Annotated in this window: 52 protein-coding genes and 1 tRNA gene (2 of these 53 cut by a window edge); 28 read left to right on the top strand and 25 right to left on the bottom strand. The window is 72.8% G+C overall.

Going from position 1 to position 55,509, the window contains the following annotated elements:
- Positions 1–41, top strand: partial view of a J-domain-containing protein gene (locus tag ELQ39_RS22560; protein WP_242593645.1) — the 3' portion only. The gene continues 409 nt to the left of window position 1, outside the view; the window shows 41 of its 450 coding nt (coding positions 410–450); the start codon falls outside the window, past its left edge; the stop codon is at positions 39–41.
- Here ELQ39_RS22560 and ELQ39_RS22555 read toward each other — a convergent pair.
- Together ELQ39_RS22555 and ELQ39_RS22550 are read right to left on the bottom strand one after the other, a co-directional pair.
- Entirely contained in the window at positions 30–824 is a 795-nt protein-coding gene (locus ELQ39_RS22555; RefSeq protein WP_242593643.1) for a hypothetical protein, read from the bottom strand. The genes ELQ39_RS22560 and ELQ39_RS22555 overlap by 12 nt on opposite strands.
- 5 nt (positions 825–829) lie before the next feature.
- Positions 830–1,498 carry a hypothetical protein gene (locus tag ELQ39_RS22550; protein ID WP_242593641.1) on the bottom strand — a complete coding sequence of 223 codons (669 nt, stop codon included), beginning with the start codon at positions 1,496–1,498 and terminating at the stop codon, positions 830–832.
- 165 nt (positions 1,499–1,663) lie between these two features.
- Here ELQ39_RS22550 and ELQ39_RS22545 point away from each other — a divergent pair, with 165 nt between their 5' ends.
- Positions 1,664–2,158 (top strand): GNAT family N-acetyltransferase, encoded by a 495-nt coding sequence (locus tag ELQ39_RS22545; protein WP_242593640.1) that lies wholly within the window; start codon positions 1,664–1,666, stop codon positions 2,156–2,158.
- A 16-nt stretch (positions 2,159–2,174) separates the two neighbouring features.
- On the opposite strand, the gene ELQ39_RS22540 is transcribed toward ELQ39_RS22545, so the two are convergent.
- Positions 2,175–4,265, bottom strand: coding sequence for an MDR family MFS transporter (locus ELQ39_RS22540; RefSeq protein WP_242593638.1), 2,091 nt, complete (start codon positions 4,263–4,265; stop codon positions 2,175–2,177).
- 588 nt (positions 4,266–4,853) lie between these two features.
- Between ELQ39_RS22540 and ELQ39_RS22535 the strand changes: the two genes are divergently transcribed.
- Complete coding sequence (locus ELQ39_RS22535) at positions 4,854–5,885, top strand: peptidoglycan-binding domain-containing protein (RefSeq protein ID WP_242593636.1); 1,032 nt, start codon at positions 4,854–4,856, stop codon at positions 5,883–5,885.
- 129 nt (positions 5,886–6,014) lie between these two features.
- Here the strand turns inward: ELQ39_RS22535 and ELQ39_RS22530 are convergent, their stop codons facing one another.
- Positions 6,015–6,683, bottom strand: coding sequence for an HAD-IA family hydrolase (locus ELQ39_RS22530; RefSeq protein ID WP_242593634.1), 669 nt, complete (start codon positions 6,681–6,683; stop codon positions 6,015–6,017).
- A gap of 177 nt (positions 6,684–6,860) precedes the next feature.
- Positions 6,861–7,442: a TMEM165/GDT1 family protein gene (locus tag ELQ39_RS22525; protein ID WP_019522494.1), complete on the bottom strand. Its 582-nt coding sequence runs from the start codon at positions 7,440–7,442 to the stop codon at positions 6,861–6,863.
- Between the two features lie 436 nt (positions 7,443–7,878).
- Here ELQ39_RS22525 and ELQ39_RS22520 point away from each other — a divergent pair, with 436 nt between their 5' ends.
- From ELQ39_RS22520 to ELQ39_RS22505, 4 genes are all read left to right on the top strand, one after another.
- Positions 7,879–8,523, top strand: coding sequence for an HNH endonuclease family protein (locus ELQ39_RS22520; protein ID WP_242593632.1), 645 nt, complete (start codon positions 7,879–7,881; stop codon positions 8,521–8,523).
- A gap of 90 nt (positions 8,524–8,613) precedes the next feature.
- Complete coding sequence (locus tag ELQ39_RS22515; RefSeq protein ID WP_242593630.1) at positions 8,614–10,260, top strand: alkaline phosphatase D family protein; 1,647 nt, start codon at positions 8,614–8,616, stop codon at positions 10,258–10,260.
- A 279-nt stretch (positions 10,261–10,539) separates the two neighbouring features.
- Positions 10,540–10,992, top strand: a complete 453-nt coding sequence (locus ELQ39_RS22510; protein ID WP_190000421.1) for a DoxX family protein — start codon at positions 10,540–10,542, stop codon at positions 10,990–10,992.
- A gap of 296 nt (positions 10,993–11,288) precedes the next feature.
- On the top strand, positions 11,289–11,888 hold the full coding sequence (locus ELQ39_RS22505) for a DedA family protein (RefSeq protein WP_242593628.1): 600 nt from the start codon (positions 11,289–11,291) through the stop codon (positions 11,886–11,888).
- Between the two features lie 494 nt (positions 11,889–12,382).
- On the opposite strand, the gene ELQ39_RS22500 is transcribed toward ELQ39_RS22505, so the two are convergent.
- Complete coding sequence (locus tag ELQ39_RS22500) at positions 12,383–12,616, bottom strand: DUF2277 domain-containing protein (protein WP_242593626.1); 234 nt, start codon at positions 12,614–12,616, stop codon at positions 12,383–12,385.
- Between the two features lie 109 nt (positions 12,617–12,725).
- On the opposite strand from ELQ39_RS22500, the gene ELQ39_RS22495 reads away from it, so the two are divergent.
- Entirely contained in the window at positions 12,726–13,073 is a 348-nt protein-coding gene (locus tag ELQ39_RS22495) for a hypothetical protein (protein WP_190000424.1), read from the top strand.
- 54 nt (positions 13,074–13,127) lie between these two features.
- On the opposite strand, the gene ELQ39_RS22490 is transcribed toward ELQ39_RS22495, so the two are convergent.
- Positions 13,128–13,199: transfer RNA gene (locus ELQ39_RS22490), tRNA-Val, on the bottom strand.
- 220 nt (positions 13,200–13,419) lie between these two features.
- On the opposite strand from ELQ39_RS22490, the gene ELQ39_RS22485 reads away from it, so the two are divergent.
- The 3 genes from ELQ39_RS22485 (at position 13,420) to ELQ39_RS22475 (ending at position 15,989) form a co-directional block, all read left to right on the top strand.
- The gene (locus ELQ39_RS22485) at positions 13,420–14,226 is read left to right on the top strand and encodes a DUF4097 family beta strand repeat-containing protein (protein WP_225627573.1); all 807 of its coding nucleotides are present in this window, start codon (positions 13,420–13,422) and stop codon (positions 14,224–14,226) included.
- A gap of 74 nt (positions 14,227–14,300) precedes the next feature.
- A complete protein-coding gene (locus ELQ39_RS22480; RefSeq protein WP_242593624.1) occupies positions 14,301–15,731 on the top strand; it encodes a hypothetical protein in 1,431 nt (476 codons plus the stop codon).
- A gap of 36 nt (positions 15,732–15,767) precedes the next feature.
- Positions 15,768–15,989: an FmdB family zinc ribbon protein gene (locus ELQ39_RS22475; RefSeq protein ID WP_039988362.1), complete on the top strand. Its 222-nt coding sequence runs from the start codon at positions 15,768–15,770 to the stop codon at positions 15,987–15,989.
- Between the two features lie 20 nt (positions 15,990–16,009).
- Here ELQ39_RS22475 and ELQ39_RS22470 read toward each other — a convergent pair whose 3' ends face one another.
- A complete protein-coding gene (locus ELQ39_RS22470) occupies positions 16,010–16,657 on the bottom strand; it encodes a response regulator transcription factor (RefSeq protein ID WP_225643621.1) in 648 nt (215 codons plus the stop codon).
- A complete protein-coding gene (locus ELQ39_RS22465; protein ID WP_242593623.1) occupies positions 16,648–17,790 on the bottom strand; it encodes a sensor histidine kinase in 1,143 nt (380 codons plus the stop codon). Before ELQ39_RS22465 ends, ELQ39_RS22470 begins: the two co-directional genes overlap by 10 nt.
- Positions 17,791–17,943: 153 nt before the next feature.
- Here ELQ39_RS22465 and ELQ39_RS22460 point away from each other — a divergent pair, with 153 nt between their 5' ends.
- Complete coding sequence (locus ELQ39_RS22460; RefSeq protein ID WP_225627576.1) at positions 17,944–18,753, top strand: DedA family protein; 810 nt, start codon at positions 17,944–17,946, stop codon at positions 18,751–18,753.
- A gap of 44 nt (positions 18,754–18,797) precedes the next feature.
- Here ELQ39_RS22460 and ELQ39_RS22455 read toward each other — a convergent pair whose 3' ends face one another.
- From ELQ39_RS22455 to ELQ39_RS22445, 3 genes are read right to left on the bottom strand one after another with little or no spacing between them, the layout of a single operon-like run.
- A complete protein-coding gene (locus tag ELQ39_RS22455) occupies positions 18,798–19,607 on the bottom strand; it encodes an HAD family hydrolase (RefSeq protein WP_190000430.1) in 810 nt (269 codons plus the stop codon).
- A complete protein-coding gene (locus ELQ39_RS22450) occupies positions 19,607–22,123 on the bottom strand; it encodes a phosphoribosyltransferase (RefSeq protein WP_242593622.1) in 2,517 nt (838 codons plus the stop codon). The genes ELQ39_RS22455 and ELQ39_RS22450 overlap by 1 nt, the downstream gene beginning before the upstream one ends.
- Before the next feature lie 59 nt (positions 22,124–22,182).
- Complete coding sequence (locus ELQ39_RS22445) at positions 22,183–23,349, bottom strand: HpcH/HpaI aldolase/citrate lyase family protein (RefSeq protein WP_242593621.1); 1,167 nt, start codon at positions 23,347–23,349, stop codon at positions 22,183–22,185.
- Between the two features lie 173 nt (positions 23,350–23,522).
- On the opposite strand from ELQ39_RS22445, the gene ELQ39_RS22440 reads away from it, so the two are divergent.
- Complete coding sequence (locus ELQ39_RS22440; protein WP_242593620.1) at positions 23,523–24,473, top strand: TerD family protein; 951 nt, start codon at positions 23,523–23,525, stop codon at positions 24,471–24,473.
- Positions 24,474–24,501: 28 nt separating this feature from the next.
- Here the strand turns inward: ELQ39_RS22440 and ELQ39_RS22435 are convergent, their stop codons facing one another.
- From ELQ39_RS22435 to ELQ39_RS22410, 6 genes are all read right to left on the bottom strand, one after another.
- Positions 24,502–25,239: a TerD family protein gene (locus ELQ39_RS22435; RefSeq protein ID WP_190000434.1), complete on the bottom strand. Its 738-nt coding sequence runs from the start codon at positions 25,237–25,239 to the stop codon at positions 24,502–24,504.
- A gap of 135 nt (positions 25,240–25,374) precedes the next feature.
- Positions 25,375–26,514: a DUF475 domain-containing protein gene (locus ELQ39_RS22430; RefSeq protein WP_190000435.1), complete on the bottom strand. Its 1,140-nt coding sequence runs from the start codon at positions 26,512–26,514 to the stop codon at positions 25,375–25,377.
- A 48-nt stretch (positions 26,515–26,562) separates the two neighbouring features.
- Positions 26,563–27,138 carry a TerD family protein gene (locus tag ELQ39_RS22425; protein WP_190000436.1) on the bottom strand — a complete coding sequence of 192 codons (576 nt, stop codon included), beginning with the start codon at positions 27,136–27,138 and terminating at the stop codon, positions 26,563–26,565.
- A gap of 152 nt (positions 27,139–27,290) precedes the next feature.
- The gene (locus ELQ39_RS22420; protein ID WP_093767762.1) at positions 27,291–27,866 is read right to left on the bottom strand and encodes a calcium homeostasis/redox stress adaptation protein; all 576 of its coding nucleotides are present in this window, start codon (positions 27,864–27,866) and stop codon (positions 27,291–27,293) included.
- 113 nt (positions 27,867–27,979) lie between these two features.
- Entirely contained in the window at positions 27,980–28,438 is a 459-nt protein-coding gene (locus ELQ39_RS22415; RefSeq protein WP_242593619.1) for a peroxiredoxin, read from the bottom strand.
- Between the two features lie 118 nt (positions 28,439–28,556).
- Positions 28,557–28,994, bottom strand: coding sequence for a DUF3052 domain-containing protein (locus tag ELQ39_RS22410; RefSeq protein ID WP_031018687.1), 438 nt, complete (start codon positions 28,992–28,994; stop codon positions 28,557–28,559).
- 404 nt (positions 28,995–29,398) lie between these two features.
- On the opposite strand from ELQ39_RS22410, the gene aceE reads away from it, so the two are divergent.
- A complete protein-coding gene (gene aceE / locus ELQ39_RS22405) occupies positions 29,399–32,146 on the top strand; it encodes a pyruvate dehydrogenase (acetyl-transferring), homodimeric type (RefSeq protein WP_242593618.1) in 2,748 nt (915 codons plus the stop codon).
- 217 nt (positions 32,147–32,363) lie between these two features.
- Here aceE and ELQ39_RS22400 read toward each other — a convergent pair whose 3' ends face one another.
- Positions 32,364–32,672, bottom strand: a complete 309-nt coding sequence (locus ELQ39_RS22400) for a small hydrophobic protein (protein WP_242593617.1) — start codon at positions 32,670–32,672, stop codon at positions 32,364–32,366.
- Positions 32,673–32,806: 134 nt separating this feature from the next.
- Entirely contained in the window at positions 32,807–34,426 is a 1,620-nt protein-coding gene (locus tag ELQ39_RS22395) for an MFS transporter (RefSeq protein WP_190000440.1), read from the bottom strand.
- A gap of 111 nt (positions 34,427–34,537) precedes the next feature.
- On the opposite strand from ELQ39_RS22395, the gene ELQ39_RS22390 reads away from it, so the two are divergent.
- From ELQ39_RS22390 to ELQ39_RS22380, 3 genes are all read left to right on the top strand, one after another.
- Positions 34,538–35,227 carry a TetR family transcriptional regulator gene (locus ELQ39_RS22390; RefSeq protein WP_242593616.1) on the top strand — a complete coding sequence of 230 codons (690 nt, stop codon included), beginning with the start codon at positions 34,538–34,540 and terminating at the stop codon, positions 35,225–35,227.
- Between the two features lie 54 nt (positions 35,228–35,281).
- A complete protein-coding gene (locus ELQ39_RS22385) occupies positions 35,282–36,499 on the top strand; it encodes an alpha/beta hydrolase (RefSeq protein WP_242593615.1) in 1,218 nt (405 codons plus the stop codon).
- A 66-nt stretch (positions 36,500–36,565) separates the two neighbouring features.
- The gene (locus ELQ39_RS22380; protein WP_242593614.1) at positions 36,566–37,438 is read left to right on the top strand and encodes a DUF4429 domain-containing protein; all 873 of its coding nucleotides are present in this window, start codon (positions 36,566–36,568) and stop codon (positions 37,436–37,438) included.
- Between the two features lie 68 nt (positions 37,439–37,506).
- Here ELQ39_RS22380 and ELQ39_RS22375 read toward each other — a convergent pair whose 3' ends face one another.
- Positions 37,507–38,523 (bottom strand): aldo/keto reductase, encoded by a 1,017-nt coding sequence (locus tag ELQ39_RS22375; RefSeq protein ID WP_225627605.1) that lies wholly within the window; start codon positions 38,521–38,523, stop codon positions 37,507–37,509.
- Positions 38,523–38,984: a MerR family transcriptional regulator gene (locus tag ELQ39_RS22370; protein WP_190000444.1), complete on the bottom strand. Its 462-nt coding sequence runs from the start codon at positions 38,982–38,984 to the stop codon at positions 38,523–38,525. Before ELQ39_RS22370 ends, ELQ39_RS22375 begins: the two co-directional genes overlap by 1 nt.
- A gap of 93 nt (positions 38,985–39,077) precedes the next feature.
- On the opposite strand from ELQ39_RS22370, the gene ELQ39_RS22365 reads away from it, so the two are divergent.
- From ELQ39_RS22365 to ELQ39_RS22340, 6 genes are all read left to right on the top strand, one after another.
- Positions 39,078–39,545, top strand: coding sequence for a GNAT family N-acetyltransferase (locus ELQ39_RS22365; protein WP_190000445.1), 468 nt, complete (start codon positions 39,078–39,080; stop codon positions 39,543–39,545).
- 18 nt (positions 39,546–39,563) lie between these two features.
- Positions 39,564–40,385: a serine hydrolase domain-containing protein gene (locus ELQ39_RS22360; protein WP_242593613.1), complete on the top strand. Its 822-nt coding sequence runs from the start codon at positions 39,564–39,566 to the stop codon at positions 40,383–40,385.
- A 147-nt stretch (positions 40,386–40,532) separates the two neighbouring features.
- The gene (locus tag ELQ39_RS22355; protein WP_242593612.1) at positions 40,533–41,513 is read left to right on the top strand and encodes a hypothetical protein; all 981 of its coding nucleotides are present in this window, start codon (positions 40,533–40,535) and stop codon (positions 41,511–41,513) included.
- 56 nt (positions 41,514–41,569) lie between these two features.
- The gene (locus tag ELQ39_RS22350) at positions 41,570–43,402 is read left to right on the top strand and encodes an HSP90 family protein (protein ID WP_242593611.1); all 1,833 of its coding nucleotides are present in this window, start codon (positions 41,570–41,572) and stop codon (positions 43,400–43,402) included.
- A 2-nt stretch (positions 43,403–43,404) separates the two neighbouring features.
- Positions 43,405–46,335 (top strand): hypothetical protein, encoded by a 2,931-nt coding sequence (locus ELQ39_RS22345; RefSeq protein WP_242593610.1) that lies wholly within the window; start codon positions 43,405–43,407, stop codon positions 46,333–46,335.
- Positions 46,336–46,716: 381 nt separating this feature from the next.
- Positions 46,717–48,291, top strand: a complete 1,575-nt coding sequence (locus ELQ39_RS22340; protein WP_242593609.1) for a S8 family peptidase — start codon at positions 46,717–46,719, stop codon at positions 48,289–48,291.
- Between the two features lie 68 nt (positions 48,292–48,359).
- Here the strand turns inward: ELQ39_RS22340 and ELQ39_RS22335 are convergent, their stop codons facing one another.
- Entirely contained in the window at positions 48,360–49,100 is a 741-nt protein-coding gene (locus ELQ39_RS22335; protein ID WP_242593608.1) for an alpha/beta hydrolase family protein, read from the bottom strand.
- Positions 49,101–49,244: 144 nt separating this feature from the next.
- Positions 49,245–49,901 carry a pirin family protein gene (locus ELQ39_RS22330; RefSeq protein ID WP_190000452.1) on the bottom strand — a complete coding sequence of 219 codons (657 nt, stop codon included), beginning with the start codon at positions 49,899–49,901 and terminating at the stop codon, positions 49,245–49,247.
- Positions 49,902–50,043: 142 nt separating this feature from the next.
- Between ELQ39_RS22330 and fasR the strand changes: the two genes are divergently transcribed.
- The 5 genes from fasR (at position 50,044) to fabF (ending at position 55,008) form a co-directional block, all read left to right on the top strand.
- Complete coding sequence (gene fasR / locus ELQ39_RS22325; RefSeq protein ID WP_190000453.1) at positions 50,044–51,249, top strand: fatty acid biosynthesis transcriptional regulator FasR; 1,206 nt, start codon at positions 50,044–50,046, stop codon at positions 51,247–51,249.
- 89 nt (positions 51,250–51,338) lie between these two features.
- A complete protein-coding gene (locus tag ELQ39_RS22320) occupies positions 51,339–52,253 on the top strand; it encodes an ACP S-malonyltransferase (protein ID WP_242593607.1) in 915 nt (304 codons plus the stop codon).
- A 22-nt stretch (positions 52,254–52,275) separates the two neighbouring features.
- Positions 52,276–53,304 carry a ketoacyl-ACP synthase III gene (locus ELQ39_RS22315; protein ID WP_225627592.1) on the top strand — a complete coding sequence of 343 codons (1,029 nt, stop codon included), beginning with the start codon at positions 52,276–52,278 and terminating at the stop codon, positions 53,302–53,304.
- A gap of 79 nt (positions 53,305–53,383) precedes the next feature.
- Positions 53,384–53,632 (top strand): acyl carrier protein, encoded by a 249-nt coding sequence (locus tag ELQ39_RS22310; protein ID WP_004931691.1) that lies wholly within the window; start codon positions 53,384–53,386, stop codon positions 53,630–53,632.
- 104 nt (positions 53,633–53,736) lie between these two features.
- The gene (gene fabF, locus ELQ39_RS22305; RefSeq protein ID WP_190000456.1) at positions 53,737–55,008 is read left to right on the top strand and encodes a beta-ketoacyl-ACP synthase II; all 1,272 of its coding nucleotides are present in this window, start codon (positions 53,737–53,739) and stop codon (positions 55,006–55,008) included.
- A gap of 115 nt (positions 55,009–55,123) precedes the next feature.
- Here the strand turns inward: fabF and ELQ39_RS22300 are convergent, their stop codons facing one another.
- Positions 55,124–55,509: the 3' portion of a DUF3145 domain-containing protein gene (locus ELQ39_RS22300; protein WP_006134787.1), read on the bottom strand. 109 nt of this gene lie beyond the right edge of the window; the window shows 386 of its 495 coding nt (coding positions 110–495); its start codon lies off the right edge, out of view; it ends in the stop codon at positions 55,124–55,126.

Raw genomic sequence — 55,509 nt, 5'->3', positions numbered from 1 at the left:
GACGGGGCGGAACGGGCGGGCGGCGCGGCTCAGACACCTAGCAGGCGCTCCGCGAGTTCGCGGTAGTCCCGCAGCGCGAGCCGCAGTTGCTCGGTGTCGGCGGCCGGGGCGGCGTCGCCCTTCTTCGGGTCGCCGGAGGCGGGCGTCTTCCAGTGCTGTGTGAGGGTGTGGCGGCGCTCGGTGAGGGCGTCGTTGAGCCGCTCGATGACCTCGTGCAGGACGAGGTCGGCCTCCTCGACGGCATCCCGTGGCCGGTCCACGAACCCGGCGACGGCCTGCCGCAGCTGCGCGGAGAGACGGTCACAGGTGTCGTCGGCGAGGAGGCGGGAGTCGCGGGGTCCGGACGTCCCGTCCGGGCCGGGTGCGGTGGCGTGGCCGCCGGCGCCGTGGGTGTGAGTGCCGGTGCCGTGGGCGTCCGTGCCGGGCGTGTGGGCGCCGGCGCCGTCCGGGCCGGGTACGGAGGTGCGGTCGGCCGTGCCGGGCGTACCGGCGGAGGTGCGGTCGCCGGTCTGCGGGTGCGCCGCGACCAGCGGGCTCTCCGTGCCGGCGGAGCCGCTGCCGGAGCCGCGCGCGGCGCCCGTGCCTCCGACGGCGGAGGCCGCCTGTGTGCCGCCGGCGTCCCTCTCCCGGAAGCCGGCCGTGGAGTCCGCGCCCGCACGGCCGGCGGAGGGCTCCGCCCTGCGGGCGGCCTCCGCCTTGCGGCCGAGCGTGGCCGCCTCGTGACCGGGGTCCGCGGAGGCGGGGCCGGGCGCCGGGGCGTCCGGGCCGTTCGGGCCGTTCGGGATCCAGGTGTCCTGGGTGGTGCGACGGGGTGCCTCGGGCATGACGATCAGCTCTCCTTCGCCTGGCGGCGGTGCAGCAGCGACGGGGTGCGGTGACCGTCGCGACGGGTGGCGGGGGCGGCCGTACGCGCGCCTGCGGCGCCACGGTGTCCGCCGTCGTGGCGCGACGGCCGGACCAGTTCCTCGAACAGCGCCCGCGCCTCGACCATCGCCTCGCGCATCTCCTCCGTGCCGGCTGCGCCGTCGTGCGCGCCGTCCGGGTGGGCCTGCGCGACGCGGTGGACGCGGCGGTAGCCCTCGACGTGGTGGGCGTGGTGCACGGACAGCGCCGCGACCTGCTCCTCGTACTGGCCGCCGGCGGGGAAGCCCCGCGTGCCGGCGAGTTCGGCGATCAGGCGGTCGGCCTCGGCGACCGCCTCACGCGGCGCGTCGACGAACCGCTCCTGGGCGGCCGTCCAGCGCGCCTCGTAGCGCTCGCGCTCGGCCGGCTCCAGCGGCCGCACCTGGAGGGAGCCGTGGCGCTCCACGCGCTCGGACAGCTCCCGCTCGGCGGCCTTGGTGTCCCCGTCGTGCCGGGCGACGGCACGCTCGTACTCGGGTCCGAAGCGCCGCTTGAGGCTCGCGCCGTGTCGCGGGCCTCGTGCGCGCAGGGTCAGGACGGCCGCGACGGCGACCGCGACAATCACGATCAACGCAATGATCAGGCCAGTGGACATGAATGCCTTCCGGGGTTCTCGTCCCAACCGGCACTCCTCGCGAGCCGGTTCGCCCAACGGGTTGCCCGTTGCACCGCGCACAAACTGCGCGGCACAGACGCCGCGACCGCCGCCGGCGGCCAATTGGCTTGCGCCCGGCGCCGGTCGGGGGCACAGAATGCGGCCATGACCTGGACCGTCGCCCCGGAACCCCCCGACTCGCCCGCCGCCCTCGCGCTCTGGCGGGCGTACTACACGGAGGTCAGCGACCGCTGGTACCTGCTGCACGAGGGGCGCCGGACCGACCCGGACGAGCTGGAGCGGGAGATCGCCGCGCAGTCGGGCGCCGACCTCGCGCCGCCGCGCGGGCTGCTGCTGGTCGCGCGGTACGGGGGCGAGCCGGCGGGCAGCGCCGGGATCCGCCTGTCACCGCAGGGCACGGCCGCCGAGCTGACCCGGGTGTTCCTGTACGAGCGGATGCGCGGCCGGGGCGGAGCGGCGCTGCTGGTGCGCGCCGCGGAGGAGGCGGCGCGGGAGCGCGGCGCCCGCCGGATGATCCTGGACACCCGGAGCGACCTGGTCGAGGCGCGCACCCTGTACGCCCGCCTCGGGTACGCCGAGACCGAGCGGCACAACGACGACCCGTACGCGGAGCACTGGTTCGCCAAACAGCTCGTCTGAGGCCGGTCCGCGTGTCTCAGCGCGCCGGGGCGACCGCGCGGGCGCCCTGGGGGCGTTCGTCGCGGGAGCCGCACAGCTCGTCGTTGAGGTCGTGCACGAGCTGCACCAGGTCGGTCGGCCGGTCCGGCCCCCACCAGTCGCCCAGCAGCTCCGCCAGGGACTCCTCCCGCGCCCGTGCCAGCCGTTCGCCGACCTCGCGGCCCTCGTCGGTGAGCACCAGGTCGACGCCCCGGCGCACGGCGAGGTGCCGGCTCTCGACCTGCCGGGTGGCCTCCAGGACGACGTCCAGCGGGACGGGGTTGCGTTCGGCGAGCCGGGCCGGCTCCACCGAGCCGTGGCGGCGGATGCGCAGCAGCAGCCAGCTGGACGCGGGCAGCAGGTCGTAGCCCGCGCGGTCGGTGATCTTCCGGTAGATCTCCCGGCGCCCCTCGCGGGTGCCGAGCACCGACAGGGCGCGGCACACCTCGTCGTGCGAGGAGCGTTCCACCGGGTTGGGGGCGAGCGTCTCGGAGGCGTCGGGCGCGGTGACCGAGGCGCGCAGTGGGTCCTCCTTGAGGAACCAGGCCAGCGCGAAGCCCAGCAGCGCCACCGGCACGGCGTACAGGAAGACGTCGGTGATGGCGGTGGAGTAGGCGTCGAGCGCGGCGGGGCGCAGAGGAGGCGGCAGGGCGCCGATGCCGCGCGGGTCGGCCTCCAGCGTCTCGGGCGAGACGCCGAGCGGCAGGTCCACGCCGCGGAAGGCGGCGCTGAGCTGGTCGCCGAGCCGGCCGGCGAAGATCGCGCCGAACACGGCGACGCCGAACGAGGCGCCGATGGACCGGAAGAAGGTCGCCCCGGACGTGGCGACGCCGAGGTCCTCGTAGGGGACGGCGTTCTGCACGATCAGCACCAGGACCTGCATGACCAGACCGAGTCCCAGGCCGAAGACGAAGAAGAAGGCGCTCATCACCGCCGTCGAGCTCTGCGCGTCGAGCTGGTGGAGCAGCAGCAGTCCGACAGCGGTGACGGCGGTGCCCGCGATCGGGAACACCTTCCAGCGTCCGGTGCGGCTCACGATCTGCCCGGAGCCGGTGGAGGACAGCAGCATGCCGGCCACCATCGGCAGCATGTGCACCCCGGACAGGGTCGGGCTGATCCCGTGCACCACCTGGAGGAAGGTCGGCAGATAGGTCAGCGCGCCGAACATCGCGAACCCGACGATGAAGCTGATCACGGCGGACAGGGTGAAGGTCCGCACGCGGAACAGCTTCAGCGGCAGCACCGGTTCGGCGGCCCGGCGCTCCACCGCGACGAACGCGACGATCAGCACACCGCCCAGCACCGCGAGCCCGATGATCTGCCACGACGCCCAGGGCCAGGTGTTGCCGCCGAGGGAGGCGACCAGAACCAGGCAGGTGGCGACGGAGGCGATGAGCAGGGTGCCCAGGTAGTCGATGACGTGCTTGGTCGACCGGCGGGGGATGTGCAGCACGGTGGCGATGACGACGAGCGCGACGATCCCGACGGGCACGTTGACGTAGAACACCCAGCGCCAGCTCAGGTGTTGGGTGAAGAGCCCGCCGAGCAGCGGCCCGAGCACGCTCGTCGCGCCGAACACCGCCCCGAACAGGCCCTGGTAACGGCCGCGTTCCCGGGGCGGCACCAGGTCGCCGACGATCGCCATCGACAGCACGATCAGCCCGCCGCCGCCGAGTCCCTGCAGCGCGCGGAAGCCGATCAGCTGGGGCATGTCCTGCGCGGCCCCGCACAGGGCGGAGCCGACGAGGAAGATGACGATGGCGGTCTGGAAGAGGCGTTTGCGGCCGTACTGGTCGCCGAGCTTGCCCCACAGGGGGGTCGCGGCCGTGGACGCCAGCAGATACGCGGTGACCACCCAGGACAGGTGCTCAAGGCCGCCCAGTTCGCTGACGATGGTCGGCAGCGCGGTGGAGACGATGGTCTGGTCGAGGGCGGCCAGCAGCAGGCCCAGCAGCAGCGCGCCGATCGACAGCGCCACGCTGCCCGACACCTGCTCCGTGCCGGGTCCCCCCGAAGCCGCCGTACCGTCCGTGGGTGCGGGCCGCGTAGGTCCCGTTTCCGACGCCGAACGGTGCGCGTCCCCGGCCATGCGGACCTCCAGAGGTTCTCGTGACACCCTCCATCGTGATCGGTGTGACCGGTTATGGCCTGTCGAGTCCGGGCGGAACTCCGCATTCCGGGGGCGCGCGAACAAGGGTGTGAAGAAGATCTGCATAATCTCTGGAGTTCGCGAGGGGAGGGACGACACGTGGACCAGCCGAACGGGCACCCGTGCCCGGAATGCGGTGCGCCCAGGCACGCCGACCACACGCCGTCGTGCGCCTGCACCCGCCGCACGGCCGACGCCCTTCGCGACGCCCGCACGGCCGAGGCGGCGGCCGCGGAGGACTTCGATCCCCTGCGGATACGCCCGTACGTCGACCTGAACGGCACTAGCCCGGACGGGTTGCCGGAGGCAACGAAGGGGACGCCCCCGGCGCCGGGGACGCCTCGGGCGACGGCGCAGGGAGATGCGTCGCCGGGCGCGGCCGGTGCACCCGGGGCGCACCCCGGTGCCGCTGACCCCTCCGCGCCCGCGGGAGGCCCGGCGGCCCACGACGGGACGCCCGCGCCCGAGGACCGGCGGACCACGGCGACGCGGGCGGGTCACGGGGAACGGGACGCGTCCGACGCCACGATGACCTTGAAGGCCATCGGCCCGGACGCCGCGAAGCCCGACAAGGCGACACGCGGCCCGGCGCCGGCCGCACCCGACGCCGGAGGCGCCGCGGACACCGCAACGGCGCCCCGCGAACAGGCCGGGCACACGGACAGCCCCGCCGGCGCGGCGCCCGGCGGGCCGCGGGAGTCCGTCGACGGCGGCGTCCCGGAGTCACCCGACGCCACCGTGGCGCTGCGCGCCGTCCGTCCCGAGGGCGCTGCCCCCGGCGCCCCCTCCCGCGAGGACCGCACGTCCGTCCTCCCCACCCCCCTCGCCCCCGGCACCGCGCCGCCGAACGCCGACGATCTGGGTCTCTTCGACGACGCCACGCGCCCCCTTCGCACGGTGTCCGCGGGGGCGGCGGTCCCTCGCCCCGAGGTTGCCGCGTCCCGGAACCGCCGCCGGCGCGGAGCGCTCATCGCGGCGTCCGGCGCCGTCGTGGCCGTGCTGGGCGCCGCGGGCTGGGCGAGCGGGCTGTTCTCGTACGAGACGCCGTCGCGGAACACCGCCGCGCCGGACGACGTCAGGGCGAGCGTGCCGGACGCGGCATCGGAGGCGCCCTCGGCGCAGCCGTCGTCCGAGGCCCCGTCCGCCTCTCCCGGCGCGTCCGCGTCCGCCTCACAGTCCCCGTCCGCGAGCGCGAGCGCGTCCGGGTCGCCGTCGCCCTCGGCGTCCAGTTCCGCTCCGAGCGCGTCCGCGACCGCCGAGCCGTCGGTGACCCCGTCGGCCGACGGGGCGTCCTCCGCGCCCGCCGTGGCGCCGGAGCCGGAGGAGCCCGTCGACACCGCGCCCGTGCTGCGGCGCGGCGACCGTGGGCCGGAGGTCGTCGAGCTCCAGCAGCGCCTGCGCGAGGTGTGGCTGTACCAGGGCGACGCGGACGGCCGGTACAGCCACCGGGTGGAGGAGGCCGTGCGCCACTACCAGTGGTCGCGGGGCATCGACGAGGAGCTGGGCGTGTACGGCCCGCAGACCCGCTCCCGCCTGGAGTCGGAGACCGGGGCGTCCTGACGGCCGCGCCACCCGAGGCCGCCGGTGAGGCCGGTCCGGCGGATCGTGCCGAAGCCTCGGCCGCGTCATCGTCGGCCGCCGACGCTCCGCGTCAGCGCCCTCCTCGGGGGGCGGTCCGCCGGACAGGCCTCACGCGGAGACGTGCAGCAGGATCGTCCCCTCCGGCGTGCGCTCCACCCGAACCTGGGTGAGGTCGCGGACGACGACGTCCGGCTGGTGGAAACCCGCGCGCGGGCCGATGCCGACCACCCGCATACCGGCGGCGCGCCCCGCGGCGATCCCCGCGCCGGAGTCCTCGAAGACCACGCAGTCGGCCGGGTCGACACCCAGCTCCGCCGCGCCCTTCAGGAAGCCTTCGGGGTCGGGCTTGCTCGCGCCGACCGACTCGGCGGTGATCCGCACCGCGGGCTGCTCGAGACCGGCGGCGGCCATCCGCGCCGTGGACAGGGCGACGTCCGCGGAGGTGACGAGCGCGTGCGGCAGCCCGTCGAGAGAGGCGAGGAAATCGCGGGCGCCCGGTATCGCGACGACGCCCTCGGTGTCCGCGGTCTCCTCCGCGAGCAGCCGGGCGTTCTCGGCGTAGTTCTGCTCCATGGGCCGGTCCGGCAGCAGCAGGGCCATGGAGGCGTAGCCCTGCCGGCCGTGCACCACCTTCATGACCTCGTCGCCGTCCAGCCCGTGGCGCTCGGCCCAGCGGCGCCAGATGCGCTCGACCGAGGCGTCGGAGTTGACGAGGGTGCCGTCCATGTCGAGCAGGAGGGCGCGGGCGGGGAGTACGGCGGTGGTGGTGGCCGTCATCGGCTGCTCCAAGGCGGGGGCGGGGGACCGTGGAGGCGGATCCCGGGCGGGACAGAGCGGCCCCGCCCGCCGGTCAGGGGAAACGGGCGGGAGCCACTTTGTTCAACCACGGTACAAAACGAACCCGGCTTCCCGCCACCGCCTCCACCGCGTGTTCACCGGCGGGACCGCCGCACGTCACCCGGCGACCGCCTCCCACAGGCTCCACACGCCCAGGCCCAGCATGAGCAGCGCGGCGATCCGCGTGATCAGCTTCAGCGGCACCCGCTTCATCAGCGCCTTGCCGCCGACGATGCCGAGACCGGCCACCGCCCACAGCGCCAGCACGGCGCCCAGGCCCACGGAGAGCGGGTCGTCGTAGCGGGCGGCGAGGTTGGCCGTCATGATCTGGGTCAGGTCGCCGAACTCGGCGACCAGGATGAGCATGAACCCGGCCCCGGCGACCTTCCAGAAGGACTGGTCCTCCGGCTTGCGGATCTCCTCCTCGTCCTCGTCCTTCTTGAGCAGCAGCATCGCCGCGCCCGCGAGGAAGAGCACACCCGTGAGCGCGTGGACGAGCTGCTGCGGCAGCAGGGTCAGCACACTGCCCGCCGCCACGGCCAGCGCGACGTGCACCGCGAAGGCGGCGGCGACGCCGGCGAAGACGTACGAGGCGCGGTAGCGGGTGCCGAGGACGAGACCGGCGAGCGCGGTCTTGTCGGGCAGTTCGGCCAGGAAGACGACGCCGAAGACGACGGCCGTCACGGTCAGGCTGATCAACGGTTCCTCAATCGGTCGGGGCCGCCCCGCCGAGAGTCATGAGCCTTGCGCGCAAGACACCTCGGCACGGCAGCACACTCGGCGCCCGCACCGTACGGCGCGGGCGTGCACTGCTTGCCGAAGGTCTCGCCGGCAGACCCCTCACGGGTCTGCCTCCGGGCGCCGGCTCAGGCGGGCTGAGCAGTATGTCGACGGTCCGGCACAGGGCTACTCCCCTTCTGCGCCGTCCATCGTACGCGACACCCGAGCGGACCTTGGGAAACGGCCGCCGGGCCGGACCGCCCGCACCGCCGTGCGCGGAAACTTCACACCCGAACCATAGACGTGTCATGAGCGCGTCATTAACTTCTTACCGGACCCTCGCCTCCCGGCAACACGGCGCCGCGAGCATTCCCCTGCACGCACGCCAACGCCCGCACCCCACAAGGGAGTTCGCATGTCGAAGTTCTACGCGCGTCGACGGCTCAGCATAGCCGCGGCGCTCACCGGACTCATAGCCTCCGCCGGGTTGTTCAACGCCCCGGCCGCCTCCGCCGCCCTCCCCACCCCGGTGAGCGCCGCCACCGCCCGCAGCTACCTCGCCACCCTCCCCGTGCGCACCGAGAGCCGCACCGGCTACAGCCGCGACCTGTTCCCGCACTGGATCACCGTCAGCGGCAGCTGCAACACCCGCGAGACGATCCTCAAGCGCGACGGCACCAACGTCGTCACGGACTCCGCCTGCGCCGCCACCAGCGGCAGCTGGTACTCCCCGTACGACGGCGCCACGTGGTCCGCCGCCTCCGACGTCGACATCGACCACCTGGTGCCGCTCGCCGAGGCCTGGGACTCCGGCGCGGGTTCCTGGACCACCTCCCAGCGCCAGGCCTTCGCCAACGACCTGACCCGCCCGCAGCTCCTCGCCGTCACCGACAACGTCAACCAGGCCAAGGGCGACCAGGACCCCGCCACCTGGATGCCGTCCCGCACGGCCTACCGCTGCACCTACGTCCGCGCGTGGGTCCAGGTGAAGTACCACTACGACCTGGCGGTCGACTCGGCCGAGAAGTCCGCGCTGCAGGGGTACCTCAACAACTGCTGACGCGGCACGGACCGGACCGCCGGGTGCGCCGATCTCCCCGGCGGCCTCCGTCGCTGCGTACCGTACGAGGCGACGGAGGAAGGGGTCACCATGGCCGGACTGCGGCTCGGACCGCTGCTGAGGTACGTCGACGGGTCGTCCGCGACCGTCTGGGCGGAGACGGACGGCCCGGGCACCGTGGAGGTGCGCTGCCCGGACGGCGCCGGCGGGACCTCCGGCACCTTCCAGGTGTGCGGTCATCACTACGCGCTGGTCCGGGTCACCGGCCTCACCCCGGGCACGGCCACCCCCTACGAGGTCCATGTGGACGGCGAACGGGTGTGGCCGCTCGCCCGGGAGCCGTTCCCGTCGTTCCCGCCGTCGGTGATCCGCACCCCGGCCGGCGACGACCGGGCGCGCATCTCCTTCGGCTCCTGCCGCTGGGCCTCCCCGCCCACCGGGGAGCCCGACCCGGTGGGGCCGGACGCGCTGGACGCCCTCGCCAAGCGCATCGCCGCCGACCCCGAGGGCGAACGCCCCGACGTCCTGCTGCTCCTCGGCGACCAGGTGTACGCCGACGAGACCTCCGACGCGACGAAGGAGTGGCTGTCCGCGCGCCGCGACCTGAGCGAGCCGCCGGGCAGCCAGGTGGCGGACTACGAGGAGTACACCCACCTCTATTACGAGTCCTGGCTCGACCCGCAGGTGCGCTGGCTGCTGTCCACCGTTCCCACCTGCATGATCTTCGACGACCACGACGTCATCGACGACTGGAACACCTCCGCCTCCTGGGTCGAGGACATGCGCGCCACCTCGTGGTGGCGGGAGCGGGTGCTCAGCGGGCTGATGTCGTACTGGGTGTACCAGCACCTGGGCAACCTCTCCCCCGCCGACGTCGAGGCCGACCCGGTCTACGCGGCCGTACGCGACACCTCCGACGGCACCGATGCGCTGCGGGACCTGGCCGCCCGGGCGGAGGCCGACGCGACGGCCGTGCGCTGGAGCTACCGGCGCGACTTCGGCCGGGTGCGGCTGGTCATGGTGGACAGCCGCGCGGCCCGGGTGCTGGAGGAGGGGCGGCGCTCGATGGTCGACCGGGAGGAGGCCGACTGGCTGCGCGCCGAGGTGTTCGACGACCGCGGCTCCTACGACCATCTGCTCGTCGGCACCTCCCTGCCCTGGCTGCTGCCCCACCTCGTCCACGACGTCGAGGAGTGGAGCTCCGTGCTGTGCCGGGGCGACAAGGGCCCCCGCTGGGCGCGGCTCGGGGAGAAGCTGCGGCGCGCGGCGGACCTGGAGCACTGGTCGGCGTTCCCGGACTCGTTCGCCGAGCTGGCGGAGGTGCTCGCCGACGCGGGCAGCGGCCCGGACGCGCCCGCCACGGTGTGCGTGCTGTCCGGGGACGTCCATCACGCCTATGTCGCCGAGCCGAGCTGGCCGGGGCGGGCGGAACCCGAGGCGCGGGTGGTGCAGCTGACCTGCTCCCCGGTGCACAACTCCATTCCCGCCTCGATGCGGGTGGGCTTCCGGTTCGGCTGGAGCTCGGCCGCCCGGTCGCTGGGCCGGGCGTTCCGGCGGCACGGCGGTCTCGGGCAGCCGCCGGTCGGCTGGCGCAGGACGGGCGGGCCGTGGTTCGGCAACCAGCTCATGACGCTGGCCATCCGCGGGCGTTCGTCGGTGCTGCGGCTGGAGCACGCCCGGGAGGAGCGGGGCGGGGTGCGGCTGCGGCGCGTGATGGAGCGGCACCTGAGCTCGTGACGGGGCGACGCTCGAGCCGCCGAGGAGTGCGGGTGGTGCCCTGTGCGTCAGCTGTGCGGCGAGGGGCGGTTCCGGTCATCCGGGTGATCAAGAGGGCCCTGCGGCGTGCGCGGTGACGTGCGGCCCGAGCCCGTGGGAGGGGGTCAAAAGGGGCTCAAGCCGTGGCCAAATGTTGAACTTGCAAGCAAGATTTGGGCGCACCTAGCGTGGGTCTCCGACTCGGTTCCGCCCCCTGGACCGGCCTCATCCGGGTCGGCCCGACCGAAGGAGACCCCCCCCATGAACGGACGCCTCACCAGCGCCCAGCCCTATGTCCTGGGCCTGTTCCGCATGGTCGTCGGCCTGCTCTTCGCCTGTCACGGCGCCGTTTCCCTGCTCGGCCTGTTCGGCGGCACGGACGGTACCGGCGGCACCGTCGAGACCGGCGTCTGGCCGGGCTGGTACGCCGCGGTCATCGAACTCGTCGGCGGCTCGCTCGTGCTGCTCGGTCTCGCCACCCGGGCCGCCGCCTTCATATCGTCCGGCGCGATGGCGTACGCGTACTTCAAGGTGCACCAGCCCGAGGCCCTGTGGCCCATCGAGAACCACGGCGAGAGCGCGGCCATGTACTGCTGGGTCATGTTCCTGCTGATCTTCACCGGTTCCGGCGCCTTCGGCCTGGACCGCCTGCTCGCCAGGCGCGCCTCGGCGCGCGAGGGCCGGCCGGCGGAACAGACCCCCGTGGCCGCCTGACCGCACGGTCCCACCTCACCACCCGCACGACCGCCGACGCCTCCCCACGGCACCCGCCTCCCCGACGGAACTCCGAGTCGCACCGGGCGCCCCCCGCACACCCGCGGGGGGCGTCTCGGCGTCTTCGGGGGAACGTCCGGCGTACAAGGGCTGCCGGACACATGAACCCCCCGTGACCCTTCTGTCACTTACCGGGCGTACGCTGTATGGCTGTCATCGGCCTCTCCTGCCACTCCTGCCGCCTCCACCGCGACAGCGCGGCAGCACGGGCCCACGGGGGCGTACGGGGAGTGCGAGTGGAGAGTGTCGGGTCGCTGGTCGGCAGCCCGTGGATCTACGCGGTGGTGGCCCTGTCGGTCCTGCTCGACGTGTTCCTCCCGGTGCTGCCCAGCGGGGTGCTGGTGATCACCGCGGCCACCGCGGCGGCCGCGAGCACCGCCGCCTACGTGCCCGACATCCTGGTGCTGACGCTCTGCGCCGCGACCGCCTCCGTCCTCGGCGACCTCGTCGCCTACCGCCTCGCCTGGCGCGGCGGGGACCGTCTGGACCGGGCCCTCGCCCGCTCGCGCCGGCTGCGGGGCGCGCAGGAACGTCTCGGCGCGGCGCTGGCCCGGGGCGGCGGCGGCCTCGTCGTCCTCGCCCGGTTCGCGCCGGCCGGCCGCTCCGTGGTCTCCCTCGGCGCCGGCGCCGCCCGCCACCGCGCCCGCGACTTCCTCCCCTGGTCCGCCCTGGCAGGCCTCACCTGGGCCGGCTACAGCGTCGCCCTCGGCTACTTCGGCGGCCAGTGGCTCGGCGCGACATGGCTGGCGGCGGCGGTCTCGGTCGGCGCGCTGTTCGCGGCGGGGGCGGGGGCGGGGTACCTGATGCGCAAGCCGCAGCCTTCGGAGGCGGGGTAGGCCCCGGGGCGGGGCTTCACGGCCGGGCGCCCGGGGTGACGAGGGCTCGTCAGCCGGGAACGCCGCCCGGCCCGCGGCCCGGCGGGCCGACACCCGGGACCACGTTCCCCTCAGCTGCCGGGCGTCGGCGGCTGTCGCGGCGGACACGGCTCGGCGGCAGGGCGAGGACGCTCAGCGCCGGATGACGGCTGCTCGGCGGCGGGACGCCGAACGCGGCAGGGCGCGCGACGGCGGCTCAGCTGCCCGCAGACGGCAGCTCAGCTCGGCGGCGGCGAGCACCGCTCCCCTCCCAGACCCGGCGGGGCGACCGGGGCAAGGTGCACCGGGGTTCGGGCAACGACCGTTCGGCGGCCAGGAACGTCGCTCGACTCGCGGCCCCGCGGGCCGAAGGCCCGGGCCGTCCGCTCGGCGGCCGGGAACGCCGTCCGGCCCGCGGGCCCGACGAGCCGGCCGACAGCCGGGGCGAGGGCCGTCCGGTGGCCGAAGGGTGTTGTTCAGCTTGCCGGTTGGCGGGCCGGGGCGCCTCGGACCTCCAGGTTCTCCAGGAGCTCCGCCGTGGCCGCGGCGATCGCGTCGACCGCGTGGTCGAACACCTCGCGGTTGTGGGCGGCCGGCGTCCGGAAGCCGGACACCTTCCGTACGTACTGAAGGGCCGCAGCCCGGATGTCCTCCTCCGTGGCTTCCTCGGGGAGCGCGGGCGGACGCAGGGTCTTGATACTCCGGCACATGACCCCAGTCTCGCGCCTTGCGCCACCCGGGGCCACGAAGGAGTGAACACCGCCCCGGAGACCCCGGAACACCTCGCCACCCAAATTCGAACAGGCGTATCATTGTGCCGTGGCTGCGACCTATGACTTTCCGAGTGACCTCCTCGCCGGTCAGGAGGAACTGCATCAGGTCCGGGCCGAGCTGTCGGCCCTGCTGAAGCGGCTCCCCTGGTCGGTCGAACCCCTCGACGGGTTCAGCGACGACAACGGCTGGCGCAAGGTCGAGCGCCCCGCCTCGCCCGGCTGGACCGAGGACGAGCAGGCCGAGGTCGAGAAGCTCCGGCGCCGTGAGCACGAGCTCGCGGTGTTCGTCAGCACGCACCGCTACTGGTCCGAACTGACCGGCTCCGACCGCGTGCAGGCCCGCTCCGCCCTGAAGCACGCCCAAGAGGGCACGGACGAGGAGGCGTCGCCGTAGCAGCTCCCGACGGCACAGGGCCCCCGGAGCAAGCTCCGGGGGCCCTGTCGTGTGTGGGCGCGGACGGTTTCGAACCGCCGACATCCTGCTTGTAAGGCAGGCGCTCTACCCCTGAGCTACGCACCCCCGACCCGCGCGCACGGCCCGGGTCGAGTGGACAGACTACATGGCCGGGGTCACGGTCCCGCAAACCCCGTACGCCCCGGCACGGGGGATATCCCCACCCCGGATCCGCCGGTCGGCCGGATCCCCTCCCGGCCCCCGTCTCCGTACGGTCGAAGACGTCCGACGCCGCCGTACCGCGCGGCCGTCCGTCCGTCAGCCGTACCTCCAGGGGGAGCCCGTCATGACCGCCACCGCCCGCACCGCCTCACCCACCCGCACGTCCCGTCCCGTACGGGCGCGCGCCCTAGCGCTCGCCGGGGCCGCCGTGGTGCTCGGCGCGGCGCTGAGCGCGTGCGGGGCGTCGGCGGCCGACGACGACGAGCCCGAGCACCGCGCCTTCGACCTGCCCGGCGCGAGCCTCACCGTCGACTCCGACGACTCCGCCCTGGAGATCGTCGCCTCGGACGAGCAGCCGGAGGGCGAGATCGCGGTCAGCCGCTGGTTCCAGGGGACCGTCGCCATCGGCTCGGACCCCGAGGTCACCTGGTCCATGGACGGCGACCGGCTGGTGCTGCGCGAGAACTGCTCGGGCATCGTCGCCGACTGCTCCACCAAGCACCGCATCGTGGTGCCGCGCGGCGTCGCCGTCACCGTGCAGAGCGACGACGGCAGCGTCCGGGCCGGCGGCTTCCGCGACGCGCTGGCCGTCCGCACCAAGGACGGCTCGGTCCGCATCACGGACACCAGCGGGCCGCTGGAGCTGCGCAGCGGCGACGGATCGGTGCGCGCCGAGGTCTCCTCCCGCACCGTGCGCGCCCAGAGCGGCGACGGCTCCGTGCACCTCGTCCTCAGCGCCGCGCCGGACCGGGTGGAGTCCCGCAGCGGCGACGGTTCGACGACCATCGACCTGCCGCGCGGCAGCTACCGGCTGGACACCTCCACCGGTGACGGCGCCGAGGACGTGACCGTCCCGCGCGACGACTCCAGCTCCCATGTGGTGACCGCGCGCACCGGCGACGGCAAACTCACCGTCCGCACGGCGAACTGACGGGCCCGTGTGTTCGTCCTGTACCGGTGGGAGAATGACAACGGGCAGGGCGAACGACAGTACGGGAGAGGGATGTGACGGCGACACCAGCACAGCCGCACTCGCCGTCGGATCCGCGCGTGCCTCGCCTGCGCCGCGCACTGTTCCCCGTGCCGGCGGGAGGGCGTACCCGCCGCGCCCCCGGACCCCTGCGTGACACGCTCGCCCTGGCCGCCCTGCCGCTGGTCGCGGCGCTGCTGCTGCCCGCCGCGTTCGCCGGGGGTGGCACCCGGCGCTGGTTCGGCGGGCGCGCGGAGAGCCAGCGTGCCGAGGCGCAGGCCGCCAAGGACGCCGCGGCCGCCGCCTTCTACGAACTCGACACCGCCCAGCGCGACCTGCGGATCTCCATCGAGACGATCACCGCCGTCGACGACTCCCCCGCGGCCCGCCGCGCCGTCGACGACTTCGCGGAGCTGGGCCGGCGCATCGACGAGGCCAGCCACCGCTACATCAGCGCCGTCGACGCCCACGACCTCGACCACGACGACCTGGACGCCTCGACGGCCTCCCGGGCCCGCGCCGACCTGACCGCCGCCAAGGACGAACTGGAGCGGGTCAAGCAGGACCTGGACCGGTTCGCCGACGGGCTCGGACCGCTGCTCGGCAAGGCCGAGACCCAGCTGGCCCGGCTCGCGCCCGCCGTCGAACGCGCCCGGCAGGCACTGCTCGCCGCCTCCCAGGCCCTCGACACCGCCCGCGGCTCGGGGCTGAAGGCCGACGACCTCGCCGCCCGGCTGGCCGCCCTCTCCCCCGAGCTGACCAAGCTGAACCAGGGCGCCGGGCAGCACGGCGTCCCCGGCACCCTGGACCGGGCCGCCCGTGTCACCCGCGAGGCCGAGGCGATCCGCGTGGAGGCCGAGCGGCTGCCGGAACGGGCCGCCGAGATCGACCGCCGGCTGGTCTCCCTGCGCACCCGCGCCCAGGCCCTCACCACCCGCTCCGAGCAGGTCGAACCCATCCTGAGCGAACTGCGCAGGCGCTTCACCGTCGCCTGCTGGCAGGACCTCCAGGGCGTGCCCGAGCTGGCCGAGCGGAACGTCCGGCAGGCGGAGTCCCGTCTCGCCGAGGCCCGCACCGCCCGCGACGACCAGCGCTGGGCCGACGCCACCTCCCTGCTGGCCACCGCACGGGCCCTTCTGAACACCACCGACGAGGCCGTGTCCGCCGCCGGGGACCGCCTGCGCCGGCTGAACGCCGTGCAGAAGGATCCCGAGCAGGAGATCGAACGCACCCGGTTCGCCGTCCGGGACGCCCAGCGGCTCGCCATGGCCGGCCGCAACACCCCCGATCCGCGTCACGCCCGTCCCCTCGACGACGCCGTGGCCCGGCTGGAGCGCGCGATCGCCGGGCTGGAGGGCCGCCACCCCGACTACTGGTACTTCCTCACCGAGACCGAGGCGGTCCGGGAGACCGTGAGCCGCGTGGTGTCCCAGATCCGCGAGGAGCGCGGCGCCGGCGCCAACTGACCGGCCCCTTCCCGCCGGTCCGGTTAACCTGTGCCCATGCCTCGCTACGAATTCCGCTGCCGCACCTGCGGCGACACGTTCGAACTGAGCCGTCCGATGGCGGAGTCCTCCGCCCCCGCGGCCTGCCCGGCGGGTCACGACGACACGGTCAAGCTCCTCTCCACGGTCGCGGTCGGTGGCACCGCCTCCGCGGCGGCCCCGGCGCCCCGCGCGGGCGGCGGAGGCGGCGGTTGCTGCGGCGGGGGCTGCTGCGGCTGACACCGCGCCGCCCGGCCGGGTCAGCTGCCCAGGTAGCGGAGCACCGCCAGCACTCTGCGCGAGTAGCCCTCACCTCCGCCCGCCAGCTCGAGCTTGTCGAAGATCGCGTTGGTGTGCTTCTCCACCGCGCTCTGCGAGATGTGCAGCCGGCGGGCGATGGCCGCGTTGGTGTGCCCCTGCGCCATCTCGGCCAGCACCGAGCGCTCCCGCGCGCTGAGCCGGGCCAGCGGGTCGGCATGGGTGGTGCGGCCGAGCAACTGCCGGACGACCTCCGGGTCGAAGGCGGCCCGCCCGGCGGCCACCCGCTCCAGCGCGTCGAGGAACTCGTCGACCTGGACGACCCGGTCCTTCAGCAGATAGCCCACCCCTTCCGACTCACCCGTGAGCAGCTCCGTCGCGTACCGCTTCTCCACGTACTGCGAGAGCACCAGCACCCCCACCTCGGGCCGGCTGCGGCGGATCTCCAGGGCCGCGCGCAGCCCCTCGTCCGTGTGCGTGGGCGGCATCCGGACGTCGGCGACCACGACGTCCGGCGGGGCCGCGGCGACGGCCTGCATCAGCCGCTCCGCGTCGCCGACGGCGGCGAGCACCTCGTGCCCCTCCTCGGCCAGCAGCCGCACCAGGCCCTCCCGCAGCAGGATGGAGTCCTCGGCCAGGATCACGCGCACGGCAGCTCCGCGGTCACCAGCGTCGGTCCGCCCGGCGGACTGCGCACCTCCAGTCTCCCGTCCAGCGCGGCCACACGCCTGGCCAGCCCGAACAGGCCGCTGCCCGACGCGTTCGCCCCGCCCCGGCCGTCGTCCTCGACCCTCACCCGCAACGCTCCCTCCTTTGATCCGACCGCGACGACTATCCGGCTCGGCGCCGCGTGCTTCACCGCGTTGGTCACGGCCTCGCAGACGACGAAGTAGACGACCGTCGCCACCGGTCGTGCCGGCTCCCCGCTCAGCCGGTACTCCACCCGCACCGGGACCGACGCCCGCTCGGCGACCGTCTCCAGCGCCGCCCGCAGCCCCGCCTCGTCCAGGGTGGTGGGGTAGATCCGCCAGGCCACTTCCCGCAGGTCGTCCAGGGCCTGCCGGCTCTCCTGGTGCGCCTGGCGCAGCAGCCGGTCCGCGCGCTCGGGGTCCTGGCTGCGCAGGGCCCGGCCGAGCAGCATGCCGAGCGCGACCAGGCGCTGCTGCACCCCGTCGTGCAGGTCCCGCTCGATGCGGCGCCGCTCGTCGTTCACCGCGTCGACCACGGCCGCGCGGCTGGCGGACAGCTCGGCGATGCGCCGCTCCAGCTCCTCCTGGTGGCGGGGACCGAGCATGCGGCGGGCCAGCTTCCCCTCCAGCTCGGCGACCGCGAGTATCCCCTGCACGGTGAGGAAGAGCAGGAAGAGCCCCGCGAGAGACGTGAAGACGACCGCGCCCGTGTTCTGCACGTCGTCGACCAGCAGCCACAGGTACATCCAGGACGTGCCGTAGCCGAGGCCGACCGCCGCCGAGAGCATCACCACCGCGCCCAGCACGCCGAGGGCCCAGCGGCAGGCCAGATACTGCAGGGCCTGCGTGTCCTCGTACACGGGCGAGGTGTGGACCCGGAGCCAGACCCGCAGCCGGGCCCGCTCCAGCTCCGTCACTTTCCGCGCGCACGCGAGAACCGGGCGGAGCACGGCCCGGTGGGGCCGCGGCCAGGCCACGACGAGCAGAAGGAGCAGACCGGCCAGCACCGTCCCGAGCAGCTCGACGACGGCCGCGGCGGCCCCCCACAGGAGGCCGACCGCGCACCGCACCACACGCCGCGCCATGACTCGCATGATCGCGAGACTAGCCGGGCCGGTCAGGGGCACACACTGCGGAAAACCGCAATTCCCTCTGCGGGGAACCACACGCTTCCGTGCGGAGAACCGCAGGCGATCATGCGGCTTTCCTCAGCGACCCTTCAGCTCCGATTTCCTAGCTTGGACGACATGACAGCCATCGCAGCGCAGACGATCACGGCGTCCTCGGGCACGGACGCCGGACCTCAGTGGGTCAACGACCTGATGGACGCCCTCGGCGCGCCCGGGGCCGGCATCGCCATCGCGCTCGAGAACCTCTTCCCGCCCGTACCGAGCGAGGTGATCCTGCCGCTGGCGGGGTTCGCCGCGAGCAACGGGCGGATGGGCCTGATCGCCGTGCTGCTGTGGACCACCGCCGGCTCGGTGATCGGCGCGCTCGCCCTGTACGGGGTGGGGGCGCTGCTCGGCCGGGAGCGGACTCTGGCGCTGGCGGGACGGCTTCCGCTGGTGAAGGTCTCGGACGTGGAGAAGACGGAGGCGTGGTTCCTCCGGCACGGGTCGAAGGCCGTGTTCCTGGGCCGGATGATCCCGTTGTTCCGCAGTCTCGTGTCGATACCGGCCGGGGTGGAGCGGATGCCGCTGCCGCTGTTCCTCGGTCTGACGACGCTGGGCAGCGCGATATGGAACACGGCGTTCGTGCTCGCGGGCTACGCGCTCGGGGACAACTGGTCGCAGGTGGCGTCCGTCGTGTCGGCCTACTCGAAGGTGGTGCTTGCGGCGGCCGCCCTTGCCCTCGTGGCCTTCGTCGTCATACGCCTGACACGCTCGGGCGGCGGCAGCCGTCGCGCCGGCCGGGGACCGGGGGACACCGGCTCACGTGACGCGGACGCCGGCGCCCGGACCGATACCGACGCCGACACGGCCGGTGCCCCGTCCGGGCAGGCCCGCCCGGCGCGGCACTCGGCCACCGAGACCCTGAGCCTGCGCCGCCCCGACTGATCCCGCCGTCGGCCCCGGGCCGGGACCGCCTCGGCGGACCGGCCTCAGCGGGAGCGAACGGTGCGGAGAAACTCGCGGAGGATGCGCTCGCCGGCCAGGACTCCCCGCTCGGGCAGGGCCCGGACGCCGGGGGCCGTCCAGGAGTCCTCGGCGAGCTCACCGTGGCCCGGGCGCCAGCCCAGGTCGGCGGCGAGGAGCAGGTCCGCGTCGAGGAGGGAGTCTCCGGCGGCGAGGGTCAGGTCGGCGCCGGTGCGCCGGGCGACCTCCCGCATGGCGGCGCTCTTGGTGAGCGGCTTGGGGACGGCGTAGATCTTGCGGCCCTGGAGGGACACCGTCCAGCCGCGGTTCTCCGCCCACTCCCCGAGTTCCTTCACCCACTCCTCGCGCAGCAGCTCGCGCTCCACGACGAGGTAGGCGAAGAGGTCCTCGGCGGTCCGGTGCTTGCGCACCCACACCGGGTCCGCGGTGCGCAGCAGGTGGTCCTGCACCTCGGACAGCGGGGCGCACTCGTCGGCCAGCCGGGCCTGGACGCGCGCGTGCCAGTCCCGGTCGGAGACTCCGTCGACGAGCAGATGGCCCCCGTTGGCGCAGATCGCGTAGGTCGGGGGAGGGCCGGGGAGGTTGATGCGCTGGTACTGCTTGCGGGTGCGGGTGGTGGTGGGGACGAACAGGGCCTCGTCGCCCAGCTCGGTGAGGAGCTGGGCCGCGGTCTCCGTCAGGTAGGACAGGGGCCGGCTCTCATGGACCTCCACGCACAGCAGCCTGGGCGCGCGCGCGTCGGGCATGGTCAGGGCGAGCGCGGCTGCCGAGTAGATGAGGGTGCGGTCGAGGTCGCTGGCGACGATGACGGGCATCAGCGGGTCACCGCCGTGCCGTCGGCGCCGGTGGCGCCCCGGGTGTAGCGGGGGTGGATCAGGCCGACGCAGGTGTAGGGCAGGCCGGCGACCTCCTCCACGGGGACGCCCCGCTGCTCGGCGAGGAGCCGGACGTGGTCGAGGTCGCTGCCGGCCCCGGCGCGGGCCAGCACCTTCCAGGGCACCCGGCGCAGCAGCACCCGGGTGGTCTCGCCGACGCCGGGCTTGACGAGGTTCACGTCGTGGATGCCGTACTCCTCGCTGATGCGCTCCACGGCGGCCCACCCCTCCCACGTGGGCGTGCGGTCGGCGGCGAGCAGCTCCTTGGCCTCGGCGCGGGCGGCCTCGGTGACCTCGTCGAAGCGGGCCGAGACGGCGTCCAGGAAGGCCACGGACAGGTCGGCGTCCGCGAGTTCGCGGTAGTACTTGGCGCCGTGGTAGTCGTCGGGACCGACCAGGTCGGCGCGGAGCACGGTGCGCGAGATCAGGCCGGAGACCGTGGAGTTGAGGCAGGCGGACGGGATCAGGTAGTCCTCGCGGGTGCCGTAGGTGCGGACGCAGGAGCCGGGGTCGGCGAGGACGGCGATCTCCGGGTCGAAGCCGGAGACGCCGTGGGCCTTCTCGAACTCCTGGATGGCCTGGGCGAGTTCGCGGGTGATGGCGCCCTTGCCGGTCCAGCCGTCGACGAACACCACGTCGCGTGGGTCGTGGTGGGCGGCCAGCCAGCGCAGGGCGTTGGCGTCGATGCCGCGGCCGCGGACGATGGAGACGGCGTAGTGCGGCAGGTCGAGGCCGTGGCGGTGCTGCGCCCAGCGGCGCATCAGGATGCCCACCGGGGTGCCCGCGCGGGCCAGCGACACCAGCACCGGGCGGGGTGACCGCTCGGCGAGGACGGTCTCGGTGACCACGCCGACGGCGTGCGCCAGCCGGGCGGCCGAGGCGTCCAGGGCGTTGTGGAAGAGCTGCTGGTACTGCTCGCTGGGCTGGTACTCCACGGGCAGCGACTCGGCGTAGTGGGCGCCGCCGCTCTGGATGGCCTCCTCGCGCTCCTCGGTCGGCGCCTCCAGCGTCACGTCCGAGAGGTCCTGCAGCAGCCAGCCGACCTCCTCGGGGGCGTACGAGGAGAAGGCGGGGCCACGGAGGGGCTCGGGCAGCATGGTGACGGGCCTTTCGGGGGCGTCCTGGGCGCCGGCGGGTACGGCCGGCACGTACGACGGTACGACCGCCAGGAGGACGTGCGGGGTGTGTTCGGTGAGCCGGGCGAGCAGGCCGTCGGGGGCGTGCAGCGCGGGGGTGTCGGCGACGGAGTCGACGACGGCGACCACGGCGTCGAAGCCGGCGCCGGCGATGTTGTAGGCGTAGCGCTCGCCGGGGCCGTCGGCGGGGTCGTCGTGGGCGGGGAAGACGAGGCGGGTCCGGATGGCGTAGCCGGGGTCGTCGACCGCCAGGACGGGTGAACGGGTGGTGGTGCTGTAGCGCACCTCGGCGGTGGTGGTGCGCTCCAGCTCGGTTGCGAGGCGCAGCGGGGCGTACATCAGTTCCTCGAAGCCGAGGATCAGGACGCGGTGCGCGTTCCCGGGGAGGGCGGTGGCTATTCGGTCCGCCATGGCGGGGAGGGAGTTCTCGAGGCGGGCGCGGTGGGCCGGCGTGAAGCCGTGACGGCCTCCGTCGGGGAGGTTCTCCGGCCAGCGGAGGTCCACTCGCGTGACGTTGGCGGGCGCCTGCGGGCCGGTGGGGGCTTGTCGCGCAGTTCCCCGCCCCCCTGGGGCGGCCGTCCCCGAGGCGCCCGCGAGGGGTGCGGGCGGCGCCGCGGCGGATTCGTGTTCCGCGACCAGCGCCTGCCCCTTCTCCAAGACGCCGTCGGGCAACCGCACCGTCCCCGACGCGACCGTCACCAGGTCGATCCGCGCCCCGATCTCCCGGGCGAACTCCTCCAGCCGCCCGGCGTCGGCCGCCGACCGCATGTCGACCAGGGCGACCACGACATACCGCTCCCGCGGATACCGCGCATGGAGGTCGCGCACGGTGTTCAGCACCGTGTTCCCCGTCGAGAACTCGTCGTCGACCAGCACCAGGGGCCCGTCCCCGGCGAGCAGGGACGGGTTCTCCGGCAGCAACAGGTGGGAGGTGGCGTGCGAGTGGGACTCCTCGAATCCGCCGGCGGTGGCGACCCCGGCGACCGGCCGACGTGTGGAGTGCAGGTAGGGCGCGGTGCCCAGGCCGTCGGCGACGGAGTGGCCGAGACCGGTCGCGGTCTCGGCGTACCCGAGCACGACGGCCTGAGCGGCCGCCTCCTCGCCCAGCAGCTCCCGCACCCGGCGGCCGAGGTCCACGCCGTGCCCGTGGACCACGGACGGCGCCTGGGGCACGTGCTTGCCGAGGACGTTCGACACCAGCAGGTGAGCCCGCTTGGGGTTGCGCCGCAGCGCCAGCCCCAGCATCCCGCGCAGCCGTTCGTCGCCGGTCAGCTCGACGCCGAGCCGCTCGGCGACCCAGGTGCCGGACCAGGTGTTCACTCTTCTCTCCCTCTCGGTGGCTCCACCGGACGCCTCACCCGCTCCTCCGGACGCCTCACTCACTCGGCGAGGCCGGCGGCGAGCAGTTCGACGAAGCCGATGTCCTCGTTGGCGACGCCGAAGACCTCGGCGCGCAGCAGGGTCCGCTCCGCCCAGGCGCGGTGCGGCTTCACCTCGTTCATCTTGTTCGTGTACGCGGACCGCAGTACACCCCCGCCGTTGCGTTCCGGCCGCAGGATGTCCTGGGCGTCGCTGAACTCCTCGTGACTGACGACGGACAGCGCGTGCACGGGCAGGACGTGGGAGGGGTGGATGCAGGTCTTGCCGAGGAGGCCGTTGGCGCGGTCCAGGGAGATCTCGCGGAGCAGGCCGTCCATGGCGTGCTCGATGAGCCTCTGGCGCAGCGCGGTGGCCTCCACCTCCAGGAAGGGGCTCTGCCGCAGCTGCGGCTTGAACATGCGCTCCTGCACCCGGAAGTACTCCCAGACGGGCCCGGTCACGGTGAACCCGGTGCCGTCGGCGCGGCCGAGCATGTTCACCACGTCGGAGATGACGGAGGCGACGACCTGGATGTCGTACGCGGTCATGTCGGGGCCGCGGCGCAGCCCGTAGGAGGAGCAGAAGTCGGTGACGCCCAGGCGCAGGGCGAGCACGCGGTCGCGGTACTTGTCGACGGCGCGGAAGATGCCCTCGAGGGTCTCGACGCGGCTCTCGCGGTAGAGCAGCTCGGGCGACTCGAGCACCGGCATGGCGAAGAGCCGGCGGCCGGAGGCGGACTCGGCGGCGGTGACCGCCTCCAGGAACGGCAGGCCGCGCTCGGCGGTGAACTTGGGCAGCACGAATCCGGAGAGCACTCCGACGGCGGGGCCGAGCCGGCGGACCAGGTCGCCGATCTGCTCCGGTTCGCGGACCCGGACGAACAGCAGGGGCAGGTCCGCCCCGGGCCGTCCGGCGAGGTCGGTGAGCTGGTGGACCAGGTTCTCCTCGCCGGCGACGACCTCGGCGTCGCTGATGGAGTCCTCCAGGCACAGCACCATGGAGACCACGCCGCGGGCGCCCTGCTTGAGGACGTCGTCGGCGAGCCGGGGCCGCGTGGCGGGGCTGTAGAGCGTGGCGCCGAGCGCCGCGGACAGCACCCGGGCCGGGGAGCCGGCGGTGAACTCGCAGGGCTCCCGGTAGAAGAGACGTTTCCGCACCTCAGGGGCGATGTGCCCGAAATGACGCATTGAACTCCCCCGTGGCTGTAGTGGACTGCGTGGAGTGCCGGAAGGTGGCCGGTAATAGTACGTAGAAGTCCTTGTCGGCGGTTCCCGCCGGGGATGAACTTCAGGTAACCCCGTGATGACGGTGCCAACCCCCCGCATTGTCGTGACCAGGACGGAGAAGGCAGGATGACCGCATGACGCACGCGATGCTGAAGGGGTCGAACGTTCCTCTCGAGGCCACCACGGTACGCGCCGTGCTGCGCTGGTCGCCCGGGCAGGGGGTGCCGGACGTGGACGCCTCCGCGCTGCTCCTCGGTCTCGACGGCCGCGTGCGCTCCGACGAGGACTTCGTTTTCTACAACCAGCCCCGGCACCCGTCCGGGAAGGTGTGGCGGCTCGGCAAGAAGCGCGTGGCCGAGGGCCTGACCGACACGATCCAGACAGATCTCGCCGGTGTCGAGTCCGGTGTCGGCCGGATTCTGCTCGTCGCGTCGGCGGACGGGGTGACCTTCGACCGCGTGCGGGCGCTGCGCATCCTGCTGTACGACGCGCAGAGCCCGGACGGAGAGGCGCTGGCGTACTTCGACGTGAAGCCGGAGACGGGCCAGGAGACGGCGCTGATCTGCGGCGAGCTGTACCGGCGTGGGGAGGGCTGGAAGTTCCGGGCGCTCGGCGAGGGCTACTCGAACGGCCTGAAGGGCCTGGCGACCGACTTCGGGATCTCGGTGGACGAGTCGGAGGCCGCCGAGGAGCCGGAGGCGTCCGCCGCGCCGGCCACGCCGGAGCCGACCTCGCAGACGCCCCCGCGAGCGCCCGAGTCCGCCTCGCCCGACGCGGTGACGCAGGCGCAGGCGGCGGCGGATGTGTCCCACCCGCTGCCGCCCGAGCAGCCGCCCCCGGTCGTGCCTCCGCAGCCCGCGTACGGCTACCCGCCGCAGCAGCCTCCGGCCACCGCGCCCGCGCAGCCCGCCTACGGCTACCCGCACCCGACGAGCCCGCCCGCGTACGGCTACCCGGCGCCCGCGCCCGCCACGGCGGCGGCCCAGGCGACCCAGGACCGGTACGGCTTCCCGCCGCCGGCCACGGGCGCGCCCGACCCGGACTTCCGGCTGCCGCCGCAGGGACCGCAGTTCGTCGGACGCTAGACGAGGCAGTTCCCGGGCCGGCCGCGCCTCAGCGGTCGGCCTTGGTCTTGAAACCCCGGCCCCACTGCAGGCCCCAGCCGTACAGCCGGTCCAGCTCGGCCTGGAAGCCGTAGACGAACCGCACCTCGCGGCGCACGATGATCTCGTTCTTCACGTTCTCGATCAGCACCACCGCGCAGGAGCGGGCCTGCGGCTGGCGTTCGTCGAGGGAGATCTCGATGCGCGGGCCGTTGCTCGGGTAGAGCGTGACGACGGCCTTGGTGCGGTCGAAGGCGGGGGTCTGGTCGTAGATGTAGGCGAACACCAGCAGGCGTTTGATGTTCTCCCGCTGGTCGAGGTTGACGTAGATCGTCTCGCCGGAGGCGGAGCCGAACCGGTCGTCGCCGCTGAGCTTCACGTACGGCGGACCGTTGACGTCGCCGAGATAGCCGCCGAGGGGCTGCACCACGCCCTTGGTGCCGTCCTGCAGCTCGTACAGGCAGCCCAGGTCGAGGTCGACGTTGACCATGGACTGGCTGTGTCCGACGACCTCCGGCGGCTTGAGTGCCTTGAACGGGTGGCGCAGCAGGCTCTCCCGCTGCGGACCGCCCAGGTCGGAGGTGCGCATCTGCCAGCTCAGGTTGATCCGCAGATGGCCGGTGGCCGCGCCCTGCTTGGTCAGCGACACCTGGCCGTGCCGCTTGGTCAGCTCGATGGCGTTGCTGGCCGCGTTGCCGGAGTCGAAGTCGTCGTTCCTGCCGCGCCGCAGTCCGTCCAGTAAACCCATTCCCGCCCCAAGTCCACTCGTCGAACCCCCGCCGGTGGCCGCGGGGCGCCGGTGCGCCGCACGGCCGACGGGGCGGCCTGCGAGGACTGCTCCTCGTGGCCGCCCCGTCGAGAGCGTTCCTCACCCGGAGGGCTGTCACACCCCGGACGAGACCTCGGTCTTCTCGCCCGCCTGTGCCTCGGCCTCCGCGATGCGCTTGTTGCGGCGCACGGAGGACCAGAAGGAGGCGCCGATCAGGACGACGCCGATGAGACCGGTGATGATCTCGTTGATCTCGTACTGGATGGTGACGAGCAGGATCATCGCCAGGGCGCCGATCGCGTAGTGCGCGCCGTGCTCCAGGTAGACGTAGTCGTCCAGGGTGCCCTGGCGGACCAGGTAGACCGTGAGCGACCGGACGTACATGGCGCCGATGCCGAGGCCGAGCGCCATGAGGACGATGTCGTTGGTGATGGCGAAGGCGCCGATGACGCCGTCGAAGGAGAAGGACGCGTCCAGGACCTCGAGGTAGAGGAACATGAAGAACGCGGCCTTGCCTGCCAGGGCGACCGCCGACTTGGGCCTGCCCTCGCGGGCGGCCTTCTCCTCCTCCTCGTGTTCCTGCTCCTCCTCCTCTTCGAGCTTGTCCTCGAAGTAGCCGGAGAGCCCGCCCACGATCATGTAGGTGATCAGACCGGCGATACCGGCGAGCAGGACGGTCTCCGCCTTGTCCACGTGCGTGCCGCCGTGCTGGTGGGCGTGGGTGGCGAAGGTCATGGCGGAGATCAGCAGGATGATCAGCGCGATGCAGACCGACAGCATGTCGACCTTGCCGAGCTTGGCCAGCGGCCGCTCCAGCCAGCCCAGCCACTTGATGTCCCGGTCCTCGAAGATGAAGTCCAGGAAGATCATGAGCAGGAACATGCCGCCGAAGGCCGCGATCGCCGGGTGGGCGTCGGTGACGAGCTCCTGGTAACGGTCCTTGTCGCTGAGCGCGAGGTCGACCGCCTCGATCGGGCCCAGCTGTGCGCTGATCGCGACGATGACGACGGGGAACACCAGTCGCATGCCGAAGACGGCGATCAGGATGCCGATGGTGAGGAAGATCTTCTGCCAGAAGGCATTCATCTTCTTCAGGATTCCGGCGTTGACCACCGCGTTGTCGAAGGACAGCGAGATCTCGAGGATCGAGAGGATCGCCACGATTCCGAAGGCGGTCCACCCCCCGAAGAGGATCGCTGCGACCAGGCCGAGCGCGGTCACCGCGAACGACCAGCCGAAGGTTTTCAGAACCACTGGCTACCCCATGTGTGTGTACGGGTCTCCCCCGCCGCCGTGGCGGCTTTACGAAACGTTGACCCCGAAGTCTAGAGCGATGCCCCGCAGACCCGACGCGTACCCCTGCCCTACTGCACGGAACTTCCACTCGCCCTGGTAGCGGTACAGCTCGCCGAAGATCATCGCGGTCTCCGTGGAGGCGTCCTCGCTGAGGTCGTAGCGGGCGAGCTCCTGGCCGTCCGCCTGGTTCACCACACGGATGAAGGCGTTGCTGACCTGACCGAAGGTCTGGCCCCGCTCGTCCGCCATGTGGATGGACACCGGGAAGACGATCTTGTCGCACTGCGGCGGCACCTTGGAGAGGTCCACCAGCAGGGACTCGTCGTCGCCCTCGCCCTCACCGGTGAGGTTGTCACCGGTGTGCTCCACGGAGCCGTCGGGGCTCTTGAGCTGGTTGTAGAAGACGAACCACTCGTCCCCCATGACCCGGCCGCCGCTGCACATCAGCGCACTGGCGTCGAGGTCGAAGTCGGCGCCCGTGGTGGAGCGCGCGTCCCAGCCGAGCCCGACCATCACCTGCGTGAGGTTGGGTGCGGCCTTGGACAGGGAGACGTTCCCCCCCTTGGCGAGCGTGACGCCCATGATGCTGGTCCCCCTCCGAATGGTGTTTCCAGGTGGTCCTGCCACTCCCCCGCGAGGGGGCGTCCCCGGGCGCCGCGCGCGGCAGGCGCGCGACGCCCGGGCGGTGGCCGTACGGGACGGCCGCTCGGGTCTGTACCCCGGACGTGCCCGGCTCAGACGTTCACACCGAAGTCCTGCGCGATGCCGCGCAGGCCGGAGGCGTAGCCCTGGCCGATGGCGCGGAACTTCCACTCCGCGCCGTGGCGGTACAGCTCGCCGAAGACCATGGCGGTCTCGGTCGAGGCGTCCTCCGACAGGTCGTAACGGGCGATCTCGGCGCCGCCGGCCTGGTTGACGACGCGGATGAACGCGTTGCGCACCTGGCCGAAGGACTGCTGGCGGTTCTCGGCGTCGTAGATGGAGACCGGGAAGACGATCTTCTCGACGTCGGCCGGGACGGTGGCCAGGTTGACCTTGATCTGCTCGTCGTCGCCCTCGCCCTCACCGGTGAGGTTGTCACCGGTGTGCTCGACGGACCCGTCGGGACTCTTGAGGTTGTTGAAGAAGACGAAGTGCGCGTCGCTGGCGACCTTGCCCGAGCTGTTCAGCAGGAGGGCGCTGGCGTCCAGGTCGAAGTCGGTGCCGGTCGTGGTACGGACGTCCCACCCCAGTCCGACGATGACCGCGGTCAGTCCCGGCGCCTCCTTGCTCAGCGATACGTTGCCGCCCTTGCTGAGGCTGACTCCCACGAGTCCTCCCTTGGTGTCCCGGGGGCGGGATGCCCCGTTGTGCATGGATGTCGGATCAACGAGTCGATCCTAGTGACGGGTTCCCCGGACCCGCAGGCCCTGGGGACGGACGTTCACAGGGTGTCGAGCGCCGCAAGGTACTCGCCGGCGTCGCGGGCGTCCGCCATGGCGCTGCTCACCGTGGCGCGCACGACGCCCTGCCGGTCGATCACGAAGGTGCCCCGCACGGCGCAGCCCTTGTCCTCGTCGAAGACGCCGTAGGCGCGCGAGACGTTGCCGTGCGGCCAGAAGTCGCTGAGCAGCGGGAAGGGAAGATCCTCCTGCTCGCCGAAGACGCGCAGGGTGTGGATGGAGTCGTTGGAGACGGCGAGCACCTCGGCGTCCCGCTCGGCGAACTGCTCCAGCCGGTCGCGGATCTCGCTCAGCTCGCCGGTGCAGACACCGGTGAAGGCGAACGGGTAGAAGAGCAGTACGACGTTCTTCCGCCCGCGGAAGTCGGACAGGCACACCGGGGCGCCGTGGTTGTCCTTGAGCTCGAAGTCGGGGGCCTGCGCTCCGACCGGGATCGTCATCGTCGTCCTCGTCCCTCCGGGGTGGTGCCGTGCGACCACCCTACGCAGGCAGGACGAGGGTCCCTCGAACGGGCCGACGCGTGCGACGCACGCCGCCGCCGGCCCGTCCGGGGGTGTGTCACCGCTTCGACTTGGCGGCCTTCGGGGTCGCCAGCCGGCTGCCGCTCCAGTCCTTGCCCACGCTGACGCTCTTGGACGCCGTCAGGCCGGCCGTGGTGGCGGCCTCCGAGATGTCGCTCGGCTCGACGTAGCCGTCCCGGCCGGTCTTCGGCGTGAGCAGCAGGATCGCGCCGCCCTCTTCGATGTACGTGGTGGCATCCACCAGCGCATCCGTCAGGTCGCCGTCGTCGTCACGGAACCACAGCACAACGGCGTCGGCCACGTCGTCGTAGTCCTCGTCGACAAGGTCGCTCTCGATGACGCCCTCGATGGCCTCGCGGAGCTCCTGGTCGACGTCGTCGTCGTAGCCGATCTCCTGGACCACCTGCCCGGGCTGGAACCCCAGCCTGGCGGCAGGGTTCGTCCGCTCCTCCGCGTGGTCCGCGGTCGCGCTCACGGGTTGCCTCCTGATCATGTCTTGGGAAATATCTCAGCCACGCGCGTGCGCGAAGCATTGGCCGTAGTCCACACGGGCGGGACGGATCGCGCAAGTACCCGGCCGCGCGGACCGCCGAAACGGTGACGATCCTGGCCGGGTCACCGCAACTCCAGGCACCCCGTCTCCGTCAGCAGTGATGGACACCACACCTTTGTGCCCCGTTTGGGCGTTTGGGAACCGTCTGTGGGTACGAGACTCGCATGTACTCGCCCCTTGCGTCACCGTACCGGCCGCGCCGAGGGATTACCTCTCGGTAGAGATGACGTCCGCGGTTGCGGGGTGGAGCATGGGAGCGGCGCACACCGGGCCGTGGCGAGCGACACGACGGCCCCTTCACGGCCCTCTGACAGGTAAGGAACAGCGTGGCTTCCGCATCCGATCGCAGCCCGATCATCATTGGCGGCCTTCCGAGTCAGGTTCCTGACTTCGACCCCGAGGAAACCCAGGAGTGGCTCGACTCCCTCGACGCCGCGGTCGACGAGCGCGGCCGGGAGCGTGCCCGTTATCTCATGCTGCGGCTGATCGAGCGTGCCCGCGCCCGGCGCGTGGCCGTGCCCGAGATGCGCAGCACGGACTACGTCAACACGATCCCCACCCGGGCGGAGCCGTTCTTCCCGGGCAACGAGGAGATCGAGCGCAAGATTCTGAACGCCACCCGCTGGAACGCCGCCGTGATGGTCTCGCGCGCCCAGCGCCCCGGCATCGGGGTGGGCGGCCACATCGCGACGTTCGCGTCCTCCGCGTCGCTGTACGACGTCGGCTTCAACCACTTCTTCCGCGGCAAGGACGAGGGCGACGGCGGCGACCAGGTCTTCTTCCAGGGGCACGCCTCGCCGGGCATCTACGCCCGCGCGTACCTGCTGGACCGGCTGAGCGAGCAGCACCTGGACGGCTTCCGCCAGGAGAAGTCGAAGGCGCCGTACGCGCTGTCGTCGTACCCGCATCCGCGGTCCATGCCGGACTTCTGGGAGTTCCCGACGGTGTCGATGGGCCTCGGCCCGATCGGCGCCATCTACCAGGCGCGGATGAACCGCTACATGCACGCGCGGGGCATCGCGGACACCTCGAAGTCGCACGTGTGGGCGTTCCTCGGCGACGGCGAGATGGACGAGCCGGAGTCGCTGGGCCAGCTGAGCATCGCGGCGCGCGAGGGCCTGGACAACCTGACCTTCGTGGTCAACTGCAACCTGCAGCGGCTGGACGGACCGGTGCGCGGCAACGGCAAGATCATCCAGGAGCTGGAGTCGATCTTCCGCGGCGCCGGCTGGAACGTGATCAAGCTGATCTGGGACCGCACCTGGGACCCGCTGCTGGCCCAGGACCGTGACGGCGTGCTGGTGAACAAGATGAACACCACGCCGGACGGCCAGTTCCAGACGTACGCCACGGAGTCCGGGGCGTACATCCGCAAGCACTTCTTCGGTGACGACCACCGGCTGCGCGCGATGGTCGAGAACATGACCGACGACCAGATCCTGCACCTGGGGCGCGGCGGCCACGACCACCGCAAGATCTACGCGGCGTACAAGGCGGCGGTGGAGCACAAGGGCCAGCCGACGGTCATCCTGGCCAAGACCGTCAAGGGCTGGACGCTGGGCCCGAACTTCGAGGGCCGCAACGCCACGCACCAGATGAAGAAGCTGACGGTCGACGACCTGAAGCACTTCCGGGACCGGCTGCACCTGCCCATCCCGGACAAGGACCTGGAGTCGGGTCTGCCGCCCTACTACCACCCGGGGCCGGACTCGGAGGAGATGCAGTACATGCACGACCGCCGCCGCTCCCTCGGCGGGTACGTGCCGACCCGGGTGGTGCGCGCCGAGCCGCTGGCGCTGCCGGAGGACAAGACGTACGCGAGTGTGAAGAAGGGCTCCGGCCAGCAGTCCATCGCGACGACCATGGCGTTCGTGCGGCTCCTCAAGGACCTCATGCGGGACAAGGAGATCGGCCGCCGGTTCGTGCTGATCGCGCCGGACGAGTACCGCACGTTCGGCATGGACTCGTTCTTCCCGAGCGCGAAGATCTACAACCCGCTCGGCCAGCAGTACGAGGCGGTGGACCGGGAGCTGCTGCTCGCCTACAAGGAGTCGCCGCAGGGGCAGATGCTGCACGACGGCATCTCCGAGGCGGGCTGCACGGCCTCGCTGATCGCGGCGGGCTCGGCGTACGCCACGCACGGCGAGCCGCTGATCCCGGTGTACGTCTTCTACTCGATGTTCGGTTTCCAGCGCACCGGCGACCAGTTCTGGCAGATGGCCGACCAGCTGGCGCGCGGTTTCGTGCTCGGAGCGACCGCCGGCCGCACCACGCTGACCGGCGAGGGCCTTCAGCACGCCGACGGGCACTCGCAGCTGCTCGCCTCGACCAACCCGGCGTGCGTCGCGTACGACCCGGCGTTCGGCTACGAGATCGCGCACATCGTCAAGGACGGGCTGCGCCGGATGTACGGCTCGTCGGAGGAACACCCGCACGGCGAGGACGTCTTCTACTACCTGACGGTCTACAACGAGCCCGTCCGGCATCCGGCGGAACCGGAGAACGTGGACGTCGAGGGCATCCTCAAGGGCCTGTACCGCTTCAGCGAGGGCACCTCGGGCTCGCTCCCGGCGCAGATCCTGGCGTCCGGGGTCGCGCTGCCGTGGGCGGTCGAGGCGCAGCAGATCCTCGCGGAGGACTGGAACGTCAAGGCGGACGTCTGGTCGGCGACCTCCTGGAACGAACTGCGGCGCGACGCGGTGGAGTGCGAGGAGCACAACCTGCTGCACCCGGAGGAGGAGCAGCGCACCCCGTACGTGACGCGCAAGCTGGCCTCGGCGCAGGGGCCGGTGGTGGCGGTGTCCGACTGGATGCGAGCGGTGCCGGACCAGATCGCGCGCTGGGTGCCGGGGACGTACCAGTCGCTGGGGGCGGACGGGTTCGGCTTCGCGGACACGCGCGGGGCGGCGCGGCGCTTCTTCCACATCGACGCGCAGTCGATCGTGCTGGCGGTGTTGACGGAGCTGGCGCGTGAGGGGCACCTGGACCGCTCGGTGCTGAAGCAGGCCGTCGACCGGTACCAGCTGCTGGACGTGGCGGCCGCGGACCCGGGCGCGGCGGGCGGCGACGCATAGCGCCTCCGGCGGGGCGGGGGATGCCACCCGGGGTGGGGGGGCGGCCGCGGGTGGGTTCGGGCCGATCGCGCAGTTCCCCGCGCCCCTGGGCGGCTGTCCCACCGCCGGCCCGAAAGCGCGGGGAACATCACCGCGTGCCCTGTGGGGCCGAGCTGCAGCAGTGAGGGGGCCTCCGGCTGTTTCGCCGGAGGCCCCCTCACTGCTGCTGTCCACCGGGTCAGAGCACGCCGGTCCCCATGCCGCCTGTCCCGGCCAGCCAGACGATGGCCAGGAGCGTGTCGATGGCGCCGAGGACCAGGGCGATCAGGGCCGGCACCGAGCGGGAGCCCGCCCAGCTGCGGCCCATCGCCAGCCAGCCGCACACCATCGCCACCGGGCCCAGGATGATGCCCAGGACGAAGAAACCGGCGACGGCGCAGATGGCTCCGATGATCCCGAGCGTCGCGCGATCCGGCCCGGACCGTGACCACGTCCGGCCACTGGTGCGGGGGTGCCTGCGCGTTCCGTGTCCGAAGCTCGCCATCATCAACTCCCTGATGGGTTGGTTGACATGGCGGGTACCCCCGCTTCCGCCCTGAATTCCCCTTGTGTGTACGGCGGATGACCGCCGCGGCCCGCCGCACCCCTCCGGCGGCGGGCCGCGGCGGTCCTCACGGGACGTCAGATGTGGCCGACGCCCGCGCCCGCCTCGGCGTTCTCGCCGCGCTTGGTGAGCAGCGCGACCAGGACGGCGGCCGCGGCGACCCCGGCGGCGACCAGCGACGCCAGGCTCATGCCGGAGATGAAGGTGTCGTGGGCGACGTCGGTGATCTTCGCGGCGATCGCCTCGGGCGTGCCCTTCTGTACCGGCGGCACACCGACCTGGACCGCCTCGGAGGCCTGCCCGGCCTGTTCGGGCGTCAGCGGCGGGAGGCCCGCCTTCTCCCAGTTGCCCGGCAGGTCGCCGTCCACCTTGGAGGCCATCACGGCGCCCAGCACGGCGGTGCCGAGGCTACCGCCGACCTGCATCGCGGCCTGCTGGAGACCGCCGGCCACACCGGACAGCTCCAGCGGCGCGTTGCCCACGATGACCTCGGTGGCGCCGACCATGACGGGGGCGAGGCCGAGGCCGAGCAGCGCGAACCAGACCGACATGGCGAGGCTGCCGGTGCTCTTCTCCAGCGTGGAGATGCCGTACATGGCGAGCGCGGTGCAGGCCATGCCGCCCGCGAGCGGGATGCGCGGGCCGACCTTGGTGATCATCACGCCAGCGAGCGGGGACCCGACGATCATCATGCCGGTGAGCGGCAGCAGGTGCAGACCGGCGTCGACCGGGCTGAGGCCGTGCACGTTCTGCAGGTAGAAGGTGACGAAGAACAGGCCGCCCATGAAGGCGATGGCCATGAGGACCATCAGCACCACACCCGCGGACAGCGGGACGGAGCGGAAGAGGGCCAGCGGGATCAGAGGCTCCTTCACCTTCGTCTCCCAGAAGGCGAAGGCGGCGAAGCCGACCACGGAGGCGCCGATGAAGGCCCAGGTCCTGCCGTCGCCCCAGCCCCACTCGGGCGCCTTGATGAGCGCCCACACCAGGCAGAACATCGCGCCGGACAGCAGGGCGATGCCGGGGATGTCGAACGAGCGCGGCGCGTTCTCCGCGCGGTGGTCGAGCAGGATCCACACGCCGAGCGCGACGGCGAGGACGCCGACCGGCACGTTGATGAAGAACACGGACTGCCAGCTCACGTGCTCGACGAGGACGCCGCCGAGGATCGGGCCGCCGGCGGTGGAGGCGCCGATGACCATGCCCCAGATGCCGATGGCCATGTTGAGCTTCTCGGCGGGGAACGTGGCCCGCAGCAGGCCGAGCGCGGCCGGCATCAGCAGCGCGCCGAACAGGCCCTGGAGCACACGGAAGACGATGACGAGCGTGATGCTGTCGGACAGGCCGATGGCCCCGGACGCGGCGGCGAAGCCGACCACGCCGATGAGGAAGGTCTGCCGGTGGCCGAAGCGGTCACCGAGCTTGCCCGCGGTGATCAGGGACACCGCGAGGGCGAGGAAGTACGCGTTGGTGATCCACTGGACGTCGGCGAGGGTGGCGCCCAGGTCACTGGCGATGGCCGGGTTGGCGATGGCCACGATGGTGCCGTCCAGGGCCACCATCATGACGCCCACGGCGACGGTGAACAGCGTGAACCAGGGGTGCCCGCGCAGCCCCTTGCCGGGCGTCGCCTCCGACGGGCCGGCCGAAGGGCCGTCCCCCTGCCCCGCCTTGTCGAGGGTGGTCTGACTAGTCATACATTCGAGGCTAGTGTCAGCCGCTGACACTTGACAATTCATTTCACCAGTCAGTAACTGACAGGACATGCGCCCCTCGCCCGGCCCGGGCGAACGGTTCAAGGAGGAGCCATGGACACGGTCGGGACCGTCGTGGGCGCCCTGCCGCGGCCGGGGCTGCGTGAGCGGAAGAAGCAGCGCACCCGGGACGCCCTCGTCCGGGCCGCCCTCGAGCTCATCGCCACGCGCGGCTACGACGGGACGACGGTCGACGACATCGCCGCGGCCGTGGACGTCTCCCAGCGCACCTTCTTCCGCTACTTCGCCAGCAAGGAGGAGGTGGCGCTGTTCGTCCCCCGCCTGGCGGAACAGCGCATCACCGAGGCCGTACGGGCCCGCCCGCGCGACGAGGCGCCGCTGGAGGCGCTGCGCCGGGCCGTTCTGGACAGCTGGGACGCCGTCAACGACGCCGTGGGGGAGCTCGTCCCGGTGGAGCTGCACATGCGCGTCTACCGGGTCATCGAGTCGACGCCCGCGCTGCTCGCCGCGCATCTGCGCCGGGCGACGGAGCTGGAGGAGGAGCTGGCGGGCATCGTCGCCGAGCGCGAGGGGCTGGACGTCGACACCGATCCCCGGCCGCGCATCCTGGTGGCCGCGTTCGGCGGGGTGATCCGGGTGGCGGAGCGCCGGTGGTCCGCCGGGGACGACCTGAGCGCCGAGGCGCTGCGGGAGCTGATGCGGACGTGCCTGGACAATGTCGGACCGGCCCTCGCCGCGAACTGGCGTACGAGCGCATCCCTGAATCGGCACAACGAAACGTGATCCCGGTCACTGGATTCCCGCGAGACACTCTCGTTCTCCTAGTGTGTCCTCCCAGTGACTTCCTTCGACACCTCCCCCCAGCTGAACGTGTGGCGGGCGCTGCTGGCGCTCGCCGTGGTCTTCGTGATGCTGGCGACCACCGGCTGGACGGCACTGCGCCACCAGCGCCACCCCGCTCCCCTGCAGGCGTCGCTCGCCGCGTGGGAGGACGGCCGGATGGCCGGGAAGCGGCTGCCCGACCCGCAGTCGGCGCCGACGCGACTGGCCCGGTTCTTCGCCTCGCTCACCGACGCGCAGCAGCTCCGGCTCGCCGAGCGTTATCCGCTGGCGGTGGGCAACATGAACGGCGCGCCGGTCGAACTGCGCTACCACGCCAACCGCATCGCGCTGGCCGAGGCCCGCGAGACCGAGCTGAGTCGGGTGCACGACAGCCGGCTCACGCCCGCCGGCCAGGAGCAGGCGGCCCGCAGGATGGACCGCATCGAGGCGCTGATGCGGCCGGAGAGGCACATCCTCGCCTTCAACCCGGCGGGCGCCGGGCAGGTCGCCGAGGTCTTCGGTGACCTGCGCCACGCCGAGCGGGTGTCGGTGGTCGTCCCCGGCGTCGACACCGATCTGCTGACGTTCCAGCGCTCCCAGCGCCGGCACTCCGCCCCCGTGGGCATGGCCAAGTCGCTCTACAGGGCTCAGCGGCAGGCCGATCCCGCGACCCGCACGGCCGTGGTCGCCTGGGCCGACTACACGGCGCCCAGCGGGCTCGGCATGGACGCGGCCACGGCGATGCGCGCCGAGGACGGCGCCGACCGGCTGGACGCCATGGTGCGGGGGCTGCCCGGCCTCGCCCCGGTCTCGCTGTTCTGCCACAGCTACGGCTCGGTGGTCTGCGGACTGGCCGCGCGGGACCTGCCGGAGCGGGTGTCCGACATCGCCGTCGCCGGCAGCCCCGGGATGCGGGTGGAGCACGCCTCCCAGCTGCGCACCACCGCACGGGTGTGGGCGATGCGGGACGCCGACGACTGGATCCAGGACGTGCCCCACCTGGAGCTCGGCGGACTGGGCCACGGGGCCGACCCGGTGGCCGACGGGTTCGGAGCGCGCGTGCTGTCGGCCCGTGACGCCAAGGGGCACGCCGGGTACTTCGTGCCCGGCACGGACAGCCTGCGGAACTTCGCGGAGATCGGGGTTGGCGCATACACGGCGGTGTCGTGTGCGCACCGGAACGACACCTGCCTGGCGGGTTTGTCCGGTACGACCCCTACCGGACGCGCGTAGAAGCGGAGATACTGCGGTATGCGTGGGGAGGGGACGGAGAAGCTCGTGCCGCATACGATGAGCCGCATGGGTGACGTACTGGCCGGATTTCATGCCGCCTGGGAGTTCGATTCCGACTCCGTGCTCATCCGTTACGTACGGGGGATTCGAACACCCAAGCTGTTCCAGGCGCTCGGGGAGCGGCGCGTGCCTCTCGAGGCGGTCGAGAGCGTGAGCCTCACGCCCGGCAAGCGCGGGACCGTGGTCCTGCGGCTGGAACCCCGGCCGGGAGCGGACCCGCTGATGGAGGCGGCCGCCGGGCAGTTGAAGGAGAGCTGCGACCCCTACCGGCTGGTGCTGCCCGCCGAGCGGGAGACGCTGGCCGAGTACTACGCCGACGAACTGCGCGCGCAGCTCACCGAGTCGGGCCCCGCCGAACGCCACCTGGTGGCCGCGCCGGAGGCGCCGCTGCAGTTCAAGGCCTACGACGGCAAGGCGACGTTCGACGGCACGTCGGTGGCGTTCCGCTGGTTCTGGACCGGGGCGTCCTCGGCGAAGTGGAAGGCCGGCGACCAGCGTTTCCCCGTCTCCGAGCTGAGCGGGGTGGAGTGGCGTTCGCCCGAGGTGTTCGAGGGTCATCTGCGGCTGCTGCGCCGGGACACGACGGCGCCGGCCCCGGCGCAGGCCGACCAGGACCCCGCCGCGGTGGTGTTCGGACTCGGGTACGGGCCCGTGCACGAGTCGCTGCCGTTCGCGGCGGCGGTGCTGGCCGCGGTGCGGGACTGTGCGGCGGTGCCGGCGATATCGCCTGCGGCGGGCACGGTGGGTGTGACGTCCGCTCGGCGCGATCCCGCGGACATCGCCGAGCGGATACGGCATCTTGGCGAGCTGCACCAGGCAGGGCTGGTGACGGACGAGGAGTTCTCCTCGAAGAAGGCGGAGTTGCTCGCGGAGCTTTGAGTCGTCCGCCGGGCGCGGGTGCGTGGGGTCCGGGCGCGCAGTTCCCCGCGCCCCTTCGGGGCGCTTCTCTACTCCCTGCCCGCCGAGGTGAACGACATGTCCGCGTAGCGGGTGCCGGTGACCTTGTCCGCGATCGGGTCGAGCAGGTCCAGGTCCGCTTCCGTCAGGGTGATGCGGGTGGCCGCCGTGTTCTCGTCCACGCGGGACGGGCTGCGGGTGCCGGGGATGGGGACGACCGGGAGACCGTGGACGCCCGCCTGCTGGTGGACCCAGGCCAGGGCGATCTGCGCGGGGGTCGCGCCGTGGTGCTCGGCGACCGTGCGGACCGGCTCCAGGAGGGCCGCGTTGGCCGCCGCGTTGTCGCCGGTGAAGCGGGGCATCGTGCGGCGGAAGTCGTCCTGCGTGAGGTCCTTCGTGGCGTCCGTGAAGGCGCCGGTGAGGAAGCCGCGGCCGAGCGGCGAGTACGGGACCAGGGTGACGCCCAGTTCGCGCGCGGCCGGCACCACGGCGGCCTCGATGTCCCGGCTGAACAGCGACCACTCCGACTGCACGGCGGCGATCGGGTGCACGGCGTGCGCGGCGCGCAGCTCACCGGCCGTCACCTCGCTCAGGCCGAGCTGCTTCACCTTGCCCTCGCGGACCAGCTCGGCCATGACGCCGACGGTCTCCTCGATCGGCACGTTCACGTCGCGCCGGTGCATGTAGTAGAGGTCGATGACGTCGACGTCCAGGCGGCGCAGGCTCGCCTCGACGGCCTGCCGCACGTACGGCGGGTCGTTGCGGATGATGCGCCGGGTCGGGTCGTCCGGCGGGATCGACAGGGCGAACTTGGTGGCGATCAGCACCTCGTCGCGGTGCGCCGCGAGGAACGGGGCGAGGAAGCGTTCGTTGTCGCCCGCGCCGTACGCGTCGGCGGTGTCGTAGAGGGTGACGCCCCGCTCCAGGGCGCGTTCCAGGGTCGCCCGGGAGGCGTCCGCGTCGGCGGGGCCGTAGGCGAAGCTCATGCCCATGCAGCCGAGGCCCTGCACGCCCACCTCGGGGCCGCCGGCGCCCAGTGCCGTCGTGGGGATCGTGTCCGCGGTCATCATGCCCTTTCCGAGGCCAGGGCGCGCCCGGCGTCCGCGTAGAAGCTGATCTTGCGGTCCAGGACGGCGAGGGTGCCCTGGAGTTCGGCGATGCGCGCCAGCACGTCCTCGCGGGTCGCCTTGAGCAGCTCGAAGCGCTCGGCGTACGTGTGGTCGCCGGCCCGGACCAGTTCGGCGTAGCGCACCATGTCGGCGACCGGCATGCCGGTCAGGCGGAGCTTGCCGACCAGGGCGAGCCAGTCGAGGTCGCGGTTGGTGTAGCGCCGCTGCCCGGTGTGGGAGCGGTCGATGTGCGGCATGAGCCCGATGCGCTCGTACCAGCGCAGGGTGTGCGCGGTCAGCCCGGTGAGGGCGGCCACCTCGCTGATCGTGTACTTGTCCTTGCCGTCCGGCCGCCGCTCGCCTTGCGGGGGTCCGGCGCAGGTGTCGGTCCTGGTGTCCGTGGTCTCCGTCACCGTCATGCGTCCACGCTAGATCCTTGGAGTGCGCTCCAGGCAAGCGGTGCCGGTGAGAAATGGGCGGACGTGTCGGGAGGCTCCGGCTACCGTGCGGGCATGAGCCTTGTACGCCGGGCGACGCCCGAGGACGCGGAGGAAGTGCTGCGTCTGCGCCAGGTGATGATCGACTCGTTGGCCCGCTCCGACCCGTCCACCGCGTGGCACGCGGCGTCCCTGCCGGTGCTGCGCGAGCGGCTCGCGGACGACCGCTCCTTCGCCGCGTTCGTCGTGGACCACCCCGAGCGGCCGGGCGCCCTCGCGACGCTGGTGGCGGGCACGCTGGACTACCGCATCGGCGGCGCGCGGAACCCGCGCGGCACCGACGGCTACGTCTTCAGCGTCGCCACCGACCCGGACGCCCGCCGCCGGGGCTACGCGCGGGCGTGCGTGGGAGCGCTGCTGGAGTGGTTCCGGGAGCGGGGCGCCGGGCGGGTGCGGCTGACCGCGAGCCCGGAGGCGGAGCCGCTGTACCGGTCGCTGGGGTTCACGCCCAGGCCTGACCCTTTGCTGGAGCTCACGCTGTGAGCGCTTAGGCTCGACGGCATGTCGCTGAAGAGCCTCGCGTCGATCGAGAACTGGCCGGTTCCCACCGCTGCGGCGGGGGTGGTACGGGCGGACGGCACCGTCCTGGGCACGCACGGCCCGTCCGGGCACCGCTTCCCGCTGGCCTCGGTCACCAAGCCGCTGGCCGCGTACGCGGTGCTCGTGGCGTACGAGGAGGGGGCGGTCGAGCTGGACGAGCCGGCGGGCCCGGAGGGCTCGACGGTCCGCCACCTGCTCGCGCACACCTCGGGCCTCGCCTTCGACGAGCACCGGGTGACCTCGGCGCCCGGCGAGCGGCGGCTGTACTCCAACGCAGGGTTCGAGCAGCTCGGCGACCATGTGGAGAAGGCGACGGAGATCCCGTTCGCCGAGTATCTGCGGCAGGCGGTGCTCGAGCCGCTGGGGATGACGTCCACCTCACTGGAGGGCTCCCCCGCCAAGGACGGCGTGTCCACGGTGGACGACCTGCTGCGGTTCGCCGCCGAGGTGCAGGCGCCCCGGCTGCTGGACCCGCGGACGGTGGCCGCCGCGATGACCGTGCAGTACCCAGGCACCAAGGGCGTGCTGCCGGGCTACGGCCATCAGAGCCCGAACGACTGGGGGCTGGGCTTCGAGATCCGGGACGGCAAGGCGCCGCACTGGACGGGCGTCTCGTCCTCGCCGCGCACCTTCGGGCACTTCGGCCAGTCGGGCACGTTCCTGTGGATCGACCCGGACGCGGGCGCGGCCTGCGTGGCGCTCGCCGACCGGGCGTTCGGACCCTGGGCGGTCGAGGCGTGGCCGCCGTTCACCGACGCCGTGCTGGCGGAAGTGCGCGGCTGACTGCCGCCCTTCGCCCGGATTTGCCGCAATCACCACTCCTACCTGCGAGGTTGGCGTGGGGCCGGCGTGAAAACCCTGTGGAAGCGGTGTCGGTGGCGCGCCCTATGATGCGCCGGACGATCACGCGGGACCAGGGGAGGGCGCGGCATGTTCGGCAAGCTGTTCGGCAGGGGCGGGGACGGACCGGGGGCGGATCCGCACGCCCTTCCGGTCCCCCGGCGGAAGAACGGCGTCCATCCGCTGCGCGCCCTCGGCGACCGGCGGGTGCTGGCGCTGGTGGAGGCGGCCGACGCGGGTGACTGGGAGGGCGTCAAGGAGGCGCTGGCCCCGTTCGACCCGGGCCGTGACCACCAAGTCCTCGGTCAGCTCACGGACATCGACGGGCTGCAGGACTGGATCGGCCGCGCCGTCGAGGAGGACAAGGAGCACCGCGCCCTGGCCCTGCTGATCTCCGGGGCGCGGCACATCAAGTGGGGCTGGGAGGCCCGCACCGCCGCCCGCGCCGTGGACGTCTCCGAGGAGCAGTGGCGCGTGTTCCACGAGCGCCTCCGCATCGCCGAGCGGCAGCTGTTCGAGGCCGCCGAGCTGCGTCCGGAGTGGATCACGCCGTGGCGCCAGCTGCTCACCTCCGCGCGCGGGATGTCGCTCGGCTCCCCGGTCGCCGAGACCCGGCGCGACGCCGCCCTGCGCCGCGACCCGCTCGACCTGGAGGTCCACCTCGAATGGCTGTCCCAGCTCCAGCCCCGCTGGGGCGGTGAGCCCGGGGAAGCGCTGGAGTTCGCCCGTGCGGCGTTCGCCGCGGCGCCCGATGGCCACCGGCTCGGCTGCGCCGTCGCCATGGCGTACGTCGAGGAGTGGGTGGAGTCCGACGACGGCGCCTGCCTCCAGCAGCCGCGGATCCGCGCCGAGCTGAGGGAGGCGGCGGAGCGCAGCATCCTGCACCACGCCTACGAGCGCCGCCTGGGCTGGCAGGGCGACTACAACATCTTCGCCATGGCCCTGTCCCTGGCCGGAAGCAGCACCGCCTCCAACGTCTTCCGCGAGCTCGAGGGCACGTACACCGAGTGGCCGTGGACGTACATGTCCGAGCCGCAGAAGGCGTACGCGCGCTTCCGCAAGGCCTTCTGAGCCCCGGCTCGTCCTCTTCCGCCGCCCGTCGCACGCCTTCACACCCCGGACCGCCCATGACCCTGCCCGACAACACCCCGGACCGCACCTTCCAGGTGGACCTGCGCGGTCTCGTCGACCTGCTCTCCCACCACCTCTACTCCAGCCCCCGCGTCTACCTGCGGGAACTGATGCAGAACGCGGTGGACGCGCTCACCGCCCGGCACACCCTCGAACCGTCGGCGCCCGCGGGATCGTTCGGCATCCGTCTGTACGCCGACCGCTCCGTCGTCCGCGTCGAGGACGACGGCGTCGGCCTCACCGAGGCCGATGTGCACACCTTCCTCGCCACGATCGGCCGCAGCAGCAAGCGCACCGACGGCATCGCCGAACAACGCGGCGACTTCATCGGCCAGTTCGGCATCGGCCTGCTGTCCTGCTTCCTGGTCGCGGACGAGATCCACGTGGTCAGCCGGTCCGCGCGCACGCCCGGCGCGCCCGCCGTGGAGTGGCGGGGGCGCGGCGACGGCAGCTACACCGTGCGCACCGTGCCCGTCTCCGCCCGGCCCGCCCCCGGCACCACCGTCACGCTGATCCCGCGCGCCGACGCGGCCGAGTGGACGGCGCCCGCCCAGGTGCAGCGCCTGGCCCGGCACTTCGGTTCGCTGCTGCGGCATCCCGTGACCTTCGACGACGGCTCCGGCGGCCCCGTCGTGCCGGTCAACCCGGAGGAGGCTCCCTGGGCGCGGACGTATCCGACGCCGGGCGCCCGCTCCCGTGCGCTGGCCGCCTACGGGGAGGAGGTGTTCGGCTTCGCGCCGCTGGACACCATCGAGCTGAACCTGCCGGCCGTGGGCCTGAAGGGCATCGCGTGCGTGCTCCCGGAGGCGGTGCCGGCCGGACGCCGTCACGGCCACCGGGTGCACGTCAAGGGCATGCTGCTGTCCGAGCAGGCGGAGGAGATCCTGCCCGACTGGGCGTTCTTCGTGCGCTGCGTCGTCGACGCGGAGAGCCTGCGCCCGACGGCGTCCCGTGAGTCCCTGTACGAGGACGACACCCTCGCCGCGGTGCGCGACGCGCTGGCCGACCAGCTGCGCGCGTGGATCGCCCGCGTCGCCGCCAGCGACCCCGAGCTGCTGCACCGCTTCCTCCAGGCGCACCACCTGTCGGTGAAGTCGCTCGCCGTGCACGACGACGAGATCCTGCGGATGCTGCTGCCGTGGCTGCCGTTCGAGACCACCGACGGGCACTGCACGCTCGACGAGTTCTCCCGCACCCACCGCACCGTGCTGGTGACGTCCAGCGTGGAGGAGTTCCGGCAGGTCGCGGCGATCGCGTCGGCCGCCGGGCTCGGCGTGGTCAACGGCGGCTACACCTACGACCGCGAGCTGGTGCACCGGCTGCCCGAGATCCGGCCCGAGGTGAGCGTCGCCGACCTCGACCCGGCGACCCTGACCGCGCACCTCGACCCGGTCGACCGGGAGACCGAGCTGGCCGCCTCGGCGTATCTGGCGCTGGCCCGTGACGCCCTCGCGGTGTTCGACTGCGACGTGGCGCTGCGCGCCTTCCAGCCGGCGTCCGCGCCCGCCCTGCTCGTGGACAGCCGGGAGGCCCGTCACGAGCGCACCCGTTCCAGGCTCGCCCGCGAGCAGGAGGGCGGCCTGTGGGGCGACATCCTGGGCGCCCTGCGGCAGGAGGCGCCGCGCGCGCAGCTGATCCTCAACCAGCTCAACCCGCTGGTGCGCACGGCCGTCGCGATCGACGAGCCGGAGCTGGCGCGCACCAGCGCCGAGGCGCTGTACGGGCAGGCCGCGCTGCTGTCCCGGCGTCCGCTCAGGCCCGCCGAGTCCAGCCTCATCAACCGCTCCTTCCTCGACCTTCTCGCCCACGCCCTGCGCAAGGACAGCTGACGATGCAGACCCCGCCCCAGACCACCGACGAGCTGTACGAGGCGCTGCGGGAGAACGACCGCCTCCCCTACGGCCGTACCCGTACCGTCACCGCCGAGGAACTCGCGGAGGCGGCCGAGCTGTTCGGCGAGCCGGTGCCGCTGATCCACGCCCTGCTGGAACTCCAGGAGGCGTACACGTACGGTTCCGAGCCGCGGAAGTCGCCGGTCGTGTTCGCCCGGCTGCTGAACCTCTTCGACGAGCAGCCGGACGTGTTCGACGCCCGGCTGCGCCACCAGCTGTTCTGGCGGTTCAAGTGGGTCGCGAACGCCCTGCGCAGCCTGCCCGAGATACCGCTGGCGAGCCTGCGCCAGTGGCAGACGGAGATGCGCGACCGCTACGAGAAGGCGGGACTCGACCTCCAGCCGTACTACGGGCAGGCGTACCAGCTCGCCGCCCACATCGGTGAGGACACCGCCCTGGCCTACGAACTGTGGGCGGGCCGGACCCGCGGCATGCTCAGCGACTGCGAGGCGTGCGAGACCTGCGAGCGCGCCCTGTACCACCTGGCGGCGGGCGACGACGCGCGGGCGCTCGGCGCCTGGGAGCCGGTGCTGGCCGGCAAGGAGTCCTGCCAGGAGGAGCCGGCCCGCTCCGTCTCCTACGCGCTGCTGCCGCTGCTGCGGACCGGCCGCACGGACGAGGCGCGCCATCTGCACCTGGCGGGCTACCGCGGCTGCCGCCGCAACCCGTCGATGGCCGGGGAGGTCGGCCGCCACCTGGAGTTCTGCGCGCTGACCGGCAACGAGGCGCGCGGCCTTGAGCTGCTGGCGGAGAACCGCACCCTGTTCGACGAGGTGGACTCGCCGCTGGCCCTGCTCGACCTGCTCACCGGCGTGGAGGTCCTGCTCGCCCGCGTCGAGGCGCTGGGCCACGGGGAGCTGCCCGCCGCCGGGTTCGCGGGCCGGAGCTGGACGGTGGCGACGCTGCGCGCCGAGGTGGCGCGGCGTGCCGACGATCTGGCGGGCCGCTTCGACGCCCGCAACGGCACGACGGCGCACTCCGGCCGCCGCGGGGCGCGTCTGGCGCAGGCTCCGCTGCTGGAGTCGCTGGAGCTGACGCTGCGTCCGCGGACCCTGGAGGACGTGGCCCCGGCCCCCGCGGCTCCGGCGCCGGCGCCGGCCGAGCCGCTCCCCGAGTCGCCGGCCGACCTGATCAGGCGGGCGCGGGAGCTGGACGAGCAGGGCCATCCGGACGCGCACGCCTGCTGGGCGCGGCTGGGCGAGGTCGTCTCCGCCCCCGGCTACGTCCACCCGGACGACCCGGAGGTGGGCCCGCTGGTGCGGCTGCGTGCCGACCTGCTGGAGGAAGAGGCGGTGCTGGCGGAGCGCCGGGACGCGTACGCGGACGCGGCGGCCCTGTACGAGGAGGCGGCGGGACTGTACGAGGACGCGGGGACGCCGGGACACGCGGTGCTCGCCCGCGCGTGCGCGGTGCTGGCGGCCGCGCAGACGCCGCCGGAGGACTCCGGACATGACGCCGACGCTCATGTCGCCGCCCTGACCGAGGCGCACCCGGCGCTGGTGCGGCTGCACGAGGAGGCGGCCGGGCTGGCCCCCTATCTGGAGGCGCGGCTGCTGCGGCTGCGGGTGAGCGCGCTCGGTCTGCGGCTCCAGGCGTCCGGGGACCGTGAGCAGGTCGCGCCCGTCTTCACCGAGGCGGAGCTGTTGCACGACTTCGCCACCCGGCACGCCCTGACCGGGCAGATCGCCGGCGCGCGGCTGCTGCGGGCCACCACGCACGCCATGTCGGGCGACCTGCCCACGGCGCTCGCCGAGGCGGACGCGCTGGTGGAGTCGCTGCGGGCGGACGGCCCCGCCTGGCACCTGCCCCGCGCGCTCTCCCTGCGCGGCAAGATCCAGCTCGGCCTCGGGGACGCGCAGGCCGCCCACGCGAGCCTGAGCGAAGGGCTGCGGCTGGCCGCCGAGTGGCCCGCCGACACAGTGGACGCCCCGACGCTGCACGGCGAGCTGGCGCAGGCGTGCATGCACCTGGGCAGGCCCGACGAGGCGCTGCGCCATCTGACGCGCTCGGCGGAACTGGACCTGCGCGCGGGCAACCGGATCGAGGCGTTCTGCACCTACAGCAACGCCGCGCAGCTCAGCCTCGACCTGGGCCGGGTGGAGGACTGCATCGCCCTGCTCGACTCGCTGCTCGTCGAGCCGGACGTCGTGGCCGGCGAGCTGGACGACCGGCTCGTCGCCCAGCTGCGGCTGACCCGCGCCCGCGCGCTGCGCGCCGGGGACGACCTGAAGGCCGCCACCGCGGAGTTCGTGGCCCTCGCGGCGGAGTCGGCCGGCTGGGAGGACGACCCGGGCAGCCACGCCATGATCGCCGCGGAGACGGCCGTGCTCCTCGGTGAGGCCGGGGAGTTCGGCCGGGCGCGGGAGGCCGTGGACCAGGCGCTCGCGGCCCACGCGCGCGACCCACGGTACGAGATGGTCAGCAACGCCCTGCGGGAGCTGGCCCGTCTCCAGGCCTACCAGCAGGGCCCCGAGGGCCTGACGGGCGCCCGCGCCTTCCTGGACGACGCCGGCCGGGTCGCCGACGAGGCCCGCGCCGCCGGGTTCGAGGCGGACGGCCGCTCCCTGGACTCCGCCCTGGCCTACGAGCACGGGCGGGTCGGCGCGTACGGGGGCGCCTACGACGAGGCGCTGGCCGCGCTGGAGAAGGCCCTCGGTCTGCTCGGGGAGCCGGGCGAGGACGCGGAGCGGGCCGCCGAGTGGGCGGAGTGCGCGCGGCTGGCCGCCGTCGTGGAGGGCGTGTACCTGGAGCGGCGCCCGGTGGCGCTCGGCCGCATCGGGGCGGCGGTGGAGCGGCTGACGGCCCTCGGCCACGGTGAGGCGGCGGAGCCGCTGACGGAGCTGGCGGAGAGGCTGCGGGACGAGGAGTAGCGGTGCCCGGGGCGGGGCCGCGGCCGGCGGTCCCGCCCTCTGCTGTCTCGCCATGCGGGACGGTACGGGGCCGCGTCCCGGACGGTGACTGTGACCGTGATCATGTTTACGCCGCGTATCTGTGCCAGTTGATGACCTTGTGTCACCGCCCCTTTGTGGCACGGACGTTAACGAGGGCCCGAACCTCTTGTGCAATCCGCGTAGACAGATCAATCTTTCGCCTGGCGACAGGACATGCGGATCACGGCCACAGCGCCCGTGTTTGGCATGTTCCTGACATGCGTGTGTCCCGGCGACCCGGTACGGACGTTCCGCCGTGCGGCGCCTCCCCCCAAGAGGCGCGACCCCCACACTCCCCACCTGTCGAGGAGGAACCCTCAGATGGCAGTGATGCGAAACGCCAAGCGCAGATCGATCGTCGGCGTCGGCGCGGTCGCCGCGGCGGCTCTCACGGGCGGTCTGTTCACCGCTCCCGCCGCGCACTCCGCCGAATCCCCCAAGGGGACGATCGCCTACGCGGACGCGCCGAACGCGGTCGAGGGCAGCTACATCGTCACCCTGAAGTCGGGCACCAAGGCCACGTCCGCCAAGGGCAAGGGCCTCGCCAAGAAGTACGGCGCCGACGTCGAGCACACCTTCCGCGAGGCCGTCAACGGCTACACCGTGGAGGCCACCGAGGCGGAGGCCGCCGAGCTGGCCGCCGACCCGTCGGTCGCGCTGGTCGAGCAGAACCGCACCTTCACCATCCAGGCGACGCAGACCAATCCGCCGTCCTGGGGCCTGGACCGCATCGACCAGACCGCGCTGCCGCTGAGCGGGTCGTACACCTACGACGACACCGCCGGCCAGGGCGTCACCGCGTACATCATCGACACCGGTGTGCGCATCTCCCACAGCGACTTCGGCGGCCGCGCCCGCAACGGCTACGACGCCGTGGACGGCGACAACGTCGCCCAGGACGGCAACGGCCACGGCACCCACGTCGCCGGCACCGTCGCGGGCACCGCGTACGGCGTCGCCAAGAAGGCCTCCGTCGTCGGCGTCCGCGTCCTCGACAACAACGGCTCCGGCACCACCGCCGGCGTGATCGAGGGCGTCGACTGGGTCGCCGCCAACGCGGTCCTCCCGGCCGTCGCCAACATGTCGCTCGGCGGCGGCGCCAGCACCACGCTCGACAACGCGGTCCGCAACGCCATCGCGGCCGGCGTCACCTTCGCCGTCGCCGCGGGCAACGAGTCGACGACCGCGACCGGTTCGCCTGCCCGGGTGGCCGAGGCGATCACCGTCGGCGCGACCACCAGCACGGACGCCCGCGCCAGCTACTCGAACTACGGCTCGAACCTGGACATCTTCGCCCCCGGCTCCTCCATCACCTCCGCCTGGTACACCGGCGACAGCGCCACCAACACCATCTCCGGCACCTCGATGGCCACCCCGCACGTCGCGGGCGCCGCGGCGCTGTACCTCGCGGACAACCCGTCGGCCACCCCGTCGCAGGTCGCCTCCGCGCTGGTCAACAGCTCCGTCTCCGGCGCCGTCGGCAACCCGGGCACCGGTTCCCCGAACCGTCTGCTGTACGTCGGCGGCAACGGCGGCACCACCCCGCCCGCCGGCAAGACGTTCACCAGCTCGACGCGGTACACGATCAGCGACCGTACGACGGTCGAGTCCCCCCTCACCGTCACCGGCGTCTCGGGCAACGCCCCGTCGGCCCTCCAGGTCCCGGTGAACATCGTCCACACCTACATAGGTGACCTGACGGTCTCCCTGGTCGCCCCCGACGGGTCGGTCTACACCCTGAAGCCCTCCGGCACCGGCGGCTCCACGGACAACATCAACACCACCTACACCGTGAACGCCTCCTCCGAGACGGCCAACGGCACGTGGAAGCTCCGCGTCACCGACGGCTACGCCGGCGACACGGGCTACATCAGCAGCTGGGGCCTGACCTTCTGAGGCGGTCCTGAACCCCGCCGAACCCTCTCCGCCCCGGCACGGGTCCACCGTGCCGGGGCGGTGCTGAGCTAGCCGGGTCCCAGGTGCCGGCTGAAGAAGCTCACGGCGCTGTCCAGCTCGAAGGCCGGGAGCTCGCCGTGTCCACCGGGGGCGGCGTGGAGCGTCTTCTCCTTCGAGGCCAAGGCGTCGAACAGGGCCAAGCTCTGTTCCCTGGGCACCCGTTCGTCGTCCCACTGGACCAGGAACTGCACCGGGACGGTGATCCGGGCGGCGGCGTCCGCCGAGGCATGCGCGCCGCCCAGGCCCAGCACCGCCGCTCGCACCCGGGGTTCGGCGGCGACGAACGGGACACCGAGTCCGCAGCCGAGCGAGACGCCCCAGTAGCCCACCGGGCCGGGGCCCACGTGGCCGAGTTCCCGCACCGCGTCCAGAACCGCCCGCCACTCCGGCACGGTCCGCCGGGCCACCCGCGCCTGGAACTCGGCGATCAGCGGCGCCAGTTCCTCGCCCGCCTCCACGCGCGCCTGGTTCTCGACGGCGAGGCGGGCGTACTCCTCGACCTGGGGCCGGTCGCCGTGGGCGGGGACGTCGACGCACACGGCGGCGTAGCCGCACGCGGTCACGAGGCGGTGGGCGAGCGCCGAGACCTCGGGGTCCTTCTTGTGCCGGCCGCCGCCGTGTCCCAGGAGGACAAGGGGACGGGTCGCGGCTCCGCCGCCGTCGGGCGTCCACAGGACACCGGGGATCCCGTCCAGGGTGAAGAGCTGTTCGCGGACGCCGTCGGACGACGTCCCGGAGAGGAAGCGCATGGTGATGCGGCCTTTCGCAGAGCCTCTGCGGGCGCTCCCTAGGCCATGCGAGGGAGGGAGGCCCGACCTGTCGAAGCGTTGATCGGTCTCACCTCCTCGGGTCGCAGCGCTGCACGGCGGCAGGAACGTACCACGGTGCGGGGATCAGAAGCCCGACATCTCCCACATCAGCACCTCCGCCTCCCCCTCCGCCACCGCCTCCGCGTCCTTCTCGTCCGTGAGGCGGGCCGCGTCGCCCGGTTCGAGGAGTTCGCCGTCGAGGCGGATCGTGCCCCGGGTCACGTGGAGGTAGAGGTAGGGCGCCGCGGGGACCGCCGTACGCTCGCCGGGCGACAGGCGGCGGACGTGGAGCATCGCGCCGGCCTCCGGGACGGCGTAGGGGGTGGAGTCCGCTATGCCGCGGACGACCTCGTAGCGCGGTTCGCCGCCCGGCTCGAGGGGGGCCAGCCACATCTGGAGGAAGGTCAAAGGGGTGCGGGCCGCGTTGCGCTCCACGTGGCGGACGCCCGACGCCGCACTGAGCCGCTGGACGTCGCCGGGGCGGATCACCGTCTCGTGGCCCGCCGAGTCACGGTGGGTCAGCTCGCCGGAGATCACCCACGTGACGATCTCGGTGTGGCTGTGCGGGTGCTCGTCGAAGCCGGCGCCCGGACCCAGGTGCTCCTCGTTGCAGGCGATCACCGCGCCGAAGCGCAGGTTGTCCGGGTCGTAGTGGGGGCCGAAGGAGAGGGCGTGCCACGACTCGATGCCCGCCGCCGGGTCCCCGCCCCTGTAGCGTTCGCTCGCTCGCCTGACGTCCATCACGCCCTCCACGGTAGGCCCTCCCGGGGTGGGCAGGGACGGCGCACGACGGGGGCACCGGAGTCCGGACACGGGGCACGGGCCCGGAGACGGGTGCGACCCTGGGGCACGGCCCGCCGCCCGGATGAGGCAGTCTTGTCCCGTGCCCGAACCCGAAACCAGTACCCCCGGTCCCGCTGCACGCCCCGCCCATCCGCACACCGCGACGCTGAAGCGGCTGGAGCGGTCGTCCGGCTCGCTCGCCGCCCAGGCCATCGCGCGGATGGACGAGACGCTGCCCTGGTACCGGGCCATGCCGCCGGAGAACCGTTCCTGGATCGGCCTGGTCGCGCAGGCGGGCATCGCCGCCTTCACCGAGTGGTTCCGGCGCCCCGACGCCCCGCAGGCCATCTCCACCGACGTCTTCGGCACCGCGCCGCGCGAGCTGACCCGGGCCATCACATTGCGGCAGACCGTGGAGATGGTGCGGACCACGATCGAGGTGATGGAGTCCGCCATCGACGAGGTCGCGGCCCCCGGCGACGAGAGCGTGCTGCGCGAGGCGCTCCTCGTGTACGCGCGGGAGATCGCCTTCGCCACCGCCCAGGTGTACGCCCAGGCCGCCGAGGCACGCGGTGCCTGGGACGCCCGCCTGGAGTCGCTGGTGGTCAACGCCGTGCTCAGCGGCGAGGCCGACGAGGGCGCCGTGTCGCGGGCCGCCGCGCTCGGCTGGAACTCCCCCGAGCATGTGTGCGTGGTGCTCGGTACCGCCCCGGACGGCGACTCCGAGCTGACCGTGGAGGCGATCCGGCGGGCCGCCCGGCACGCCAAGCTCCAGGTGCTCACCGGCGTCCTCGGCAACCGGCTCGTCGTCATCGCGGGCGGCAGCGACAACCCGCTGGCCGTCGCGAAGTCGCTGATCGGCCCGTACGCGGCCGGACCCGTCGTGGCCGGGCCCGTGGTCCCCGACCTGCTGGCCGCGACCCGGTCCGCGCAGGCCGCCGCCGCGGGCCTCAAGGCGTGTTCCGCCTGGCAGGACGCCCCGCGTCCGGTGCTGGCGGACGATCTGCTGCCGGAGCGCGCGATCGCCGGCGACCCCTCGGCGCGCGAGCAGTTGGTGGAGGAGATCTACAGACCGCTCGAGGAGGCCGGCGCGGCGCTCCTCGAGACGCTCAGCGTCTATCTCGAACAGGCGAGCAGTCTCGAAGGCGCGGCGCGGATGCTGTTCGTTCACCCCAACACCGTTCGTTACCGGCTCCGACGTGTGACAGACGTCACCGGCTGGTCACCCTCCGATGTACGCTCGGCGTTCACCCTGCGGATCGCGCTGATCCTGGGGCGTCTGGCCGATGGTGATCTCCAGACCTAGTGTTTTGTCGGGGGTCGACAAAACCCCCTCCCGTTCTTCGTCCTTGTCCCCACGGGCGGCCCCGCCCGTACGCAAGAGAGAGTGTGAGAGTGCTCGTACTCGTCGCTCCCGGCCAGGGCTCCCAGACGCCCGGCTTCCTGACCGAATGGCTGGAACTCCCCGGCGCCGCCGACCGCGTCGCCGCGTGGTCGGACGCCATCGGACTCGACCTCGCCCACTACGGCACGAAGGCCGACGCGGACGAGATCCGCGACACGGCCGTCGCGCAGCCGCTGCTGGTCGCGGCCGGGCTGCTGTCCGCCTCGGCACTGGGTGACATCGCCCCCGGCGCGGTCGCCGGTCACAGCGTCGGCGAGATCACCGCCGCCGCCCTCTCCGGCGTCCTCGACGACGCCGCCGCCCTCTCCCTGGTCCGCAAGCGGGGTCTGGCCATGGCCGACGCCGCCGCGATCACCGAGACCGGCATGGCGGCGCTGCTCGGCGGCGATCCCGAGGTGACCGTGCCGCACCTGGAGAAGCTGGGTCTCACCCCGGCGAACATCAACGGCGGCGGCCAGATCGTCGCCGCCGGCACCATGGAGCAGATCGCCGCGCTGGACGCCGACAAGCCCGAGGGCGTCCGCCGGGTCGTCCCGCTCAAGGTCGCCGGCGCCTTCCACACCCATCACATGCGCCCCGCGGTCGACACGCTGGCGGAGGCCGCCAAGGCCCTCGCGCCCGCCGACCCGAAGGTCGCCTACGTGTCCAACAAGGACGGCAAGGCGGTCGCGTCCGGCGCCGAGGTGCTGGAGCGCCTGGTGGGCCAGGTCGCCAACCCGGTCCGCTGGGACCTGTGCATGGAGACCTTCAAGGAGCTCGGCGTGACGGCCCTTCTGGAGCTGTGCCCCGGTGGCACCCTGACCGGTCTGGCCAAGCGTGCCCTGCCCGGGGTCAAGACGCTGGCCCTGAAGACCCCCGCCGACCTCGACGCGGCCCGCGAGCTCGTCGCCGAGCACACCGCCTGACGCCCTTAAGGAGCCGACCCGCATGGCGAAGATCAAGCCCAGCAAGGGCGCCCCGTACGCGCGCATCCTCGGCGTGGGCGGCTATCGCCCCACCCGGGTCGTGCCGAACGAGGTGATCCTCGAGACGATCGACTCGTCCGACGAGTGGATCCGCTCGCGCTCCGGCATCGAGACCCGGCACTGGGCCTCCCCCGAGGAGACCGTCGCCGCGATGTCGATCGAGGCGTCCGGCAAGGCGATCGCGGACGCCGGGATCGACGCCGCGCAGATCGGCGCCGTCGTCGTGTCGACCGTGTCGCACTTCGCGCAGACCCCGGCCATCGCGACCGAGATCGCCGACAGGCTCGGCACGGACAAGGCCGCCGCCTTCGACATCTCCGCCGGCTGCGCGGGCTTCGGCTACGGCCTGACCCTCGCCAAGGGCATGATCGTCGAGGGGTCCGCCGAGTACGTCCTGGTCATCGGCGTGGAGCGGCTGAGCGACCTGACCGACCTGGAGGACCGCGCGACGGCCTTCCTGTTCGGCGACGGCGCGGGCGCCGTGATCGTCGGCCCCTCGCAGGAGCCGGCCATCGGCCCGACCGTGTGGGGCTCCGAGGGCGACAAGGCCCAGACGATCAAGCAGACCTACGCGTGGGACCGCTTCGGCGGCGACCTCGCGGAGCTGCCCCGGGACAGCAAGGGCGGCATCAAGCTCCCCGCGATCACCCAGGAAGGCCAGGCGGTGTTCCGCTGGGCCGTGTTCGAGATGGCGAAGGTCGCCCAGCAGGCGCTGGACGCGGCCGGGATCAGCGCGGACGACCTGGACGTCTTCATCCCGCACCAGGCCAACGTGCGGATCATCGACTCGATGGTGAAGACCCTCAAACTGCCGGAGCACGTCACGGTCGCCCGTGACATCCGCACCACCGGCAACACCTCGGCCGCCTCGATCCCGCTCGCGATGGAGCGGCTCCTGGCGACCGGCGAGGCGAAGAGCGGCGACACCGCGCTCGTCATCGGCTTCGGGGCGGGTCTCGTGTACGCCGCGACTGTCGTTACCCTCCCCTAGGCACTCCGTGCCGGATCATGCATCCGGTACAGGAGGAAAACCGCCACACCCTCTGGAATCACAACGAAGGAGCGCCATCATGGCCGCCACTCAGGAAGAGATCGTCGCCGGTCTCGCGGAGATCGTGAACGAGATCGCCGGCATCCCGGTTGAGGACGTCCAGCTGGACAAGTCCTTCACCGACGACCTGGACGTCGACTCGCTGTCCATGGTCGAGGTCGTCGTCGCCGCCGAAGAGCGCTTCGACGTCAAGATCCCGGACGACGACGTCAAGAACCTCAAGACCGTCGGCGACGCGACCGACTACATCCTCAAGCACCAGGCCTGAGCACGCGCGGGGCGTGAGCCCCGCCAGGGCCGGGAGCTCCCCGGCCCCGCCACCCGGCGGTGGCGCCGTACGCATCCTCGTCAATCGTTGGAGAAAGAATTCCGATGAGCTCGACCAATCGCACCGTGGTCGTCACCGGTATCGGCGCAACCACACCGCTGGGTGGCGACGCGGCCTCTACCTGGGAAGGCCTCGTCGCCGGGCGTTCCGGCGTGAAGCCCCTGGAGCAGGAGTGGGCCGCCGAGCAGGCGGTCCGCATCGCGGCCCCGGTGGCCGTGGAGCCCACCGAGGTCATCCCCCGGCCGCAGGCCCGCCGCCTGGACCGCTCGGCGCAGTTCGCGCTGGTCGCGGCCAAGGAGGCCTGGGCGGACGCCGGGTTCGAGGCCAAGGCCGGTGAGGACCCGAACGTCGACCCCGACCGGCTGGGCGCCGTGATCGCCTCCGGTATCGGCGGCGTGACGACCCTGCTGGACCAGTACGACGTGCTGAAGGAGAAGGGCGTCCGCCGCGTCTCCCCGCACACCGTCCCCATGCTGATGCCGAACGGCCCGTCCGCGAACGTCGGTCTGGCCGTGGGCGCCCGCGCGGGCGTGCACACCCCGGTGTCCGCGTGCGCCTCGGGTGCAGAGGCCATCGGCTACGCCATCGAGATGATCCGCACCGGGCGCGCCGACGTGGTCGTCGCGGGCGGCACGGAAGCGGCGATCCACCCGCTGCCGATCGCCGCGTTCGGCAACATGATGGCGATGTCCAAGAACAACGACGACCCGCAGGGCGCCTCGCGCCCCTACGACGTCGCCCGGGACGGGTTCGTCCTCGGCGAGGGCGCGGGCGTCGTCGTCCTGGAGTCCGCCGAGCACGCCGCCGCGCGCGGCGCCCGCGTCTACGCGGAGGCGGTCGGCCAGGGCATCTCGGCCGACGCGCACGACATCGTGCAGCCGGAGCCGGAGGGGCGGGGCATCTCGCACGCCCTGCAGAACCTGCTGGACCGCACGGACCTGGACCCGGCGGAGATCGTCCACGTCAACGCGCACGCGACGTCGACGCCGGCCGGTGACATCGCCGAGCTGAAGGCGCTGCGGAAGGTGTTCGGGGACGACGCGGACCACATGGCGGTGTCCGCGACGAAGTCGATGACCGGTCATCTGCTGGGCGGCGCCGGCGGTGTCGAGTCGGTCGCCACCGTGCTGGCGCTGTACCACCGGGTGGCTCCGCCGACGATCAACGTGGAGAACCTGGACCCCGAGGCCGAGGCGAACGCGGACGTCGTTCGTGGTGAGGCGCGGAAGCTGCCCGTGGACGGGCGGATCGCCGCGCTGAACGACTCGTTCGGGTTCGGGGGGCACAACGTGGTGCTGGCGTTCCGGACGGTCTGATCGCCCACGGGCGCTGTGGGAAGGGGTTCACCTCTCGGGTGGGCCCCTTCTGTCGTTCCCTGCCTGCGGGCCTGCGGGGCTCGTCGCGCAGTTCCCCGCGCCCCTTACGGGGCGCTCAGACCACTTGGTGGAGCCAGCGGACCGGGGCGCCTTCTCCCGCGTAGCGGAACGGCTCGAGTTCGTCGTCCCAGGGCTTGCCGAGGAGTTTGGCGATCTCCGACTCCAGGTCGGTGTCCTCCGTGCGGGAGCGGACCAGGGCGGCGCGCAGGCGGTCCTCCGGGATGAGGATGTCGCCGTGGATGCCGGTGACGGCGTGGAAGATGCCGAGGTCGGGGGTGCAGCTGTAGCGCTCGCCCTCGGCGGTGGGGCACGGCTCGGAGGTGACCTCGAAGCGCAGCATCTGCCAGCCGCGCAGCGCGGAGGCGAGCTTGGAGGCGGTGCCGGCCTGACCCTGCCAGGAGAACTCCGAGCGCCAGGTGCCGGGGGCGGCCGGCTGGCGGA

This window comes from Streptomyces sp. GB4-14 (assembly GCF_022696125.1).
Lineage (GTDB): Bacteria > Actinomycetota > Actinomycetes > Streptomycetales > Streptomycetaceae > Streptomyces > Streptomyces werraensis.
The sequence above is the reverse complement of the archived record's forward strand: the minus strand, read 5'-3'. Positions and strand labels throughout refer to the sequence as shown.

What these genes read in the sequence shown, in the direction of transcription:
- fabF (WP_190000456.1), top strand. Translation starts at nt 53,737, where the DNA reads ATGAGCTCGACCAATCGCACCGTGGTCGTCACCGGTATCGGCGCAACC.
- ELQ39_RS22540 (WP_242593638.1), bottom strand. Translation starts at nt 4,265, where the DNA reads ATGGCCGGGGACGCGCACCGTTCGGCGTCGGAAACGGGACCTACGCGG.
- ELQ39_RS22460 (WP_225627576.1), top strand. Translation starts at nt 17,944, where the DNA reads ATGACAGCCATCGCAGCGCAGACGATCACGGCGTCCTCGGGCACGGAC.
- ELQ39_RS22550 (WP_242593641.1), bottom strand. Translation starts at nt 1,498, where the DNA reads ATGTCCACTGGCCTGATCATTGCGTTGATCGTGATTGTCGCGGTCGCC.
- ELQ39_RS22380 (WP_242593614.1), top strand. Translation starts at nt 36,566, where the DNA reads ATGGGTGACGTACTGGCCGGATTTCATGCCGCCTGGGAGTTCGATTCC.
- ELQ39_RS22340 (WP_242593609.1), top strand. Translation starts at nt 46,717, where the DNA reads ATGGCAGTGATGCGAAACGCCAAGCGCAGATCGATCGTCGGCGTCGGC.
- ELQ39_RS22465 (WP_242593623.1), bottom strand. Translation starts at nt 17,790, where the DNA reads ATGCGAGTCATGGCGCGGCGTGTGGTGCGGTGCGCGGTCGGCCTCCTG.
- ELQ39_RS22400 (WP_242593617.1), bottom strand. Translation starts at nt 32,672, where the DNA reads ATGATGGCGAGCTTCGGACACGGAACGCGCAGGCACCCCCGCACCAGT.
- ELQ39_RS22485 (WP_225627573.1), top strand. Translation starts at nt 13,420, where the DNA reads ATGACCGCCACCGCCCGCACCGCCTCACCCACCCGCACGTCCCGTCCC.
- ELQ39_RS22425 (WP_190000436.1), bottom strand. Translation starts at nt 27,138, where the DNA reads ATGGGCGTCACGCTCGCCAAGGGGGGGAACGTCTCCCTGTCCAAGGCC.
- ELQ39_RS22510 (WP_190000421.1), top strand. Translation starts at nt 10,540, where the DNA reads ATGAACGGACGCCTCACCAGCGCCCAGCCCTATGTCCTGGGCCTGTTC.
- ELQ39_RS22530 (WP_242593634.1), bottom strand. Translation starts at nt 6,683, where the DNA reads ATGACGGCCACCACCACCGCCGTACTCCCCGCCCGCGCCCTCCTGCTC.
- ELQ39_RS22375 (WP_225627605.1), bottom strand. Translation starts at nt 38,523, where the DNA reads ATGACCGCGGACACGATCCCCACGACGGCACTGGGCGCCGGCGGCCCC.
- ELQ39_RS22365 (WP_190000445.1), top strand. Translation starts at nt 39,078, where the DNA reads ATGAGCCTTGTACGCCGGGCGACGCCCGAGGACGCGGAGGAAGTGCTG.
- ELQ39_RS22315 (WP_225627592.1), top strand. Translation starts at nt 52,276, where the DNA reads ATGGCGAAGATCAAGCCCAGCAAGGGCGCCCCGTACGCGCGCATCCTC.
- ELQ39_RS22475 (WP_039988362.1), top strand. Translation starts at nt 15,768, where the DNA reads ATGCCTCGCTACGAATTCCGCTGCCGCACCTGCGGCGACACGTTCGAA.
- ELQ39_RS22500 (WP_242593626.1), bottom strand. Translation starts at nt 12,616, where the DNA reads ATGTGCCGGAGTATCAAGACCCTGCGTCCGCCCGCGCTCCCCGAGGAA.
- ELQ39_RS22440 (WP_242593620.1), top strand. Translation starts at nt 23,523, where the DNA reads ATGACGCACGCGATGCTGAAGGGGTCGAACGTTCCTCTCGAGGCCACC.
- ELQ39_RS22435 (WP_190000434.1), bottom strand. Translation starts at nt 25,239, where the DNA reads ATGGGTTTACTGGACGGACTGCGGCGCGGCAGGAACGACGACTTCGAC.
- ELQ39_RS22310 (WP_004931691.1), top strand. Translation starts at nt 53,384, where the DNA reads ATGGCCGCCACTCAGGAAGAGATCGTCGCCGGTCTCGCGGAGATCGTG.
- ELQ39_RS22535 (WP_242593636.1), top strand. Translation starts at nt 4,854, where the DNA reads ATGACCTTGAAGGCCATCGGCCCGGACGCCGCGAAGCCCGACAAGGCG.
- ELQ39_RS22445 (WP_242593621.1), bottom strand. Translation starts at nt 23,349, where the DNA reads ATGCGTCATTTCGGGCACATCGCCCCTGAGGTGCGGAAACGTCTCTTC.
- ELQ39_RS22545 (WP_242593640.1), top strand. Translation starts at nt 1,664, where the DNA reads ATGACCTGGACCGTCGCCCCGGAACCCCCCGACTCGCCCGCCGCCCTC.
- ELQ39_RS22360 (WP_242593613.1), top strand. Translation starts at nt 39,564, where the DNA reads ATGTCGCTGAAGAGCCTCGCGTCGATCGAGAACTGGCCGGTTCCCACC.
- ELQ39_RS22455 (WP_190000430.1), bottom strand. Translation starts at nt 19,607, where the DNA reads ATGCCCGTCATCGTCGCCAGCGACCTCGACCGCACCCTCATCTACTCG.
- ELQ39_RS22415 (WP_242593619.1), bottom strand. Translation starts at nt 28,438, where the DNA reads ATGACGATCCCGGTCGGAGCGCAGGCCCCCGACTTCGAGCTCAAGGAC.
- ELQ39_RS22520 (WP_242593632.1), top strand. Translation starts at nt 7,879, where the DNA reads ATGTCGAAGTTCTACGCGCGTCGACGGCTCAGCATAGCCGCGGCGCTC.
- ELQ39_RS22370 (WP_190000444.1), bottom strand. Translation starts at nt 38,984, where the DNA reads ATGACGGTGACGGAGACCACGGACACCAGGACCGACACCTGCGCCGGA.
- ELQ39_RS22350 (WP_242593611.1), top strand. Translation starts at nt 41,570, where the DNA reads ATGACCCTGCCCGACAACACCCCGGACCGCACCTTCCAGGTGGACCTG.
- ELQ39_RS22355 (WP_242593612.1), top strand. Translation starts at nt 40,533, where the DNA reads ATGTTCGGCAAGCTGTTCGGCAGGGGCGGGGACGGACCGGGGGCGGAT.
- ELQ39_RS22345 (WP_242593610.1), top strand. Translation starts at nt 43,405, where the DNA reads ATGCAGACCCCGCCCCAGACCACCGACGAGCTGTACGAGGCGCTGCGG.
- ELQ39_RS22330 (WP_190000452.1), bottom strand. Translation starts at nt 49,901, where the DNA reads ATGGACGTCAGGCGAGCGAGCGAACGCTACAGGGGCGGGGACCCGGCG.
- ELQ39_RS22515 (WP_242593630.1), top strand. Translation starts at nt 8,614, where the DNA reads ATGGCCGGACTGCGGCTCGGACCGCTGCTGAGGTACGTCGACGGGTCG.
- ELQ39_RS22555 (WP_242593643.1), bottom strand. Translation starts at nt 824, where the DNA reads ATGCCCGAGGCACCCCGTCGCACCACCCAGGACACCTGGATCCCGAAC.
- ELQ39_RS22335 (WP_242593608.1), bottom strand. Translation starts at nt 49,100, where the DNA reads ATGCGCTTCCTCTCCGGGACGTCGTCCGACGGCGTCCGCGAACAGCTC.
- ELQ39_RS22390 (WP_242593616.1), top strand. Translation starts at nt 34,538, where the DNA reads ATGGACACGGTCGGGACCGTCGTGGGCGCCCTGCCGCGGCCGGGGCTG.
- ELQ39_RS22395 (WP_190000440.1), bottom strand. Translation starts at nt 34,426, where the DNA reads ATGACTAGTCAGACCACCCTCGACAAGGCGGGGCAGGGGGACGGCCCT.